Consider the following 57,394-nt stretch of genomic DNA (forward strand, 5'->3'; position numbering starts at 1 on the left):
GGATCGCCTTTTCGCCCGATCAAATCGCCCGTGTTTTCGATAAAGCTGTCGATTTGGGCCTACCGGTCAAGCTTCACGCCGAACAGCTGTCGAACATCGGCGGCACTGCCTTGGCCGCGCGATACGGGGCGCTTTCGGCGGATCATGTCGAATATGCCACCGAAACGGATGCCGAGGCACTAGCTGCGACTGGCACAGTTGCCGTCCTGCTGCCTGGGGCCTTTTATTCGATCCACGAAACGCAAGCCCCTCCGGTGGAAGCCTTCAGAAAGTGCGAAGTACCCATGGCTGTTGGAACAGACTGGAACCCCGGCTCATCGCCTCTGGGATCTTTGCTTCTGGCCATGAATATGTCCTGCACCCTGTTCGGCCTGACCCCAGCCGAGGCGTTGGCGGGCACCACACGCAACGCAGCCCGCGCGCTTGGCCTGTCCGACGTGGGCACAATCGCCCCAGGCCAACGCGCTGACCTTGCGGTCTGGAACGTCACCGATCCGGCCGAACTGTCTTATGGCATCGGCATAAACCCTCTATACTCACGGATCGTCGCCGGAAGGGAAGCCCCATGAGTTTCATCGAAACCCACCGTGGTGACAGCCCCATCGTTCTGGGTTTGCCGCACACCGGGACCGACCTGCCGGATGACATCGCCGCCGGACTGAACGAAACGGGTCGCGCCTTGGCAGACACCGACTGGCACATTGACCGGCTTTACGCGGATCTCGGCTCCGACCTGACACGGGTCAGAACAGCGATCCATCGCTATGCCATCGATGTGAACCGCGACCCGGGCGGCGTCAGCCTCTACCCCGGTCAGAATACAACTACTTTGTGCCCGCTGACCGACTTTGACGGCAACAAGATCTACCGCGAAGGTCACGAGCCGGATGCGGCCGAAATTACGCGACGCAAAATTGCTTATCACACGCCCTATCACGCGGCGCTCCGGGCAGAGCTTGAACGGGTGCGCGCGCTTCATGGCTTTGCGATATTGTTCGATTGCCACTCCATCCGTTCACAAATCCCGTTTCTATTTGACGGAACCCTGCCCGATTTCAACCTCGGCACCAATGACGGAACAAGCTGTGACCCTGAGCTGGAGCAAAACACAGCAGCGATCTGCGCGGCGGCCGAGGGATATTCCAGTGTCGTGAATGGTCGTTTCAAAGGTGGGTGGACGACCCGGCATTACGGGCAGCCTGCCACGGGTGTCCACGCCCTTCAGATGGAGCTTTCCCAAAGCACTTACCTGGCAAACGAAGCCCCACCCTGGACGTTTGATTCATCACGTGCGGAAAGGCTGCAACGCACTCTCGCAGAAATCCTAAACACCCTTAAAACCTGGAGGCCGACATGAACGACCCACGTAAGAACACCCGCGACATCTATCCGCCGACGGGCCCCGAACTGAATGCTAAAAGCTGGATGACAGAGGCCCCCCTGCGGATGTTGATGAACAACCTTCATCCTGACGTGGCCGAAAACCCGCATGAGCTGGTGGTTTATGGCGGCATTGGCCGCGCGGCTCGGACGTGGGAAGACTTCGACCGGATCGTCGCTGGCCTCAAAGACCTTGAGGAGGACGAAACGCTTGTCGTTCAGTCCGGCAAACCGATTGCGATCGTCAAAACCCACTCGGACGCGCCCCGCGTTCTGATTGCTAACAGCAATATTGTACCGCATTGGGCCAATTGGGATCACTTCAACGAGTTGGATCGTAAGGGTCTTGCGATGTACGGCCAGATGACTGCAGGGTCGTGGATTTACATCGGGTCGCAGGGCATCGTGCAGGGCACCTACGAGACCTTCGCCGAGGCCGGACGCCAGCATTATGACGGCGATCTGAAAGGCAAATGGATCCTAACCGGCGGCCTTGGCGGGATGGGTGGCGCGCAACCGCTGGCTGCTGTGATGGCAGGTGCCTGCTGTCTGGCTGTGGAATGCAACCCCGACAGCATCGATTTCCGTCTGCGTACCCGCTATGTCGATGAAAAGACAGATAGCCTTGACGAGGCGCTTGAGATGATCCGCCGCTGGACTGAGGCGGGCGAGGCCAAATCCGTTGCCCTACTTGCCAATGCTGCTGATGTCTATCCAGAGTTGGTCCGCCGCGGCGTCCGGCCCGATATCGTGACCGACCAGACATCGGCCCATGACCCGGTCAACGGCTATCTGCCGCAGGGCTGGTCGATGGCCGAGTGGCGCGAAAAGCGCGAAAGCGATCCGAAAGCCGTAGAAAAGGCCGCCCGGGCCTCGATGAAGGTGCAGGTCAAGGCGATGGTCGATTTCCACGCTATGGGTATCCCGACCGTGGATTACGGCAACAACATTCGCCAGATGGCCCTTGAGGAAGGGTTGGAAAACGCCTTTGATTTCCCGGGCTTTGTGCCGGCCTATATCCGCCCACTGTTCTGCCGGGGTATCGGACCGTTCCGCTGGGCTGCGCTGTCGGGCGACCCCGAGGATATCTACAAAACCGATCAGGCGATGAAGGAACTGTTCCCCGAGAACGAACATCTGCACAATTGGCTGGACATGGCTCAGGACCGGATCGAATTCCAGGGGCTGCCCGCCCGTATCGCCTGGATTGGTCTTGGGGATCGTCACCGTGCGGGTCTGAAATTCAACGAAATGGTCGCCAGCGGCGAGTTGAAAGCCCCCATCGTGATCGGCCGCGATCACCTCGACAGCGGCTCTGTCGCCTCACCCAACCGCGAGACAGAAGCGATGCAAGACGGCTCGGATGCGGTGAGTGACTGGCCGCTTCTGAACGCTTTGGTCAACACCGCGTCAGGCGCGACCTGGGTGTCGCTGCACCACGGCGGCGGCGTCGGCATGGGGTTCAGCCAGCACGCGGGCGTGGTAATCTGCGCCGACGGTACTCCCGAGGCCGCCAAACGGCTGGAACGTGTGTTGTGGAATGATCCGGCCTCGGGCGTTTGGCGCCATGCCGATGCCGGATACGACATCGCACTGGATTGCGCGCGTGAACACGGTCTGAGGTTGCCCGGAATATTGGGGAACTGACGCGAACCCATCGCCCAACGTGCATTGTTGGGCGATGGCGACATAACATCTGAGCTCATCAAGGAGGAGAAAGATCATGGATCGACGCAAGTTTCTGTCGGCTGGCGCAGTCGGCGCGGCGGCAACGGCGCTGGCAAGCCCGGCAATCGCACAAGACGTGCGCCAATGGAAGATGGTCACAGCTTGGCCGAAAAACCTGCCTGGGCCCGGTGTCGCAGCTCAAATGCTGGCGGACCGTATTACGACGCTTTCGGGCGGACGGATCGAGGTCAAGCTTTTTGCATCTGGTGAACTTGTGCCAGGACCGGGCGTTTTTGACGCCGTCAGCGAGGGCACGGCCGAATTATATCACGCGGTTCCGGCTTATTGGGGATCGAAATCCAAAGGCATACTGCTTTTCGGATCGCAACCCTTCGGTCTGCGCGCGGATGAACAATTTGGATGGTTGTACCACGGCGGCGGTCAGGAGCTTTATAATGAGATGTATGGTCGCTTTGGGATCCAGCCTTTCCTTTGCGGCAATTCCGGCCCGCAATGGGGTGGTTGGTTCCGCGACGAGATTAACTCGGTCGAAGATCTCAAAGGTATGAAGTTCCGCACCACCGGGCTCGCTTCGGAGATGAGCCGTAAGCTCGGTATGGCTGCAGAAGCTATGAGCGGTCCAGCCATGTTCCAGGCCCTTCAGACCGGCGCTCTCGACGCAGGAGAGTTCATCGGGCCCTGGACAGACAGCGCGCTCGGCTATCAGCAGGTTGCCAAGAACTACTACTGGCCCGGTGTCGGTGAACCTTCGTCAGCCGAGGAATGCGGTGTCAACGCAAGCGTCTTTGCCGAACTTCCCGAGGATTTGAAACAGGTTGTCCGATTTGCCTGCGAAAGCCTCTATAACCCGGTCTGGACCGAGTACACGACAAAACACGCGCTGGCACTCAAAAAGCTGGTCGACGAGGACGGCGTCCAGGTGCGCGTATTCCCGCAGGATGTCATTGACGCAATGGGCGCTGCATCCATCGAGGTCATTGAAGAACTTCGGGGCGACGAAGACGAGCTTGTTCAGCGCATCACCGAAAGCTTCATCGCCTACCGAGACAGTGTCGGCGGCTATATGACTTTTGCGGATAATGGGCAAATGAACGCCCGCGCGTCTGTAATGGGCTATTAAACCGATTGCGGCGCGGTCAAATTCCCCGCGCCGCTACACTTTCGAGCAGGGGGCTCTGATGCATCGCTTCGCTGACCTGGTTGACCAGATGAACACGCGCCTCGGCGCAGTGCTTAAGTGGTTTGCCCTTTTGATGGTTCTTATCCAGTTTGGTATCGTCATCGGGCGCTATGTGTTCGGGGTTAACTCAATTGTAGCGCAGGAAAGCGTACTCTATCTACACGCCACGCTTTTCATGCTGGCAGCGGGCTACACCCTCCTTGTCGACAAACATGTCCGGGTCGACATCTTCTATGCCGGTGTTAACCGCAGTATTCAGCGTCGCATCGATATATTTGGGCATTTGTTCCTGCTATTGCCGTCAATGGCTGCACTAGCTTGGTGGTCCTGGGCATCGGTGCGAAATTCATGGAAAATCCTCGAAGGCCCGATTTCTGTCGGCGGAATCGAGGCAGTTTTCCTACTCAAAACTTTAATCCCGCTTTTCTGCATCCTGATCGCATTGCAATCCATTGCCATCTTGATCCGATTGTTCGCGGAGGGTTCGGAATGAGCGCCAATCTCGATATCCTGATGTTCGCGGCGCTAGCCGTGGCGGTTTTGTCAGGTTTTCCGGTTGCATTCAGCATTGCAGGTGTCGCCGTTATCTTCGCCTATCTCGGCTGGATGCTAGGTGTCATGGATATCTCGCTTCTGGGTGCCTTCGGGCAACGCGTCTTCGGCCTAATCTCCAACCAGGTTCTGATTGCAATCCCGCTTTTCGTCCTGATGGGAGCGCTACTGGAAAAAAGCCGCATTGCAGAAGAGCTGCTGGATACGATGGGCAGGGCTTTCGGGCAATTGCGCGGTGGCCTTGGCATTTCGGTAGTGTTGGTTGGTGCCTTGCTGGCAGCGTCAACCGGAATTGTAGGCGCGACGGTCGTAGCGATGGGCATGATTGCCCTTCCAACGATGCTACGATCGGGGTACGACCCGCGCGTGGCATCCGGTATCGTCTGTACAGCGGGTACACTTGGCCAGATCATACCGCCCTCAACCCTTCTCATCATCCTTGCCGACGTGATGTCGAACGCCTACCAGCAAGCACAGTACGAGCAGGGCAAATTCTCAGTCGAAGCACTTTCGGTGGGTCAGTTCTTTGCCGCTGCACTCTTGCCCGGCTTGCTTTTGGTCGCGCTCTACCTGCTCTATATCCTCGTGCGAGGTTTCGCTCGCCCCCAGGACATGCCACCGGCGGACATCAGTTTCGCGCGTCCGGGCGTCCGTGAACTTCTAAGGGCCGTTGTGCCACCGGTTTTGCTGATTGTGACCGTACTGGGTTCAATCCTTTCGGGGATTGCGACGCCCACCGAAGCCGCAGGTGTCGGCGCCGTAGGCGCATTGCTCATGGCAGGCGCGAAGCTGGGTCGCTATCGAGGTGTAATCCTTGCAAGCGCAGGGGCGCTTATCGCCCTTGCAGTCGCTGCAGGCGTATTCCCGGTACGTTTCCAACGCAGCGATCTGGCCACCGGAGATATTGTTGCTGGCGTGTTCTACATCCTGTTTGCCCTAATTGGTGTCACAGGAATCGCTGCCGCCTTGCTCAACGTGATCCGTGAGAAAGTCGTCCAAGATGCCCTAACCTCGACTATGACAATGACCTCGATGATCTTCGCGACCATACTCGCGGCCAGTATGTTCTCACTGGTATTCATAGGGTTGGGCGGCGAAGAACGCGTGGCCCATTGGCTTCAAAGCCTCCCTGGCGGCGCAATCGGTGCGTTGATCGTGACCATGCTGATCGTTTTCCTTATGGGCTTTTTCCTCGACTTCGTGGAAATCTCGGTCATCGTCCTGCCCCTTGTCGTTCCAACGCTCATTTTGCTCGGTCATGACCCGATCTGGCTGGGTATTATTCTGGCGATCAATCTTCAAACATCGTTCTTGACGCCGCCCTTTGGCTTCTCGCTTTTCTATCTGCGCGGCGCTGCACCAAAAGAGGTTACAACTGGGCAAATCTATCAGGGCGTCGTACCGTTCATCTGCCTGCAAGCCATTGGGGTGCTCCTAATCTGGTTCATCCCTCAAATTGCAACGTGGTTGCCAGAAGTGATGTTCTAAGTCTCAGCTTCATTGGTTTTTTCAGTCAGGAACTCACGACAGAGGCAAGAGCGTTGTCCAAAAATTCGCCTTTCGAGTGTATGCCGCAACGGGTTGCAAAGGAACTTCCCACTCGGCACACGCCGATCATCGAAGCGCGGCTTGATCCTGTGTCAGGCAATGGCCTTTTTCCAGTGTGAGCGACTCATTGGCGTTACAGTTGGTTCCAACGAAAGACCGGCGCTGCCTGGAAAGTGAATTGGTTGCTTGGATGAGGTAACAATAAGTTTGGGTAAACATAGAATGTCATCATCGTGAATTGTATCGATTTGCTCGATCCGGAGACGGCTATCACACGGGCCATTGAATTCGAACGCTGCTTTATGGCCGTCGAGCACGCAACGCCCATATCAATATGTTCGCCGAGGGCAGTCGCTTGGCCCGGCAGAAGTTTAATCACTGTGGCCAAAGATCGCGCTGCGAGGCCCAGATTGGGCGTTACGAACACGTCAACCGATCATAGCTGCGCCGCCGAATGTTGGAGACCCAGACAAGCGAAAGCAAGATAGCTGTCAACGCCCTCAACCGCATGACCATCTCAGTCGTGCGACCTGTGAACGAGTCACCTAACGAGCCAAGAACAGGAGCAAAGGCGGCCCAAGCGCTATTCGTGCACTGCGGTCAAAATTTAATTTTCTTTGAGCGGCGCGACTGACGAGCGTTGGATCAAAGGGCATTCGACCTTTATCTGAGTTGACCTAAGATTGTGAGCACCCGTCAATTCAATAAGGCATTCAACGGCAATCGAGCCCATTTCAAAATGTGGCAGCTCGAGTGTGGTCAGTGGCGGACGAGTATTTTTTGCAACATTGCGATCATCGAACCCGACCACCGAGATCTCGTCGGGAATAGAGATCCCCCTTTCGCGTAGAGCCTCTAAACAACCCAGAGCCATGATATCATTAGCGCAGAAGATAGCATCAGGTGGATTATTGAGATCTAATAGGCAATTGGTCTGTTCATATCCTGATGACTGTTCCCAATTGCCTGAACGGACAAGTTCCAGATCATAAGGAATGTCATTAGAGGTCAAGGCCTGACGATAGCCTCGCAACCGGTCATGCGTGGCGTCAATCCCTGGCTGCCCATTGATAAACGCAATTCGCTTTCGACCGGCATCAATCAAATGCTGCGTGGCCGTACGACCGCCAAGTAGGTCGCCAGGCACGACGGAATACATTTGATGACTCTGCTCGTAACAGTTGAGAAGCACAGTCTTATGTTTTCTCAACTCTGGTATCGGTTTGACAGCACCCGTCAGAATGGTTCCGTAAATCAAACCAGCAAGTGGAAGAGCTTCAAAGTTCTTTACAATCTCTGCCTCAGCCTCCGGATTTCCATTCGACGTCGCTAGAAATACATTGTAGCCGAATTCCATCGCCTTCGACCGAGCGCCCTCAAATGCAAGGGCCATCCAAGGATCTGTTACTATTTCGTCAGCGATAAACCCAATCGCCAAAGCTCCGGTTTGTTGATCAGCCTTTTTCCGTCGAGGCAGCTCATACTGTAAGTCTTTCGCCGCTTGCCGAACTAACTCGCGTGTTTCGTCGCTGAGTTTGGCTCCGGGGCTACCATTGAGCACTAAAGAGACTGTAGCCTGGGACACTCCTGCATGTGAGGCTACGTCCATCATAGTCGTACGGCGCTTCCGTTGCGTTTTCCCGACTGTCGGCACGTTTAACTTTCCTTTCTGGATATGATCAGCAAAACCAACACTTCAGTCTGAGGTTCGCAGCCGACGCAGGCGGTCAAACCCCACTGCTACAATTATGAACACTCCAATGAACGTTCCTTGCCAGAAAGTCGAGATACCCAGCAGGATCAATGAATTGCGGATTACTTCAATGAGAAGTGCGCCAATGACGGCGCCCAGTGCAGTGCCTTCACCACCAGCGAGGTTAGCTCCTCCAATCACGGCCGCTGCAATCACGGTCAGTTCCATTGCCTGCCCCAGGTTTGTTGTGACGCTACCCAGCCATCCGGTCATCAGAATCCCCGCCAGACCGGCGGTGAAGGACGAAAACATATAGATCGTAATCTTCTGACTACGCACAGATATACCGGTCAGTCGCGCCGCCGTTTCATTGCCGCCGATCGCAAAGACATGCTGCCCCCAACGGGTCCATCGAAATACCAATGACATGATAATTGTTAGCGCGACAAGTACGTATAGCGGGTGTGGAAGGCCGAAAGTCGACCCGCCCCCTATCCACAAGAGCAGATCGTGGTCCGGTCCGAAATCCCAGATCATCTTGTTATTCGACAAAACCATGGCCAGTGAACGCGCTGCCGAAAGCATACCCAAAGTAACGACAAATGCGGGCATACCAAGATACGCGATCAGCACACCGTTGACGAACCCGACAAGCAGCGCAGTGGCGAGAGAAGCAACGGCTGCAACCAAGAAGCTTACGCCGTCGCCCATCAGAACCGAGATGACCATAGCCGAAAGAACTACGACTGAACCCACGGATAAGTCGATACCCCCAGAGGCGATCACTGTAGTCATGCCGATTGCGATAATTGCCACGAAAGCAAAGTTTCTCGCCACATTGAACAGGTTGCGCTCGGTCGCAAATGTTTCCGTCAACAAAGTCAGTGCGAGGCAAGCAGCAATAGCTGCCAACAGCACCCAAAAAACCTGGAGGCTCAAAAGCCGCGCAAGCGGTGTCCGATGCTGCGATTGGCTAATGGCATGAGTAATATTTGTCATGTCCGCCCCCTTTACGCGGTTTCGATCGCGCCAGTAATCAGGCTCGTAATTTCCTCCGGTGAGGTGTTCACTGCAAGCTTGTCTGCGACAAGCTCCCCCCGTCGCAGCACCGAAATCTTGTCACACACTGCAAAGACGTCAGGCATGCGGTGGCTTATCAAAATAACGGTTAGTCCCTGGTCACGTAGGCGTCGGATGAGGTCTAAAACCTCGGCCACCTGCCGAACAGAGATTGCTGCCGTCGGCTCGTCCATCAGAACGATCCGGGCGCTTGCCAACAACGTCCGGGCAATCGCGACAGCCTGCCGTTGCCCCCCAGACATACGGCGCACAAGATCGCGCGGGCGGGTTTCGGACTTGAGCTGGGCAAATATATTCGCTGACGTTTCCCGCATCCGTGGATAGTCAATGATGTTGATGGGGCCGACTCTCTTGACCGGTTCGCGCCCCAAGAAGACGTTCGACGCGGCCGTCATGTTATCGCAGAGGGCCAGGTCTTGATAAACGACTTCCACCCCCGAAAGCTGCGCGTCTATGGGTTTGTTAAAGAGAACATCTTTGCCATCGATTTGCATGGTTCCTTCAGTGGGTCGAAAGTTCCCTGCAATGATTTTTACCAAGGTGGATTTACCCGCTCCATTGTCTCCCATCAGGCCCAACACCTGTCCCGGCTCAACCTCGAAGGAAACGCCGCGAAGGGCTTGGATGGCACCGAATCTCTTGGTGATTCCCGTTAACTTAAGTCGAGCCATTACATATCCTCTCATGGCCTCCCAGTTTTGAGATAGTCCGAAATTTACCAATAATTTACAAGCCTTGACACATTACTAATATTAATTAATATTATTTATGTCGAGCGCAAGGGGAGGCTGGCGTGAAGCTTTTGATCACTGGAGCCACTGGCAAATTAGGTCAAAATTTTTTGCCGCAGCTGATGGCATCAGACCGTTTCCGTGAAACCGAAATGGTGACTATCTGCAACAATCGCTCGATCAACGAGTATTCGCGGGTTCGCGTGGTCAAAGGTTCAATTGCCGACCGCGATACCGTTGTTAATGCCATGGATGGCGTGACCCACGTTCTGCACATGGCTGCTGTTAAAGAAACGCCCGACCAAGCCATCGACGTGTCCATCAAGGGAATGTTCCTTCTTCTCGAGTCCTTCCGGGCCCAGCGCGATCCGCGGCAGTTTGTTTTAATCGGTGGTGATTGCTCTGTTGGGCATATCTTTCACAGTTACCCCTCACCGATCACCGAAACGGCGCCGCGCAAGGCCTATCCAGGCTGCTATGCGCTTACCAAGGTGGTCGAAGAAGTAATGCTAGAGCAATATCAGCTCCAATATGGGCTAAACGGGACCATCCTGCGGGCCCCCTGGATCATGGAAAAGGACGATTTTCGTTTTGCCATGCGATTTGGTCCAGACCAGTTTGGCGGGCCAGCTTGGTCGTCGCTGATCCCTCAGATCGACGTAGATAAACATACAAAAGACAATGCAGTTCCGCTGATGCTGGACCGAACCGGATCTCCGCTACTGCGGAACTTTGTTCATGTGGACGATCTGGTTTCGGCCATTCTGGCTGCTCTTGATACTCCCGCGGCCCAAAATGAGCTGTTTAATATCTCCATGAACCAGCCGGTGAATTACGCTGATGCCGCTTCCATCATTTCCCAGAACTACGGGCAGCCCGTCGCAAAAATAGAGACGAATTTTCATTCAAACTGGCTCGACAATACAAAGGCTCGGCTGCGCCTAAATTGGCAGCCAGAGACTAATCTTGAGGCCCTCATCGAGCGAGCATGGACCTATAAGCGAGGCGCTAATGATCCGCGCAAGGTCTGGTACCCCGGATAACTCTGATGCACCGGTACTAATCTCAAATGGGAGAACGAAAATGAAGGTTTCAAAGTCACTAATGGCAGCCTCTGCGCTGGCAGCGTTCAGCGCCATCGCGGTGCAAGCGCAAGAAAAGCAGACGCTCGCCATTGTCGTCAAAGGATTGGATAACCCGTTTTTCGAGCAGATAAACCTTGGTTGCCAACAATGGATGTCCGAGAACCCGAATAGTGAATATGAGTGCCTTTATACTGGCCCTGCTTCTTCGGCGGACGAGGCTGGAGCTGTGCAAATCGTGGATGACCTAATCACGCGCGGTGTGGCTGCTATCGCCATTTCGCCCTCGAATGCCCCAGCCATGGCCAATCGCCTGCGCCAGCTTGCCCCAGACATTCCGGTGATGACCGTCGATGCGGACCTTCTGGATGAAGACCGCGACCTTCGCAAAACATATCTGGGCACCGACAACTACCTGATGGGTGTTAAAATGGCGGAACAGGCCATGGCGCTGAAGCCCGAAGGTGGATCGGTCTGCCTTCAACTTGGCAACGTCGCGGCCGACAATATCAATGCTCGGGCGCAAGGCTTCCGCGACACCGCAGCCTCCGCGGAAGGAACCCAACGTCTTAACGGCCAAAACGGCTGGACTGAGATTGATGGCTGTCCGGTCTTTACCAACGATCAAGCGGATCTGGCCAACCAGCAGATGTCGGATGTATTTACCGCCAACCCAGATCTTGACGCGTTCATTTTGATTGGCGGTTGGGCGCAATTTGCGCCTCAAGCCTACACTCAAGTAACCGACCTGGTCATGGATCAGCTTGAAAGCAAGGAATTGATCATTATCGCTGGCGACGTTCTGCCGCCGCAAACTCAGGCATTCCGTGAAGGCCGGAGTCACGCTCAAGTGGGTCAGCGCCCGTTCGAGATGGGCCTGCGGGCACCTGACGTAATGATCCAACTGATCAATGGTGAAACGGTCGAGGATCCGGTCTACACGGGGCTCGACATTTGTAATGGCGAAGACGCCGGCTTCTGCGCCGACAATTGACCCCTAGCCCATCCCGCGCGGCCAGCTATTCGCGTGGATGTCCAAATATTCCAAGCAAGACCTCGCCATTGTTGCCGAAAGGGAAAATATGAAACATCTAAGTATCTCCATCGCCGCTGCTCTTGTCGCCAGCTTCGGGACAAGTGTCGTCGCCCAAGACAAGCCTGCAGTCGCCTTCGTCGTAAACGCGGCATCTGACTTCTGGAAGTTGGCCGAAGCTGGTGTGAATGCGGCCCAGGAAGAATTGCCGGATTATGAACTCCAATTCCGCTATCCTGCCCAAGGTACTGCGGCTTTGCAGAACGCCCTAATGGACGACCTCGTCGCCGCCGGAACCGACGCAATCATGATCTCTTCGGTGGACCCGAAAACCTCGATTGGTGCTTTCAACCGGATCGCCGGACAGGTGCCTCTTTTCACTACCGATAGTGATGCCCCTGACAGTGATCGGATCGCCTATCTCGGGTCCTCAAACACGGCAGCGGGAATTCAGGCCGGAGAGATCGCTGTCGCCGCTTTACCCGATGGAGCTACCTGCATGGGCTTTGTCGGATTCCTTGGCGCGGACAATGCGATCGAGCGGATCGCAGGTTTCCGTGAGGCTGTCGAGGGCTCGGGCATCGAGCTGGTGGACGTGCGCGGCGATGACGTGGATTTTGCTCGCGCCCGATCCAACGTCGATGACGTTCTGGCCGCTATGCCTGAGGTAGACTGCATGGTAGGCTTCTATTCCTACAACCCGCCGAAGATTTACGAAGCTCTGCAATCCGCGGGTCGATTGGGCGACGTCACTGTCATCGCATTCGACGAGGATCCGATCACACTGGGCGCAGTGCGCGAAGGCAGCTTTGCTGGAACCGTCGTTCAAGACCCCTTCCAGTGGGGTTACCAGGGCATGCACCTGATGGTGGACTATATAGAGGGCGACACGTCCGGTGTGCCGGAAGACGGGCTTATTATCGTACCGACAAAGGTGATTGATCAGTCCAACGTAGATGAATTTGAGGCTGAACTGCTTGATCGGATTGGCGGCTAGTGTTTCCTCCCTCCGCTAGTGTGGAGGCTGCGCGGCACCAATTCCCGCGCAGCCATTATTCTGCTCCGAAGGGCATCAATGAGACAAACAGTTCATGTCCGGAAATTACACAAGAGAAATCAAATTAACCCTCCGCGAAGTGAGTAAGGTCTATCCAGGCGTTATCGCTCTCGACTGTGTTTCCCTGAGCATCTCCGGCGGCGAAGTGGTAGGTTTAATTGGTGAAAATGGGGCGGGAAAATCAACACTGATGAAGATCCTTGGCGGGGCAATCGCACCCAACGAGGGGCAGATCGAGATCGATGAAACTCCCCATGACCGCCTAACCGCTGCAGAAGCTGCGCGCCACGGAATCGCTTTTGTCCATCAGGAGCTAAATCCATTCACCAATCTTGACGTGGCAGCCAATATCCTGATCGGTCGGGAAATCTCCACTGGTCCGTTGCGCACGCTTAACCGCGCTGCCATGTATCGAGAGGTGGTGCCCATTCTTGATCTTTTAGGTGCAAAGTTCAGTCCTGCGGATTCCGTGGCTAACTTATCCCTCGCTGAACAGCAGCTCCTGGAGATTGCCCGCGCGTTGTCGATGAACGCACGTCTGATCATTTTCGATGAACCCACATCCAGCCTAACACTCGCTGAAACCCAGCGACTTTTGGCCTTGGTCAGAGAGCTGAAACTGCGGGGTGTCGCCGTCCTCTTTATTAGCCACCGCTTGTCAGAGATCGAAGAGGTCGCCGACAGGGTGGTTGTCCTGCGGGACGGAAAGAACGCTGGCGAATTGAAGGTGGGCGAAATTAATAAGGACCAAATGGTTCGTATGATGATCGGCCGGGACATCAGCCAGTTCTACGAAAAAAACGACCACACTGCTCAGGCAGCCATTCTGGATCTGCATGATGCCGCGACCAATGCCTACCCGGATGTAAAGGTGAATCTGTCGCTCCATGCTGGTGAAATCCTCGGGCTTGCTGGACTAGTGGGCGCGGGCCGATCCGAATTGTCACGGGCAATCTTTGGCGTAGACACCTTCGCCAACGGGCGGGTCGTATTAAACGGTATGGTGTTGCCATCAGGTAATGTAGGCGCCGCGATTGCTGCGGGGCTTTGCCTGGTTCCCGAAGATCGCAAAGAGCAGGGACTCTTTCTGGATTTCTCCATCGCCCAAAACATCGCCATGCCGAATCTTGACGCGTTGTCGCACTTTGGCGTCGTCGACAGGCGCGCTGAAATGGTCCTGGCGGACAGCTCGCGCGATCGGCTCGCGATCAAGGCAAATTCGCTCGACCGCGCAGTTGCTGAGCTTTCGGGTGGCAACCAGCAAAAGGTGGTCTTGGCTAAATGGCTGGCTATGAAACCCAAGGTGATAATCTTTGACGAGCCGACTCGTGGGATCGACGTGGGTTCCAAGGCGGAAGTCTACCAACTGATGCAGGATTTGGCAGGCGAAGGTGTGGGAATTCTGATGATCTCCAGTGACATGGAAGAAGTTATCGGCGTCTCTGACCGGGTCGCCGTCATGGCGCAGGGCGAGATCACGGGCATACTCGGCGCCGATAGCCTAACCGAAGAAGCCATTCTGAAACTTGCGGTAAAGTAGAGGCGACACATGCAAAAAAAAGATATCGGGCTTGCCGTTCTTGTGCTGGTGGTGGGCGCCATTGTGGCGCTGATCAACCCTCGATTCTTGTCCCCGATCAACCTTGCCAATACCGCTAACCTCATCGGGCTCTTCGGAATGTTTTCGGTGGCGGTGGCCTTTGTCATCGTTACCGCCGGGATTGACCTGTCGGTCGGCTCAGTAATCGCGCTTTTGGGTGTTCTCTTTGTCGATATGATTGTTGTTCAGGACGTGCCATGGCCCATGGCCATATGTATTGTGCTGGTTCTAGGCGGGATCATCGGATTGATCCACGGTTGGCTGGTTACCAAGATGAATCTGCAGCCATTTGTAGTAACGTTATGCGGCCTGTTGATCTATCGCGGTATCGCCCGGTTCTACACCGGCGACGGCACGGCGGGATTCTCTTTTGGAGATGATTTCCCGGCGCTCGAGTGGCTTGTAGCCGGGCGGACCCATGGCGTGCCCCATTCGATAGTTGCCTTTTTCGCTATCGCTGCGATTGCCTGGTTTGTTTTGCACCGCACAGTCTTTGGTCGACACCTCTTTGCAGTCGGCAAAAACGCGGAAGCGGCGGAGTTTTCGGGTATCAATTCAAGCCGTGTCATCTTGATCGCATACATTATCTGTTCGGTTCTAACCGGTCTCTCTGCGGTATTTTTTGCCATGTACACAAGGTCGATCCACCCGGCAAGCCACGGTAATTTTTACGAACTTTACGGCATCGCAGCAGCGGTGCTAGGCGGGTTCTCCCTTCGCGGCGGGGAGGGATCTGTGGTGGGTGTAGTACTAGGAGTAGTACTATTGCAGGTGCTCCAAAACCTGGTGAACCTACTAGGCATTCCTTCATCGCTAAACTTCGCAGTTATGGGCAGCGTCATCTTGATTGGTGTGCTCGCCGATACCCAATTTTCTGAGTATCGCAAGAGGCGTCGCCTTGCGCTGGCAATGTCGACCTTGAAAGACGAGCAAGATCAGCGCGGTACGGTGTGATGGAGAGACGCTTGGTTCATGTCGCGTTTGTTGCGCGCAACTCGGCTGTCTGTCTGGCCGCACACATCTTGCGCAATTTCATATCTAGCAAGTCAGAACTTGCCGGGAAAATCTCTACATCGATTAACGCGAATATCCTAACCATTTGGGTCGCCGAAGGATTAACGACACTTTTTGGACAAATCCTCCTTAGCGATGGACAGTCTACATTCTTGCCCGTGACCCGCTCCACAGTTAAGCCGAGAGTTCAGCGTAGGTATCGGTGTGGCCGAGGTTCGAGCTACATAGGACCAGCTGGCGATCTCAGCATGCTAATCCACTGCCTAAAAGTGTGCCGTAGCACACGCCCTCCTCATAAAGCCGAAATTGTAAATGAATACATTCTAACGAAATTGGCCACATCGAGCCGCTGTAACGCAACCATAATAACCGGCAAGGTGCTACCGGCAAAATGAGCGAGGATGGGACGATAGGGAAGGCCGTGAAGGTGCTTGACAAGATTGCCGATCTTAGACGACCTGCCCGCATGGCGGATTTGATACCAGTTTGCGATTTACCGAAATCATCCCTTTACCGGTACCTGAAAAAACTGGCCAACCAAAACTTGCTGGATTATGACGAGCAAACCCAGAGCTACTCGATTGGCGTTCGAATGTTGGGCTATGCCCACGTCGCATGGCAGATTGGTTCTCTCGCGCCAATAGCGAGACCTACTGCGGAAGGATTAGCCAATGAACTGTCATTGACTGTTCACGTTGCGCAACTTGATTCCGGTTTCGTACTTTATGTTGACAAAATCGCGCGAAACGATCCGCTTGATACTATTTCCGGTATCGGGAAAATCGCGCCTGCATATTGTACCGGCATAGGAAAAGCGATGATGGCTTTTCAAGACGACGAAGCTATCGATAAGCTTCTTTCGCTTCAATCATATCATCCGCATACGGACAACACCGTCCGGAACCAAGTGCAACTGCAAAAACAACTAAAAGAGATACGAGAAGCAGGAGTTGCGTTCGATGACGAAGAGTACGAACTGGGGGTTGTCTGTATTGCTGCGCCGATTTTGGGGCAGTCAGGTAAGGTCCTCGGCGGCATCTCTTTGACAGACAGACGCCGCTCTGCGGGTGTTTCGATGCTTGGAAAGCATGCATCCACGCTTTGGAACGCAGCGGACAAAATAGCAACTGACTTCGCGGCGTGGAGGTTTCCTGAGCACACCTGATGCGTTCGTCCAGGTTCGATTCCACTTCGATCCAGAATATTTCATGGCCATCACTAGAACCATCTACAAAGCGATGGGTATCACGATGGAAAACTTGGCGGCAGCCGACCACGCCTACGCACGAAGGTGGCTCACCATCACTCCGTGACGGTCTTCTGAAATACCGACGAAAACACTCGGTACACCCAACAATTAGGAGGTAAAAGATGACGGGTACAGTATGATGACCCCTTGAATATAGAAGGAACGTTTCGAACCTCCGATACATGAAGCTGTCAGGCTCGCCATAAGTGTTCGGAGCAGTTTTATTTCATTTCGAGCTGGGGTTATCCTTTTCAAATGGCAATATTGGTCGATGGATCTACTGAGGGCAGCGCATTGTATAACTTAGAATTTCTTCTCACTCTTGCTGGCTTCGGCTTGATTCACCTGCTGGCCGTTATCAGCCCAGGACCAAGCCTCATTGTCGTTACTCAAACATCGATATCATCTTCCAGGAAAGCCGGTATCTTGAATGCGCTTGGTTTCGGTGTTGGGTCGATCTTATGGGCAGTAGCTGCAATCTTCGGGCTCAATATCCTGTTTACCACCGTTCCCTGGATCTATCTGTTCGTTAAATTCGCTGGAGCTCCGTATCTGATCTATCTGGGGTTTAAGCTGCTAAAGAGCACAGGTATGAAAGCCATTGACAAGAATGATGCCTCCGAGAAGTCTACGGCTATCGGTGCGTTCCTTAAGGGCTTGTTGATTCAGCTTTCCAACCCAAAGGTCGTGATTTTCATGGGGTCGATCCTGACGACCTTACTCCCGCGTGACCCTGCACCTGAACTGCTGTTCTGGGTTGTCGTAGTGATCTTTCTAAACGAGTTTGTTTGGTACAGCTTGGTCGCTTCGGTGTTTTCCGTTGAACGCCTGCGGAACGGTTACGCAAAAGCGTCCAAAATGGTTGATCGCGCGGCCGGTATTTTTCTTGGCGGGCTCGGGATTAGAATACTGTCGCAGTAGATCAGTGCTCGCAGCAGGTTGCGCGACCATATCCTTTAGAATTGGAAATCCGCCATTGGTGGCAACCACAGCCTCTGAAAAAAATGGAACCTCTGCTGGCCTTAGCCACAGCGTAAATGAATGGCCGCTGTCTTGGTTGGGTCAGGAAGCAATGACCCTCCACAGCAACCCGACACAGGGGGGCCGGAATGATGAAAGCAGAGTCCCTGTCAGCCAATTGAAAGTCTTCTCATGGTTTCCTTCAAAGGTGTGCTTTTTTAAAGAACATTACCCTATTCGCAGTGTGCTTCTATGTTCGCTATGGTGTATGGTACCTCAATCTCGAAGCGAGCGAGGCGTATTGGTCGATCACACGACGTTAGACCGATGGGGCATGCGGTATTTTCGTGTGAGCCTCACCAAACTAAACTGGTCCACTGTTATGTTAAAGAAGCGGAGGACATTGGTCGGATGCTGAGCGAACGTCTCTCCCGGCTTCTCATCGCAAGCTACAAAATCCAAGCGGAAGCCCGATGCTTTGACCACTAAGGATGCGGCTGAGCGCTATGCACGGGTGAAGGGGTTCAAAGCATCGAAAGCCCCAATTACGATTTGAAACAGCTTGGAAATTCCGTGCCAGAATTGCGCCTTGCGGTAAACATATCCCGGGCAATGAACCATGCTGCTGAACCGTTTCAAAGCCAGAAGCCGTGGAACAAACAGGGAGAACCGAAAATCACGAATGAGGCATTTGCAGAAGCCGAATCCGGGTGACAGGGCTGAGAGAGACAGCCCGAACGGAGATAACGGGATTGTCTGCGATTTCCAAGTGACCCGCGCTTCGTCCACTTATGGGACTATTGCGTTGTAGCCATTGATGTCGGATGTTTCAGGCAACAACAGCCCAGGCTAGGTGGCGTTTAATGAAGAGAATGCGATTGGATATTCGCGATTGGGAGGCATTCACAACGCTGATCAGATTGCGCCATTTTGGCCGTGCCGCAGAAGAGCTTGGCATCACCCAATCTGCCATGTCCCAGAGGATCTCCAAGCTCGAAGCTGATCTTCAGTTCAAGCTGTTTGTCCGATCCAATCAAGGTGTCGAGGCAACTCCCGAAGGTATCGCAATTGTGCCAGAAGCCCAGTCACTAATCGCGGCCAAACGCAACATTCTGGAAACTGCCGCCTATCTTCACGAAAACACAGCGCGACCCATTCGGCTGCTATTGTCTAACGCCGTCATCCATTCAGCCGTACTTCCAAAGCTGCGGCAAGCACTGGAGAACAAATTTCAAAGCCATTTTTACGTTGATGTTGAGGCTGCGGATGAAATTGAACCGCGTTTGCAGAGTGCAGAACACGATCTGGCGATCACAACACTACCAATCGCGCGGGATGGGTTCGAAGAAAGGGTATTGGCTGAATTGCCCATGGCTGTTGCCGTGCCCGAAAACCTGGATGAGCGGTCAATTTCCATAGAAGCCCTGTGCCAACAGCCGCTCCTCACAATGTCCCGGGATACCGAGCCACATCTTTATGACAAGCTGATCACCGAAGCCACGCGCGCTCGTCAGAGCCTTCAGATTGGTCAGCCGGTTGTTTCATTCCCGTCAATCCTAGCCATGGTATCCATGGGAAAAGGGTGGGGTATTGTCCCCCTCGCGATGGCTGGGGCGGTGCCAATCGGCATCAAAGTTCTACCACTGGACATGGCTTTCGCACCTACAATCCGCGTTCTCGCGGTTTGGGCATCGGATAACAAGAGAGCCAGCCAGACTGCTGAAACTTTACTGAAATGCAGGCCGTTTGATTGATTAGCGGTACTAATTCATTCAACTGTCTAATTCATTGGTGTTTCTTTAACCCTGCAATCATATTTGGCGCATGCCACGCAAAAGCACACTCGATGTCATCGCCATAGGTTCAATGCTTCTGCTCTGTGCCGTCTGGGGGTTTCAGCAGGTTGCGATCAAAACCACAATTTCAGAGATACCGCCGATTTGGCAGTCAGGGCTAAGGTCTCTGGCTGCCACAGTCCTGATCGGATGTTGGATTGTGGTTGGACGGATCTCTTGGACCAGTGGCCTTTCCTGTCCCGGTCTAGTTGCTGGGTTCTTTTTTGCTGTGGAATTTGGCCTGCTCTATTTTGCCTTGCGATACACGGATGCCGCCCGCGCATCTTTGTTGTTGTATACTGCGCCTTTCGTGGTGGCGATTGGGGCTCACTTTCTGATCCCGGGGGAAGGACTTTCGATCGCTGGTTGGTTGGGCGTCGCAATGGCTTTTTTAGGAACAGCTGTTGTTCTGCAGGCGTCATATGATTTGGATACCAAAAGGTTGACAGGTGACTTGTGTGCTTTTGGCGCGGGTATCGCCTGGGGGCTCACGACGCTGGTGATACGAACAACCGGCCTTTCCGGTGCACCTCCTTCGCAAACTCTCTTCTACCAGCTCGCGGTATCAGGCATATTGCTCTGCTTTGTTGCCTGGACTTTCGAAGGAGCTGTCGCGCGCCCACAGTCTTTTTTGGTCTGGTCGTCCATGGTTTACCAGATCGTGTTTGTAGCAACCCTGTCTCTTTTAGGTTGGTTTGCTTTGGTTGCCCGATATTCAGCAACAAAACTTTCGGTGTTTACCTTTATGACACCACTTTTTGGCGCCCTGTCAGGGATCATCTTTCTGGATGAGAAAATCGACACTTATCACATAACAGCGCTGGGTTTGACGATGACCGGCATTGTCGTTGTCAACCTATATGGCAGCCGCGATCTACAAGGAGGTTTGGATGTTAAAGACGATTGAAATCAACCCAAAAGCAAATGGATTAGATACCTGGACAACGATTTACCGCGAAAGGGTAAAACTGACCCTGAGCTCGGATGCCGAAAATGCCATTATTGCGGCCCATAACGTTGTATCCAATATCGTAGCGGGTCGTGGCGCGGCTTACGGCATTAACACGGGCTTTGGACGGCTGGCCAGTTCAGTGATTTCAGATGATGCCCTTGATGAACTCCAACGCAATGTTGTGGTCACACATGCCATAGGATCAGGAACACCTCTGTCTGCCTCCGAGACCCGTCTGGTGATGGCCATGAAGATTGCGTCGTTTGCGCAAGGGCATTCTGGTGTTCGTCTCGAACTGGTGAACTTCATGATTGAAATGTTCAATCGGAACCTGTTGCCAGTCATCCCCTCCCAGGGCTCGGTCGGGGCCTCGGGCGATTTGACGCCGCTTGCACATATCGCGGCGGCGATTATCGGCGAAGGCAAAGTCAATGTATCAGGCCAGGTTTTTTCAGCGGCAGAAGCGTTAACTGCGGTTGGGCTGCAGCCGCTGGACCTGGATCCTAAAGAGGGGCTGGCCCTGCTGAATGGGACACAAGTATCGACAGCCTTGGCTTTGACCGGTGCGATTGAAGCACGTCAGGCGCTCGACAGCGCGGTTGCTATTGGCGCGTTGACGACAGAAGCGGTTTTGGGCTCTGTTGCACCGTTTCAGGACCGTATTCATCAGATACGCCGCCAACCGGGTCAGATAGAAGTCGCGCGACGGTTGCGCGCGCTGACCAAGGGAAGTGAGTTCCGCGATAAGGCGCTGACCGATGGGCGTGTTCAGGATCCATACTGCATCCGCTGCCAACCACAGGTCTATGGCGCCTGCCTCGACCTTTTGAATTTCGTTGACGCCACATTGGAGCGCGAAGCGGACGCAGTCACCGACAATCCAATTGTCTTTCCTGAAACAAACGAGATTGTCTCGGGTGGGAATTTTCATGCGGAACCCGTGGCGTTCGCAGCGGACCAAACCGCGCTGGCAATCTGTGAATTGGGGTCGTTGTCAGAACGGCGGTTGGCCATGATGACTGATGCCAGCCTATCGGGGCTCCCGCCGTTTCTGACCGATGATCCTGGTGTCAATTCGGGCTTTATGAGTGGTCAGATCGCCGCCGCTGCCATGGTTGCCGAAAACCGGCAAAAGGCCTATCCAGCGTCTGTGGACAGTGTCCCGACAGTGGCGAATTATGAAGATCACGTTTCGATGGCAACCCATGGCGCGCGACGCTTGAACGCGATGGTTGAAACGCTGAACAACATCCTGGCAACCGAACTTCTTGCTTCAGTTGAAGGGTGTGACCACCGGGGGTTGGAGCTTTCTCCACCGTTGCGTGAAGTCAAGACCCTCGTTCGAAGCCAAGTCGACCGCATGAACGCCGACTACGCTTTTGGTCCAGCCTACGAGGCGGCGCGCATGATAGTCAAATCGGGTAAGGTCGCAGAAATAGCGCGTGGAGCATTGCAATAGCCTCATATGGGTGTGGCGTGTGCCACGCCCGCAATTCTCATCGATGTAAAATGACTTGGTCTTTCTCTGCTGGCTTCCTCTACTGGATGATGTCTTTTCGATACGTCGAATTTTTGGTACCCGATTGCCTTTTCAATCTGTTGTGGTGGCCAAGTGCAGATCTGACGGATTGTTGGTAGAAATCTTTAAATTGGCTGAATCATTGAGCCCGCGATCACTGAGATTCTATACAGTTGTGAAATAGTAGGGTGGGTACAAAAAGCTCAGAGACCTAGCCGTCAAGCGCACGATTGGCTTTCGGTGGACAACTAAGACGCCCGTAGAAGAGCTTGGTCAGGTGATCTCATTTGCCGGGCAGCTTGACTGGAAATGCAAACTCCATCTGTCGCAGTTTGAGGTGGATGTTTAGCTAGCTCTGATTGAGCAGCCTGACACCCAGACGGCTCTGTCGCAAGTATTGCTCCAACTGTCATTCCGACTTTGGTTTTGTTAACGCGCGCTCGGATAAACAGAATGCTAAAAGGCTTTGGTTGTCCGGCATCGTTTGAGATGGTGAGCCGAAAATACCTCAATACCATAGTTGAACAAGATCATCGTTTCATCAAAGGTCAGATCAGGCCAACGTTGGGTTCCAAATCAACCACTGCAACTGTATCTGCTTTACCCCCGAGAAGCTGGAGGCTAGAGCCATTGCAAAGCTGTTCCACCCGGAAACCAGGGAGCTTGTTGGCTATATGTACCTTTGGCAAACAGGCGAACAAAATCCAATGTGGATCAGTGAGGAAGTATTGAATGCTATTGTGGAGCCACTCTCTGGCGAATGTCCAGATTGGCCTCCTGGCCAGCCTCTTCTGGAGAAAAAATGACACAAATCTCGATCCGAAGATTTGATTCCGTCTCTACCTACACAATTGCCAAGGATCGCGCCTAGGCCGCGACGTGCGGGCCCCTGAATTTATGTCAGTAATTCACGCCCCAGAACCTTTGGGCCTTTGGAGCGCATAAAAACGGATGTTTTTACCGTTCCAAATTGCGAAATCTGATCAACAAGCGTCTCTAACTCGCTAGGTTCCGAAAAAATCGCTCGAATAAAGAAACATTCTTCCCCAGTTGCCCGGATATACTCGATGATGTTTGGAGTCTGATCGAAGCGCTCCATGCAATTCTTAATATTCTCATGTGACGTGCTCAGCCGGATGATCGCGCTCATCTTTATGCCCAGCTTATTCGGGTTCACAATGGCGCGATACCCCAGAATAACCCCATCAGCTTCAAGCCTGGCAACACGCTCCGACACAGCAGGTTGGGATAAACCGATGCGCCTGCCCAGGTCAGATAGTGAGATGCGGCCTTCTTTCTGGAGATGCTCCAAGATTGTAATATCTCTGCTATCCAATGCTCTGATGGATTCCATGTTAAGATGCCCCCTTACCTTTAATTCATCGGCTAATAAGTAGAAATTCCGATAGTATCACATTCATTAGAGGGATACGAAAGAATACTATAGCCCTTGTATTTATGATATCTAAGAGGGCAGATGTGAAGAAAATTACCTTGCCAGGCTGGAATGGGTCTGACGAACTTCATTGGCAAAGTCAGTGGGAAGAGGAATTCACCGACTACGTAAGGTTCCAACCTGGGTCCTGGGAAAATCCGGAACTTGAAGACTGGATTTCAGCTCTTGATATGGCCATTGCGCAAAGCTCAGAGCCTCCTGTGTTGGTTGCCCATAGCCTGGCTTGCCTCATGATCGTGGAATATATGGCGCGTCGAGAGAGCAAAATTGCCGGGGCCTTTCTTGTCGGCATGCCTGATCCCGACGGCCCCATTTTTCCGGTGGAAGAAGCGGGAAGTTTCAGATCCGTTCCGATGGTAAAATTAAATCGCCCAGCTGTCATCGTCGCAAGTACGAATGATCCCTACGACCAAAACGGCTTCGCTGAACGGTGTTCGCGCGCCTGGGGCGCAGATCTCGTGAATATCGGCGAGAAGGAGCACGTTTCATATAATGTAGGCTTCTGGCTGGAGGGGCAGAATTTGTTAACTGCGTTTTGCGCGGGACTGACGCACTCCTCAGTTGATAGCAGCTGAAATTGCCCTGGACAGCAAGAGACTGTACGGATTGCGTGCCTCGCGCACGGTGTGATCGTATAGCTGGTAATGAAATGGTCAACCGACGTCGCCTTCGAAGAAATTTGCGACAAAACCTTACCCAAGGTCTAAGTCGTTCGGGATTGACTTAGCGGTGATATCAGCTTGCCTTCGCAACCAGCTGACGAAACGCTTTATTGCCGGTCGACTAGCATGTTCCACAGGAAAGGTGAGCCAGTAGTCTTCGCCACTATGCACAGAGTTATGGAACGGCGCGACAAGACGCCCATCGGCGATATCCTCTTGGATCAACGCTTCGAACAGCAGAGAAACGCCTTTACCAGAGAGCGCGGCGCGCCTCAGAGCACCAGAATCGCTTATTTGTTGACTTCTAATGTCGTCGACGTGAACACCGCTATTGCTGAACCAAGCGCGCCAGTCGTCAATCTTGAATTCATGATAGAGACTGCAGTCTAAGAGTTTCGCTACCTCTTTAGTTGCAAAGTGTTCGCGCGCATATTCAGGGCTGCAAACCGGGGTCAACGCGCCGGATATGATCTTTTCGGCGATTATCCTTTTCTGCGTCGGTTTCAAACTCCAATTTAACCCCACATCTATGTGGCCGTCTTCGAAGCGTGGTGGATCATATGAGTGTGTGAGCCTTATGTCCAAGTCTGGGTTATCATTGATGAACTTTAGTAGCTTTGGCGTGAACCACACGACTGAAAGGAAGGGCGAAACCGAAACGTTGAGGATATCGTCCACTGTACGGTGTCTTGCAGCCTCCAGCGCGCGATCAATTTGAGCAAGCCCGGCACTCAACTCAGACAAGAGCGATTTTCCCTCGGCCGTCAGTGATACGTGCCGGGTTGTCCTGTCGAGCAATCGACAGTTCATGTCTAGCTCTAGAGCTGCGACATGGCGGCTTACTGCGGATTGACTGATGCCAAGTTCGGCCGCCGCCTTTGAGAAGCTAGTGTTGCGCCCAACGGCAGCGAACGCTCTCAGCACACTCATCGAAAAACGAGACATATGACTTCCAGTCATTAATGACGTTGGAAAATATATTTGTCCAAAAGTCCCATCTTGTGAAGGCTGCAGAAAGTTCAAGAACCAAATCCACAGCGAGCAAGCGAATGAATGAACACAAGAGCGCTGCCGAGATCCGCAAGGGCGACCTGCCCGTGATGATCCTCAGCGAAGCGGATGTAGAGCGTTTCACCGAACCCAGAGAATTGCTCGACGGCTTGTTTGAGGGTTTCAAGCAAGTCGCACGTGGAGAGATGCAGGTACCTCCACGACCAGAGATCACTGTGCCAAGAAAGGGCTTCATGCTGTCGATGCCGGCATGGGTTCCAGGGGGACCAATGATGGTGAAGATGGTCAATGTGTTTGAGGGAAACCTTGAACTCGATCTGCCAAATCATCTGGCAACAATCTTACTATTCGACCAAGATAACGGGAACACCCTCTGTGTAATGGATGGGACGTACATCACCGGCATTAGAACGGCCGCCAGCGCCGTTGTGTCGGTGGAAGCCCTGTCAAAAGAGGATTCAAGAGTAGCAACTCTTGTTGGCGCTGGAGTTCAAGGACGCGAGCACCTTGCCCTTCTCCCTTTGGTGCGGAGGTTCGACAAAATCTTTGTCTCGTCTTTGGTACATGAAGACGCGGTTCGCCTTGCCGACACTTGTCCTATCGCCGAAGCTACGGACGACTTGGAGTCCGCCGTCCGTCAATCTGATGTGGTGTGTCTCGCTAGCCATTCATATGATCCGGTGATCGACAGCGACTGGGTCCGCGAAGGTACACATGTCTCTTCTGTAGGTTACGCCCCACCGCACGGAGAACTGCCAATCGACCTCATCGCCCGCGGCAGGCTGTTCGTTGAGGATCTCTGCGCTTTCCAGCCAACCCCCGTCGGCTGCGGCGAACTGGCAGGATTAGACCCGAAGACAGGTTTGGTGATCGGCGAGGAGTTGCTGCGCTCCGATCGCCCCCGGCACAATGATGCCGAAATCACCATCTACAAAGCGATGGGTATCGCAATGGAAGACTTGGTAGCAGCCAACAACGCCTATGCTCGCGCGAAGGCGGCCCACCATTCCACTGTCGCAATCCTCTGAAAAGGCAACAAATTGCATTCGTCCGATACCGATTGAGATTGTCAGACGGAAACACCTCAATAACCTCATTGAGAAAGACCATCGCTTCCTAAAACGTCGGATCGCCGAGCACATAAAGGGCTGAATAATCGGATCGAAGGATCACACAGACCCACTCGAAAACGCGAAAAACTCTTGGGACGCTTCAAGTCGCCAAAACAAGCGCGAAGGGTCCCTGCCCCTCACGATCAGATCAGAACCGCCTTTCGACCCCGCCGCTATCAACTCTCCATCGTCTCATACCGTCACGCCAGAACCGATGCTTTCGGCCTCTGGGACGGTTATGTTGCCGAAATGAACGTCTGACAGAAACTGGCCGCACCATTCTCAATCACACGCAAACAAGATGGCAATGCCCTTCCAGGGCCCGGCATGAAACAACGTAGCGCAAGTAGAAGTAGGTCGCATGCAAGATCGCGTCCTTTGGAAAATGCGCGCCTCTGAATGAGATCGTCACTGTCTGCCTCGATCAACATCCGAGACGCCATTTACGCAAAGACCTCCTAGCCAACAGTTTGCGAGAAGGCCTGTCAGACTGCGTGATAGCCGCCGTCAATAATCAGCTCGGATCCAAGCATGAAGCGAGACTCGTCCGAAGCTAAATACAGTACTGCATCTGCAATCTCTTCCGGCTTCGCCGCTCGGCGAAGCGGTGCACCCCCAAGGAGAGAATCGAGTTTCTCTGGTGTGTCGATAAGATCGGAAGTCATAGGCGTTTCTATGAGGCCAGGATGCAAGGTATTCACGCGGATATTGTCTTCGGCAACTTCAGCCGCAATGGCTTTAGTGAGCAGGCGAACTGCCCCTTTCGACGCACAATAGATTGAAAACCCTGGACGACCCACGAGCGCAAAATTTGATGAAACATTGATAATCGAACCACCCCCAGCTTTTTTCATCAATGGAATTGCACCACGCACCCCCATAAACAAACCGCGAGCATTAATGTTGAAAACACGATCCCACTGCTCCAAGGTACAGTCCTCGACATTGCCAACCGTATACACACCAGCATTGTTGACAAGGATATCGAGCCGACCAAAGTCATCGATCACTTTCTTAAAAACTGAATTCCAAGCTTCTTCGTTCTGCACATCGTGACGGAGAGACGTGGCGGAACCGCCCATGGCTTCCACCAGTTCAACAGTCTCGGCAAGGCCTGCGTCCTTAACGTCGGTAACAAGGACTTTGGCCCCTTCAGCAGATAGTTTGAGCGCGTGGGCGCGCCCCATTCCACCCCCAGCACCAGTGATTATTGCTACTTTCCCGTCGACACGTCCCATTTAGACTCTCCTTATTTTTTAATGCTGGCGTATGAGGTTAATTTTGAGGAATAGCTGAATCGGAACTCCAACTGCCATTCATAGCCTCCATCAGATTATGTTCCGTGATCTCCGGACCTGACAGTTGGCAAGACAGCTCACCGTCGACGAAAACTACGACGCGATGTGCCACCGAGACATAGTCTTCAGGGTCTGTGGAATGAAAGAGAATTACCCGGGGTTCTTCCAAGAGCCCTTGAATGACGCTGTTAATTTGCTTCTTGGCATTCACGTCCACACCACGCATCGGATCATCGATAAGAAGAAGGGACGGGTTAGCTTCAAGCCAACGCGCGAATACCACCTTTTGTTGGTTCCCGCCGGACAGCTCGCCCACTTTCTGCGAAACATCTGCTAATTTGACACCGAGATCACGACAGCGTTCAGTTGCTATGGCGGTCTGTTTCCTTCGGCCGGGAAACAGACCATCCCAACCAAGTGTAAGCGCTCGAACAGCCGACACATTCTCTGTAACTGATTGCCGAAGCGTCAAGCCACACCCTTTTCGGTCGGCAGGGAAGTAGGCGACACCGGATTTCACTGCATCAGCAGAGTTGTTCTTATGCTCTGCTCCGGAAGGCAATGTAATTGACCCCCCCGTGGATTTAGTTCGGCCAAAGAGCACAGAAAAGAGTTCTTCTGGGCCGGATCCGGCATGACCGGCAACACCGACGATTTCCCCATTGGTTGCATTGAATTCCGCAACATTGAGTCCTGAAGCCGTGGTCAGTTTTGAGATTTTTAGTTCAACCCCGTCGGTCCCATCCTGCTTTTGTTCAGGCAGTCTGTCGGCTGAATGTGGCTTTTCACCGAGCATTGCCTCTACGAGTTCCGGGACAGTCGGACGATCGCCCTTTGTCACCAATTTCACCCGCTTGCCATCACGCAGCACGGCGAATCTGTTTGATATATCAAGTAAATGCTCGAGAAAATGTGTGATGTAGATAATCGAAACACCACGCTTGTTAAGATCGCGAAGGACTTTGTGCAGGCGTTCAACTTCACCAACATGTAGAGCGGAAGTCGGTTCGTCCAAAATCAATACCCGCGGTTTCTGCAGGAGAGCCCGGGCAATTTCAACAAGCTGTCTGTCGGCTAGACTGAGAGTTTCGACTTTGGCGGTCAGCGAAACCTGCAATCCCAGCTCATCCAAAGTTTCGCGCGCTGACTTCTCCAAAATATCGTTGGAATTGTGCTTGCTTCCAGGAACCAAGGATAGATTCTCGATGACAGAGAGAGCGGGAAACAAGTTCAATTCCTGAGAAACAAAGCCGATACCTGCTTCCCATGCCTCCAGCATGGAGTTCATTTGCCGTTTTTTGCCATCCAAAAGAATCTCGCCGCTTTCCGCCTTCAGCGCACCGGCGAGAATTCTCATCAACGTTGATTTGCCTGCACCATTTGCGCCTATTACACCGAGGACTTCCCCTCTTCGCAGGTTCAGCGAAACATCAACAAGCGCCGGGTTCTTACCGAAGTTCTTGCAGATGTTCTGGGCCTGAAAGACGTGGTCATTCATAGAAAAATCTCCGGGCGTGCAGTCTCAATTTGTGGAGCAGGGCTCTTGCCCTGCTCTGGGTTTTGTTTAAAGCGGTGGCAGATCATATGCCCCAGTCTCAGCGAAATTACCTTCAGCAACGGCATCCAAAACGACGTTCACATCCTCTTCGAAAAATGCTCGAAGGCCAGGTGCCGGAGTCTTCCACGCCTCGATAAAATTTTCGATGTTTGAGGAATCCACGATTGTAACAGGGAGTTTAGCCCAACCCTGCGGTAATTCTTTGCCTTCGTGGATTGCTTTTGATGCAAGAAGAACCGCTATGTAGCCCTGCAAATAGTGATTTGAGGGCGAAGCAGCCAGAACGAAGCCTCGACGCACGGCATCTCGGATTTCTTCCGGCCCGTCGAATGCCACAGTAACTGCTGACATATCGTCATCTTCAATTATCTTCGCAATGTTTTGTTGGCCTGACTCACAGGCGTCAGCATAGCCGAGCGCATCACGATTAGCTTGGATCGCCTGATTCCAAACAACGAAATTGCCGGAACGGTCTGGCTTTGTCTCAACAACAGGGGGTAGCGTCACATTCGGCATTAGTTCGTTCATCCCAGCCCGAAAGCCCGCGATCCTGTTTTCCAGAACCATCAAACCTGGTACGCATAATCCGACTACAAACGAACCTTCGATTTCCTTTGCAGGTTTGCCCATTTCTGCCGAAAGGTGGTCAGCCACTACTTTGGCGGCGGCCAAACCCTGCTCTTTTGGGTCAGCCGATACAAAAAGATCGTCATAGAACTCGCTCGCTGGGGCGGAATTCGTCCAAACTACCTTTATGCCCTGCGCTTTTGCATCCAATGCAGGCTGGATGAATAGAGCCGCAGCTACATTCGTTACAATCAAGACATCAGGTTGACGTACAGCTTCTCTGACAAAGATTTGCGCCTGCTGCACAGGATCAAAATCGGTCGGACCAACTACGCGGAGGTCGACAGGAAAGTTTAAGTCTGCTGCTGCCTGTTCGGCCCCTGCCTTAAGTTCAGTGTGCCATTCATTTGCCGTGAAAGCCCCTACATAAGTGATGCTTATGGGATCCTGCGACGCTGCTGGACCAACTAGTCCAGCGGCAGCTAAGAACGTCGCGGATATTAGTCCTGCAGTTTTGGTTAGCGAAATCATCGGTCAATCCTCCCTGTCCCGATTTCTTTATGTTATTCAGGCAGACGCGTCCGATCTGCGCCGCTTGAGAAAGCTGTCAAACGCGATTGCCGCGATGATCACGATGCCAGTGATGAAGCGGCCATAGTTTGGGTCGACACCAAAAAATACGATGCCGGACTGGATGATCGATATGATCAAGACGCCCAGCAATGCACCCAGTAACGTCCCTGACCCTCCGGCAAGGGAAGTGCCACCAATGACAACTGCCGCGATAACCTGTAGTTCTTTGGCGGCACCCAAACCGGGATCCACGGCTTTGAAATATGCTAGTGTCAATACGCCGGACACCGCGCACAAGAATCCCATTCCCGCCATCGTAATGACTTTTATCCTATTCACCCGAATACCTAAGAATTCGGCTGCATTGTGATTTGAGCCGATCGCGCGCACAGTTGCGCCGTACCGAGAGCGAAAGAAGACGAAGTGCAATACGATCCCGAGCCCTAGCATAACCCAGGTCGAAGCTGGCAATCCGAGAAATTCACCGCCAAATATCTGAAAGAACGCATGATCGCGCGGCATGCCAAATACTGGACGTGCGCCGGAGATAATGAGGTTCAAACCGTAGAAGACAGATAACGTTCCAAGAGAGACAATTATTAGCGGCACAGATAACAGAATGGTAAGCCAACTGTTTAACGCCCCTAAAACTGTTCCAAATAAAAGTGCGGCGGCAACAGCTAACCAAGGATCAAATCCAGCCTCTATTATCAACGCTGCAAGCATTGCGCTAATGGAGTAGATTGCCCCAATAGACAGGTCGATCTCGATCATTGCAATTAGGTAAACCATTCCAAACGCCATAATTGCAATGAAGGCACCATCCCGCAGAATTGACTTGAGTGAGCCCAGCGAAAAAAGTGCTGGATTAGGGATTCCCACAATTAGCACCAAGACAATTAGTCCAATAATTAGACCGAATTCATCTATTTTGGTTAAGCGTCGCAAATAGTCGCCCATTAGACCCAAAGCCTCTTCACTTGTTCATTTTTTGATTTCACGTTTGGTGCTTCTAGACGAAGCACCAGCCCCCATCGACCAGCAGGGTTTGGCCCGTAATAAAAGCGGCATCGTCTGATGCAAGGAACGCCATTGGACCAACGAGATCTTCCGGTGTCTCTGTTCGTTTTATCGATTGTTGTTCAGCAATGGCGTCAAACCATTCCGCATTCGGACCAGATTCTGTCGTTTCTGTCTTAACGAGCCCTGGTGCAATACAATTTACAGTGATACCGAATTGCCCAATTTCTTTTGCCAGCCCACGTGAAAAACCGATAAGCCCAGCCTTAGTAGCGGAATAGTGACTGTACATCTCAATTCCTGAGTGGAAAGTCGTCGAAGAAATCGAAATAATCCGACCCCAACCTTTTTCCTTCATCTTTGGGTAAACGGCTTTGGACAGGTGAAACATGGAATCCAGGTTCACTGTCATCAGTTTTCGCCAATCCGCAAAGGTAATATCATCGAACTTCTGCGGGGGGTAGATCCCTGCATTATGAACCAGAATGTCGCAACCACCGAATTCGTGTTCTATGGATGCGTTCATTGATGCGATATCTTCACCAGAACTCATATCGCATTCGATTGCCATCGCCCTGACACCACAATCTTGCGCAACCCGGATAGAGACGTCCGCATTGGCGATATCCGCCACAACAATGTTTGCCCCTTCCTCCGCAAGACGTTTCACGAATGCCCTGCCGATGCCATTGGCTCCCCCTGTCACAAGCGCAGTCTTGCCCTTTATTCCATTCATTATTTCTTCCTCTTAACACATCCAAAACGGGATGCTTTCACACAGCAGGTCATTGGCGAATGCTCATGCGTATTCATTTTAACTAAGTGTTTTCACGTCCTCTGCAGGGCTCGCCGACCAAAATTAATTAGGTTTTTTAGCTATGTAATATTAGTATGTCAAATACTTAATTCTTGAAAGATTATTACCCTATGGTCAGGGTTCATGACCAGTAGATGGATGTGTCGCAAACTTTTGGGATGGCCAGAGTCAGCGTCTTACTGGGCACACTTATCCTGCGATCTCGGCAAATAGCCGAAAGCCAGACGTTGTATTGTTGGTGAATTGCTGCTTTCGGAACACGTTGGCGACCTCGATACCGTCCAAAGTAGCCGATACGGATCTAAACGATTTGAACCCGCACATGTGTCGTCCGCGGCGCTTGATAAACCGATGATCCTGTTCGATCAGGTTATTCAAATACTTGGACCTGACCGTTTGGATTTTGGCTGGGCAGCCAAACCGACTAAGGATTTTGTTCACCTCTCGAATGCCCGCCGCGTTGGCGTCACTTTTGTCGATAACGATCTTGCTCGGGACACCATTTGACCACAGAGCTGTGCCAAAGAACCTTGCGGCTGCTCGACGGTTCCTCCGCTCGGACAGCATGAAATCAAGGGTATTTCCTGCGTTGTTGACGGCCCGATAGAGGTATATCCATTTGCCGTGAACTCCAACGTATGTCTCGTCCATGCGCCAGGATCTCTGCGTTGGGCGCTTCTTCAATTGCGCTCGCGCAGCAATCATCGGTGAATACTTCACAACCCACATGTTGAGAGTTGCGTGGTCCACCTGCACGCCGCGTTCGGCCATGATTTCTTCCAAGTCACGATACGACACTGTGTCCCGCAGGTAGAAGTGCACAGCGTACAAAACTGCATCCTTGGGAAAATGAAAGCCTTTCAAGGAAATCTTGCTGAAACCTGTTGGAGAACAATGCGCTGAAAACAGACGCCCGAACCTGCGGGCTCGTCAATCCAGACAAAAAGACTGCAACGCAACCCTGGCTTGCCACTCTGCGCTGTCAGAGACTTTTTGACCAAACTGGTTTCCTGAGATTTATTAAAGTAGTAGAGATCGGTTCTTTGGCACTTGTTTCTTTTGCGGTGCTTAGGCTAGTTTCCGTGCACGCAGGGGAGTCCCACCGAGGGGACTGAGAGGCTGACAGGGCATTGCCCGGTGACGCGACCCTTTGAACCTGACCCAGTTGATACTGGCGTAGGAAGCTAGGGCACGCAGGCCATAGATCCTGGCAGGCGTTCTCCGAAAAGAGGGCTTTCCGCCTTCTCGTTTCCCCAAGCCAAAACTCATCTGGTGTCTTTTTGAGTTGAACCGCTTGAGGAGCACCAAAATGAACGTCCCCAACCCCAAAATCACCACGGGTGAGCTGCCTGCATCCCGCAAAATCTATGTGTCCGGCATGATGCACCCTGACATCCGCGTGCCGATGCGTGAGATTTCGGTTCATCCTACCGCAGGTGAACCGCCGCTGCCGGTCTATGACAGTTCCGGCCCCTATACCGACCCCAATGTTCTGACCGATATCAAACAGGGGCTCGCCCCGCTGCGCCGAACATGGATCGAGGCGCGCAGTGATGTCGAGGAGTATGAAGGGCGCGAGATCAAGCCCGAGGACAACGGCTTTGTCGAAGGTGACCGGCTGACGCCTGAGTTTCCCGTGCGGCCTCGCCCTCTGCGCGCCAAAGACGGTCAGGCCGTCACCCAACTGGCCTATGCCCGCGCCGGGATCATCACGCCCGAAATGGAATTCATCGCCATCCGCGAAAATCAATTGCGCGAGGCTGTGGCAGAACAGCGGGAAGGCAAGGATTGGGGCGCCAACATCCCCGATTACGTGACCCCGGAATTCGTGCGGGATGAAGTCGCTGCAGGACGCGCCATCATCCCCGCCAATATCAACCATCCAGAAATCGAGCCAATGATCATCGGGCGCAATTTTCTGGTTAAGATTAACGCCAATATGGGCACTTCTGCCGTGACCTCTTCGATGGAAGAGGAAGTGGACAAGATGGTCTGGGCAATCCGCTGGGGCGCGGACACGGTGATGGACCTGTCCACCGGGCGCAACATCCACAACACTCGCGAGTGGATCATCCGCAACAGCCCGGTGCCGATTGGCACGGTGCCGCTCTATCAAGCGTTGGAGAAGGTCAACGGCATCGCCGAGGATCTGACATGGGAGGTGTTCCGCGACACGCTGATCGAACAGGCCGAGCAAGGCGTGGACTACTTCACCATTCACGCGGGCGTGCGACTGCACATGGTGCCGATGACAGTGAACCGCGTGACCGGCATCGTCTCGCGCGGCGGGTCGATCATGGCCAAGTGGTGCCTGCATCATCACAAGGAAAGCTTCCTCTATGAGCATTTTGAGGAAATCTGCGACATCTGCCGGGCCTATGACGTGTCCTTTAGCCTCGGCGACGGCCTACGCCCCGGCTCGATTGCTGACGCCAATGACGAAGCACAATTTGCCGAATTGGAAACGCTGGGCGAACTGACCAAGATCGCTTGGGCCAAGGATTGCCAAGTAATGATCGAAGGGCCGGGCCACGTGGCCATGCACAAGATCAAAGAGAACATGGACAAGCAGTTGGAGTGCTGTCACGAGGCGCCCTTCTACACGCTTGGCCCCCTAACCACAGATATCGCACCGGGCTACGACCACATCACCAGCGGTATCGGTGCCGCGATGATCGGATGGTTTGGTTGCGCGATGCTCTGCTACGTCACGCCCAAGGAACATCTTGGGCTGCCAGACCGGGACGACGTGAAAACGGGCGTCATCACCTATAAGATCGCGGCCCATGCCGCCGATCTGGCCAAGGGTCTGCCGGGCGCGCAACGTCGCGATGACGCCCTTTCCCGCGCTCGGTTCGAATTCCGCTGGGAAGATCAGTTCAATTTGTCGCTCGACCCTGATACGGCGCGCGAATTCCACGATCAGACCTTGCCGAAACAGGCGCACAAAGTGGCGCATTTCTGTTCTATGTGCGGGCCGAAATTCTGCTCAATGCGGATCAGCCACGACATTCGAACCGAGGCACAGAAAGAAGGGATGGACGCGATGGCCGCCAAGTTCCGCGAAGGGGGGAAACTGTACGTTCCTTTCGAGGAGTAAGCAAAATCTTCCTAGAGGTGGGGCTTGTCTACCGAGCCTCGCCTATGCATCAATACCGTTGAGCTCTTCAAACGCTCTCATCGAACCGGCAAGGTGGCGCATTCAAAGCGGATAGGGCACCGGTTTAACTCCTGTCACAACTTGTTTCGTTAATATTTACGGTTGTTTCGCAAACTTTCAGAGTGACCAAAGCCAACGTCTAACTGGGCACACTTATCCTGCGATCTCTGCAAACATTCGAAATCCAGAAACTGTCGCGGTTGGGAATTGGCGAGTATTGTGCAACCCACCTATTCAATGTGGCGTGATCAACGGAAACACCCCGTTCAGCTATGATCTCAAAGAAATCACGATAGGATACCGTGTCGCGCAGACAAAAGTACACAGCGTACAAAACCACTTCCTTGGGGAAATGGCAGCCTTACAAAGAGACCTTTCTGAAACCTGCTCGCGATTGATGGGAATGCAAAAAGCACCAGGACACGCGATTAGGTCAAACTCGATCCAAAGTTTGCGACACAACTGACGGTGGCGGCTGAACGATCAGATATGCTCTAGCCGGTGCGTGATCTGACCATTGCACATCGTCAGAATGCACTTCACCTCATGCTTTCCTTCGCGCGCCAGACTGTCCAGATCGCCCTCAAGCAAAATCAGATCGGCCAGCATTCCCTGCTCAAGCCGGCCGACACGATCCTCATCAAACGCGGCATAGGCCGCCCGTTCGGTATAGGCCTGGAAACACTCATCCAGCGTGAGCCGCTGATCGGGAACATCTTCGGCCCAGGGTTTGCGGATCATCGCCGTCTGGATGGCAAAAAGCGGATCGAGCGGAGAGATCGGCCAGTCTGTCGCGAACGCAATCGGTACGCCTTCATCATGGATTCTGCGCCAGGCAAAGGCGTTTTTCCAACGGGCGCGGCCCATCAATGTAATCGTGGGTTCCAGCGGCAGGCCCGCACTACCCGGGGGGTGAACCGGCTGCATTGAGGCGGTGACGCCCAGTTCGCGCAGACGCGGGATGTCTTCGTCACGTATCGTGTCGATATGTTCGATCCGGTGGCGGCTGTCACGCGGGCCGTTGGCATTGCGCGCCGCCTCGTACCCGTCAAGCACGTTACGCACGGCGCCATCTCCAACGGCATGCACGCTGATCTGCCAATTCAGCCGATCAGCCTCGGTGCAGAGCGCATTGAATGTTTCGGGCGGGATGATTGGCTGCGCAGCAAAGCCGGGCCTATCGGGGTATTCGTCGGTCACCAGAGCGGTCCAATTGTCGAACACGCCGTCCATGAACATCTTGAACCGGCCCACGGTCAGCATTTCTGTGGCACCCTCTTCCATGCGGGCGGCGATACCAGCCAAATCTTCAGGTCTTGAGGCTTCCGACAGCCCGTAGGGCAATTCGATGCGGGTATGCAATTCTCCGCGGCGATCCAGTTCGCGCAACAGGTTCAACTGATGAAAATTGCCATCCATGTTGATGATTTTGGTGATTCCATGCGCGGCGCAGTAATCAAGCGCTTGGCGCAGCACGGCCAGATCACCTTCGAATTCTTCGGACGTTACCGGCGCGGGTTCGGTCCCGCGGGTGCCTTGCCATTCGCGACCACCGGTGGCGGACAGGCGGGCAACCAGGTTCATCGCATCAGATTCGCGCAATTCACCCGAGGCCAACCCGTCTTGGCCCATTTCGACACTGGCCTCGCCGTCAATGTCATGCCCTTGCAGGATACCGGCCAGGTCCAGCGCCCGGGTATTGGCCCATCCGGTATGGCCATCCACGGCGACGATAAAAAGCGGTCGGTCGGCCAGGATCCGGTCCAGACTATGCCGGTCGGGGCGAATATCTTCACCAAACATTGTGTAGTTGGCGCTAAAGCCGCAGACCAGTGGCATGTCCGGATGTGCCTGTGAATGGGCACGGATCGCGTCGCGCACGGCATCTTCGCCAAAACTGGTCAGCAGATCACATTGCGTCAGGGTGGCACCACCGGCAAACAGATGCATGTGGCTTTCGAAAAAACCTGGCAATGCCTTGGCGCCTTTTGCATCGATTTGCCTGGTCTGGGGACCGGCAAGTTGAAGGATATCCGCGTCTGGCCCAATCGCAGTAATCTTCGACCCAGTGACTGCGATTGCCATGCCACCCTGGCCCGGTCCGGTCCCATCGGCAAGCTGCAGATTGTGAAGGAGATAGTTGGGTGCTGTAGACATAATCGGCCCTATTCAATCTGAAATTGGGGGTGCACCGTCGATCAGACCGGCGGTGCAATGGCGCATCTTTCAGCTATTGCAGCAGCTGCTCCCAAACCTTGGTCACCAAATCCTGTGCCTCGGGGGAACAGGCTTTGGAGAAGTTCACCGGCACGGTCGGATAAAGCTCGGGCGCGGTTTCGGGCGTATAGACCGTCTTTTCAGGATCCGTGGCAAAAGGCGAAGCATAGCCGTAATAGTTGAACTGGATCGTCGCGTTTTCCGGACTGCTCATAAAGTTGATAAACGTCTTGGCGCTGTCGATGTTTTTTGCACCTTTCGGAACCACCATCGAATCCAGCCATCCGACCAGACCTTCCTTGGGCATCGCATATTCCAACGGCACACCGCTGGCCTTGCGCAGCTTCATGCTGGACCCGCCCCACCAGAAATGCGCGGCCACTTCGCCGCCGCCCAGCCGGTTTTCGATGTTATCGCTGGAATAGACGACCACATCCTCTTTCTGCTTTTTCAGCAGGTCGAGAACCTTCTTCATTTCGGCCGGTTCTTCGCTGCAATATTCGATACCCAGATAGTTCTGCGCCGCGCTGATGACCTCGTCCGGGTAGGGCAGAACGGCGATGTTGTTCCGTAGCGCGCCTTCGGGTTCAAAGAATACCGACCAAGAATCCACCGGACCGTCATATTTATCGCGATTCACGCTGAAACCTGCGGTGCCATAGGCGAAGGGGATCGAATAGTCGTTGTTCGGGTCCCACCAGTGACCGCGCCACCTTTCATCGACCCGTTCAAGAGCGTCCAATTCGTGGGCGTCGATATCTTGCAGCAGACCTTCGTCGATCATGATGCGGACAAAGTGCTGCGATGGAACGACCAGATCATAGCCTGAACTGCCCGCTTGCAGTTTCGTCAGCAGGTCTTCGTTCGAACTGTACCCATCGGTGGTCACCTCGATGCCGGTCTCGGCCTCGAATTTTTCGATCAGTTCCGGTGCAACGGAGCCTGTCCAGGTATAAAGATTAAGCTGTCCTTCGGCCTGCACTGCGGTGGACAGGGCAATCAGCATGGCCCCCGCCGCAATAGTGGATTTAAGTGTCATAGTGTCCTCCTTGTCAGGTTTTATTGTGGCTCTGGGATCGGTTTCATAGCGTGAACGTCACCCCATTTACGACTGGTCAGCCCTCGCCTGTACCACGCGCCGCGCGGGCGCCAATCAGAGCTGCGGCAGAGACCAAGATGATTGAAACGACGATGATGATGGTCGAGATGGCGTTCAACTCAGGTGTCACGCCAAGCCGGATAAGCCCGAAGATATAGACCGGCAAAGTGGTTGACCCGCCCGAATTCAGCATGTTCGACGTGATGAAATCATCCATCGAGATGACGAATGCCAACATCGCCCCTGCCGCAACGCCGGGAAAGATGATGGGCAGCGTAACGCGGCGGAATGTGGTCCAACGGTTGGCGTAAAGATCGGCAGAGGCCTCTTCGAAATCGGTCGGCAACCCTTTCAGCCGCGCCCGGATGGGCAAAAACGCGAAAGGAATGCAAAAGGTCGAATGCGCGATCATCAGCTTGGTCATGCCATCCGACAGACCAATTTGTGAGAACAGGATCAGTACGGCCACAGCCAGAACAATCTCGGGCAGCATCAGCGGCAGATTGACAATCGCTTCCGAAACCCGCCGAAACCGCACATTTCGCCCATGCACAATCACCAAAGCCGAGGTCAAAGCGCATGTGGTCGCGACAATGGTGGCCACTGCGGCAACGATCAGCGAGGTCTTTACAGCATCCAGCAGTTCGGTGTTTTGCAGGGCGCTTTCGTACCATCGCAAGGAAAAGCCCCCCCAGACCGTCGCAAGCTGATTTTCGTTGAAGGAATAGAAAATGACGATGGCGATCGGCAGATAGAGATAGGCAAAGAACATGACGGTGAAGAAACCGAAACCGCGATACTTGCGAACATCATGTGTCAGGGACATCAGATCAACTCCTGGCTTTCCCGCGCCGTGGCGCGCCGCGCATTGAGAATGAGAAAGATCATGATCAGGCTCATCATGACGACGGCCATTGCCGCCCCAAAGGGCCAGTTCCGCGCCGCGCCAAACTGATTAGAAATCAGGTTGCCCATCATCAAAGTCTTGCCGCCGCCCAGCAGTGTGGGTTCCAGAACCGCCCCAAGACACGGAATGAAGACAAGGATACAACCCGCCGCGATCCCGGGCCACGCAAGCGGCAATATGATCCGCCGCAGCGTCAGCCAGCGGTTGCCATGCAAATCATGCGAGGCTTCGATCAGCGACATGTCGATTTTTTCGACCGAGGCAAAGATCGGCAGGATCATCAGCGGGACATAGCTGTAGACCATTCCGATCAGCATCGCGGTATTGGTGAACAGCAGGGTATCCATGTCATCGACAAGACCCAACAACCGAAGAGTCTTTTCAATCGTTCCGTCATTTCCCAGGATGATCAGCCAAGCATAGACCCGCACGATCATCGACACCCAAAACGGCAGGGTGATCAGGTAGATCAGCAACGATTTCAATTTCCGGTCTTGCTGTGCGATCAGATAGGCAACTGGAAAGCTGACCACCGCACAGATCACCGTGGTGAGGATCGCCAGTAACAGCGTTCTCAGGATGATGATGAGGTACTGAGGATTGAACTCGGTCTCGCCGCTCCAACCTTCTTGGAATAGCAGTTTCCGATAGGGTTCCAGCGTGAGGTCATATTCAAAGCCGCCATAAGATCCCCTGGTGGCAAAGGAGACCGAAATGATAATGCCTATAGGTATGATCAGCGTGAGTAGCATGATCACATGCGACGGCACCCGGCCCCAGAAATTGAAGCCCTTCATTGGCCCAACACCCTGGCTGCCTCGGGCTGGAAGCCAATTTTGACATCGGTAAACAGATCAAGATCGCCGCCTCCGCTTGTCGCGTTTCGTTTCGACAGCCGCAGATCAACATCGCCGACGCGCACGATATAGTGCGTGAACCCGCCAAGATAATTCTTGCCAACAATCTTGCCGTTCAGAATGTTGCCGATTGCCATGTCGTCGACGCCAATCTTTTCCGGCCGCAACGACATTGTGGCGCGCGCACCTGCGACTGCGTTTTTCTGGAAAGTGGTCACGTCGATGCCCAGCGGAGTGTGAACCGTTGCCAGATCACCGTTGACAGAGGCCACATCGACCTCGAAAAAGTTCGTGTCGCCGATGAAATCCGCCACAAAGCGATTTTCCGGATCTTCGTAGATCTTGCTGGGGGCATCTATTTGCTGAATTTCGCCCTGCCCCAGCACACAAATCCGGTCGGACATATCAAGCGCTTCTTCCTGATCATGGGTGACGAACACGAAGGTAATTCCGGTTTCGCGTTGTAATTCCCGCAGCTCATTGCGCATTGCCTGACGCAGCTTGAGGTCAAGCGCAGATAGCGGTTCGTCCAACAACAAAACCTCTGGTTCGGGTGCCAGCGCACGGGCAAGGGCAACGCGTTGGCGTTGACCACCCGACAATTGCGCGGGCCGGCGCGACTTGAATTGGTCCATATGGACCAGCTCCAGCATCTCTTTGACCCGCGCCTGACGCTTGGTGCGCTCCCAGCCCAGGTTTTCCAACCCGTAAGAGATATTTTGCTCGATCGTCATGTGGGGGAACAGCGCATAACTCTGAAAAACGGTGTTCACCCGGCGCTTGTGAGGGGGTAGTTCGTCAATATTAGCGCCATGTACGGCGATGTGGCCGGTCGAGGGCGCCTCAAACCCGGCGATCATGCGCAGCAACGTCGTTTTTCCGCATCCGGATGGGCCCAGTAAAGTGAAGAACTCGTTGTCATAGATGTCGAATGACACGGGTTTCAGGGCCTGAAACTCTCCGAAGCGCTTTGAAACCTGCTTGATCTCTACCGCTTTGCTTAGGCTTTTTTTGTTCATCTCTCTTCCCTGTCATCCGCGGTCATTCAGCCCGAGGCGTCGATGATTATTTCCGCACCAAAATAGGCAATCGCCACAATGAGTGGCGACGATATGGAGGAACTAAATGGGCATTGCTAATCCCATTTTGTAGCTACTTATTAATAAAATGAAGCTACATAATAAGTCAACGCGTTTTGGCTTTCAAAAAATGTCTCAAAACAGGGGATTACGTCACTGCGTGTCAAAACGATGTTTCAATCGAAGTCAAAAATCGAATCGAGGGTTTTGCTTCGGTTCAGCGCAAAACGACACTTTAGGCCCCAAGATACGTTTCCCGCATTCGCGAAATTTGCCGTTGGGATCGATGTATCGGTAAGTGTTGACAGGGTCTGTGCCCAATTGTTTGCAAAGCTCAGAAACCATGTGTCTCTGATGGCCTTTGAAGCGAGCGCCCAACGAACCTAGGTTTTTGTCAGCGCAAATGTCTCCGGTCGGTTTTAGGTGTTTCCGCATAGATCGTGGGAGACAAAACCCGGATCTGACCCAGAAAAGGTTGCGATGAGTGAACTGCGACAGGAAACGGGCTTTCGTGTTTTTCTGGCCAACAATCTGCACGCGGGCGAACTCTCACGGGACCACGAAGAGCGAGATATGCAAACAGACTATGTCGCAATCCTTTGAAGGGGCCATAGTCGCCCTCACTCGGGTCCCACTTATCTTGCCAGTTGGGTAAATTACTGAATACCGGAATTTGTAGAGCCAGAGAATTGGAGCTTGCGGATCATGTGCGCAATCTCGATGCCGCCTAAAGTAGCGGCGGCAGATGCGAAAGACTTGAAGCCGCACATGTGACGAACAGGCCGTTTTATGAACCGATGATCCTGTTCGACCATGTTATTCTAAAACTTGGACTTGACCGTTTGTAATTTGGCCGGATAGCCAAACTGCCTCAGGATCTTAATTGTTTCCCGAATACCTGCCGCGTTGGCTCCAATCTTGTCGATCACGATCTTTTCTGGAATTCCATTTGTGGACAGCGCCTAGGCGAAGAACCTGGTGGATGCTGGACGGTTGTTTCGCTCAGACAGCGTGAAATCAAGGGTGTTTCCTGATTTGTCGGCTGCTCGGTAAAGATACTTCCATTTGCCGTGAACCCGTAGTTAGGTTTCATCCATACGCCAAGATTTCAGCATTGGCCGTTTCCTTCATTGCGCTCGCGCTGCGATCAGCGGCAAATACTTTGGTACCCCACTGTTCAATGTGGCGTGGTCAACGCGGACACCACTTCGACCCTGATCTCTTCCAAATCACGATACGACACTGTGTACCGTAGAAAGAAATACACGGCATACAGAACCGAATCCTTAGGAAGATGGCAGCTCTTCAAAGAAGTCAGGCTGAGACCTGTCAGTAAACTTTTTGCGCGAAACAAACGCCAGAACAGGCTGCACAGTCAATCTGACCCTAAAATTTGCGACACATCCAGACTGGCTAAAGTTCCAAAACAAGGCACCCAAGGGCCACATCTTGGCAATAACATTCGGAACGTAGCCAAGAACAAAGCGATCCTCTATTTTGAAGTCGACAATATTGAACAGGTCGTTCAGGAGCTCGTCGTCTTTTGTGGTTCTCAAAACCAAAACTCACACACTCTGCTGCGATTACTGTCCTAGCTGGCCCAGCCCTTTGATCTGGGCTGTTTGGATGTAGAATCCGTTCCTGTTTCTTTCTCGTGATTAGGTTGCGGTCAATGCCTGCCGAACGGAGCCCTTGCATAGCTCAAGCGAAGCAGGCCGGGTGGCGGGGCTGAGATTGGCGTAACCAACCTACATTAGAATTCGCTCAACAAGGCAGTGACCACAACTCGGTGATGACCGAGTGCACCAGCCCACGACCCAGATTGGTTTCGAACTCAGGCGGCGACAAGCTTCCCCGCCACCAGTTTGTATTACTTACACACCATGCCTTCCAGGGCGCCAATCTGCGCGTAGAGGTCGAAGTTGTCCCACATGACATACTCCTCTGCGATCTGGCCGTCTTCCCAACGCACAAGCGTCACAACGTTGTGTTCAAACGACTTGCCGCTGGGTTTCAGGACACGCCCATCGGGCAAGTGCATAGGGCTGTCCCAGGTACCCTTTGTCACACTTAGACCGGCAGTCCATTCGCCGGAGCCGAACTTAATGGGATGTTCAGGAATGGTGATGTCAGAAAATGTCGTGAACAGCCAGTCAATCTGCGCTTCGTGGGCTGGAAACATGCCCTCCGTCAGTGATCCGTCCGGAAAGATAACTTTGACATCATGGGCGTGGATTTCACCGATTGTTTCCATGTCATGCGCCGAGAAAGCTTCCAGATCCATTTTGTCGTAAAGAGCGACATTCGCGGCTTCGGTCTCTTGTTCAGCTTCGTATACGGCGATCTGGGCTTCCAACTCGGCAATTCGTTCTTTCAGCGCCGTTTCATCCGCGAATGCAGGCATGGCGGTCATCGCTATAACTGCAGTGGCGGTCATCAATGTGGTCGGTTTCATCAGTATTCCTTTCGATACCAGTTTCACTGACACAAGAATAAGATCGCCCAAAAATTAAAAGAATGGTGGAAAACTGAAATATAATATTCCGCCAATTGAAATTATAACAAGCCTCACAAGCTTTGGGCAATCGCTTCGGCCAAGGCACGCGCAGACTGAGAAACATAGGGTTTGGGAGGGAAGATAGCATAAATCGGTAAATCGGGTGTTGTCTCATCCGCCAGGACTTGAACCAACGCCCCGCTATCGAGGCTCTTTTGCACAACAAACTTAGGCAGCAAAGACAAACCTTGAGAGGCGATCGTTAGGTCACGCACAATCTCGCCATCTGAAATCGACGCCGGCCCCTCCAACCGAGATTTGTTGCCACCAATCGGCCAAGCCGAACCGAATTGCGGGATCGTGTCGGTAAGACAAGGAAAGTTCTTCAGGTCCGAAATGCTCTGCGGTGCCCCTTGCCGGGCCAGAAAATCGGGCGAGGCTGTGAGAACAAGCCTTGATTGACCAAGTTTCTTTGCGACCAGAGTGCTGTCCTGCAGATCGCCCACCCGCACCGCTAGGTCAAAATGTTCAGATACCACATTGACCAGCATGTCGGTCGTGTCGAGATGGACTTTCAGGCGCGGATGTGCGGCGAGAAACGCTGGCAAAATTGGTGCGATAACACTACGCACCAAAACGCGCGCTCCCGTGACGCGGAGGGTTCCGGATAAAGACTCTAACCTAGATTCTGCAATGGCCTTCAACGCCTGAGTATTGTCCAAAATTTCTATGCATCGTGGAAGAAACACCTCGCCCATTTCCGTCAAGGAGACGTGCCGAGTCGTTCGCACCAACAACGGTGCGCCTGCCCAGGCTTCGAGGTCACCGATTAGTCTGGTGACGCTTGGGGCGGAAATGTTCAACTTCTTCGCCGCCTTGGCCAACCCGCCTTCTTTAGCGACCTCCACAAAAGCGCGCATCGAGTTTTGCAGATTCATTATTCCACCTTCCAAAACTAAGTCTTCTGAAGCTAACGCGTTCTGCAAAACAGCGAAACACAATACCTTTGATCCAACTTCAAGAACAGAGGAAAGGATCTGACAATGTTGAAAATTCCAAACCGAACCGGACCCAAACCCAAAACCGGTGCGCAGCCCCCTCATCTACAATTCTCAGACCAAAGCCCTAACGACATCTATGACGCAATGAACAAATGGGCGTTCGAGGCCTTCGATCTGGTGCGGGAAGAGCGGTCCCAGATCTCTCTGCCCTCGTCACGCGCATTGTGGTTGCATGAATCCGTACCCGCTTCGCAAGACGCCTTCATGTTCCCTCGGGGTGGTCGCGAATTCGCGCATACCCACGTAGATGGATCGTTGCATCTTGTACTGTCCGAGGCTGATGAGAAAGCTGTGCTGGACGCAGGATGGGGCGAATTGCATCCACTGCACGATCGCGGGATCAAGGAAATCATGGTCTACGCGCCTCGCGATAAGGCCGATCTGGAGGTCGTGAAGACGATCATTCGCGCCTCTTACGAGCATGCTGTGACGTCAGGTGAAAGCCCACACAGCCACGGTCACCATCACTGATGGCAGGAGAAACCGCGAGCGTCGCCAGTTGGGCAAACAGGTTGCGTTTAAGGCAACTTCCCCTAACGGGCCGGGTGGTGTACGCACTGTGCCAAGTATACGGAACCGTTGGCCAAGCTCGGGGCCGTGGCATTCCCCGAGCATCGCACTAGCCTAAGGCTCGTTTGACAGCTTTGACAAAAACGCTGCGCTCCGATCCAAACCAGCGCGGGCCGCAGTTTCCGGTTTGGCCCATCGTCTGGTCGCCGCCGCGCAATCAGAAAGGAATTTTAAGATGGGCGTTTTGGTTCAGGGCATCTGGAAGGACAATAAAAACGACGGAGATCCATCAGATACAAATCTGAACAATTGGATCACCGAGGACGGATCTGTCGGCCCGACCGGCGACACGGGATTTGCGGCCGAACCGGGGCGCTATCACCTCTATGTCTCATGGGCCTGCCCTTTTGCACACAGAGCCTTGCTTGCACGATCTGTGATGGGTCTTCAGGATCAGATTGGCGTGACTTACATGGCCGATGTCAAACTCAACGAAGGTTGGGAAATTCCAGAAGGGGCCGATCCTGTTTTTGACAGATCAAAACTATATCAGGTGATTGCTGACGCGGATCCGCAATACACAGGCCGCGCCTCGGTACCTGTTCTGTATGATAAGGTGTCGAAGCGGATCGTATCAAACAGCTCGGCCGATATCTCTGCCATGGTGTTGCAGGCGTTTCACAGCGACGGACCGAACTATCGTCCGACGGACCTTTTGGCGGAAATCGATGCGCTAAACCTTTGGGTCCATCGCAAGATCAATCTCGGTGTCTACCGGGTTGGCTTTTCTGCCACGCAAGAGGAATACGAGAAAGCCGTCCGTGGGCTCTTTGACGCTCTTGATACGCTTGAGACACGATTGGAAGCTCAACCTTACCTATATGGAACGACCGCCACCGAAACCGATTTTTGGTTGTTCGCCACCCTTATTCGCTTTGACAGCGTCTATGTACCGCTTTTCAAATGTTCGCTGCAACGCATCACGGACTATCCCCGTCTTTCTGAGTATTTGCGCAACCTCTGGCGTGAGCCAGGAGTTGCCGCAACCGTCGACATGGGCCGCATCAAAGCGCATTACTTTAAAAGCCTGATGCACGCTCCGCATGGTGCGCTAAACCTGAATCCATCGGGTTTGGTTCCATTAGGGCCTGAGCTGCATCTGCCAAACGTACCAGAACGTCTGGGGTAACCGAGGCCCGTCTTGCGGTGGCCGACTTGCCCAAACGCCAACGGATCCTAACGGCGGCTCCGTTCAGCTATTGGTTGCTGCTAGCACGCGATAAGAAGTGAACGGCATGTGTCGAACCGGTTTAAGACCATTTATCAGGTTGAAAGGCTGGCGGCGTTCATTAATGCATCGCAAAGATGCTCAAGGTCATTCTTTTGAACAATCGCATTGGCCGTGATTGTCGATAACTGAACAGGAGTCCAGGGGCGAGTTCTTAGCTTGACGCTTCTTAGGTGCGATAGTTTGCGTGTATTGTTCCGAAATTCGGCTACGCATCGTTGGTGAAGGGCTGAGTAGTTCACCGCCAACCGTCGAAGACTTCAGGGCTTATGATACACCAAATCATTAAACTCATTGATGATTGTCTCGAAGCAATGATCGCTATTTAAGTCAAACATCGGGCAATGTGTATGCCCAGCCGGGACGGTTTCGGTCGATACCAGACGTGCCGGGAGTCCATTGCGCATCATGGATGCTATCCAGGATTGCCAGACTTTGGCACGTAATTGCCAGTGAGGGGCGCAATCTAGAAAGTCACCTGCAAAAAGAACTGTCGGAATACCCTTAAGAACCTGAGGATCATCCAAACTAGTTGACGGCTCAACCCCAATGAATCCGGCAAATAGCTCAGGCACACGCCGGGCGGCATCCAATGCTATTTCACCGCCCTGACTGTGGCTCATCACAATCGCGGGCCCCACGCGTTCTAAAAGCGCAACCAATGCATCTACATGCAGCGGAGTCGTCGTTAGCCAGCGGGGTACCATCATCTGTCCGAAGGCATCGAATGCTTTGATTGGAAACTGCGATGCTCTATAGGGTGTACGCGTTTCAAAGCCTTCAGGTGGTCCAATGCGAAAGAGACTCCAGGCTTCTTCCAGAGAGCGCACAATTGGCCTTCCTTCCCATAAATCGGGAGCGAATCCACTGCGCCCTCGCTCTACATTGTCCAGAACGTGGACCTCATAACCCTGTTGAACCAGCAGATTTAGCCAACCTGGCCTGCCATCCGGCGTAGTCTCCCAAGTACCTCCATGCATACCCCCTCCATGGACCAAAACCATGGGAGGCGCTTTATTGCGGTTGGCCGGGACATAGTATTGTACATAGGCCTGCTCGACCGCGAAATGCCCTCTTGGGTCGTAGGTATATTTTGCAGATCGGGTGAATGACACTTCCTGAGTTTCACCTTCGGTGACCTCGATGGTGCGGCCAGAGACAGTATAACTGCCAAAATCACTAAGAGAATAGGTTGCCATTGATACTCCGGGGCAGGTGTTTGAATAGCGCGAGTTCCGCAAGTCCCGTATCAGACCAACGGTGATCCCTTTGCGTTATTGGGGGTGTCGCCCAGTTTGAAATCCGGTCGCGCTGCCCTCTGGAGGGGGCAGCGCTTTGGGAGATTATTCCAGAGCAGAAAGCGCCTGATACTCGTTGTAGTTGGCCGCATAGTTTCGATAGCTGTCGATCACACGTTTGAACATCTCGTCCTCAGCAGACTTCTCGGCATAAACCTCGTCAGCTGCCGCGCGCAGCGCTGTCATGACGCTGTCCGGGAACCGTTTTATCTCGACACCATTGGTGCGGAACTCTTCAAGAACTGAGCTCTGTGCCCCTGCCGCAATGCCCATGGCATATAGATTTGCATCGGCGCAGGAGACCTCGACGGCAGTCCTTTGTTCATCACTGAGAGCGTCCCACTTATCCTTGTTCATGTAGAACTCTATAAAGCCAGCCGGTTGGTGCCAGCCTGGGAAGTAATAGTGCTTGGCGACTTTATCGAAGCCCAATAGTTTGTCCACAATCGGGAAACTTAATTCACTCGCATCGAGGCGCCCGGTTTCCAATGAGGTCGAAATCTCACCAGCAGGCAGAGACATGGCATTCGCCCCAAGCTTGCTAAGGATTGCTCCGCCCAACCCTCCAATACGGATATTGAGACCTTGCAGATCTTCCGGAGACTCGATGGGTTTAGTGTACCAGCCACCCGCCTCGGATAGAATTACCCCGCAGGCCATTGGAACGAGGTTGTATGGCTCATAAAGTTCCCGCCACAATTCCAAACCGCCGCCGTGGTGCAGCCAACTGATGTAAGACAGTGGGTCACCGCCGAAAGGGACCGAGCCGAACAGGGCAGCAGCCGGTTCTTTGCCGGAAGCATAGGCTGCATAAGACCATGCCGCGTCGATGGCGCCAGCGCTCACGTTGTCAAAAATTTCGAACGGTGGGGACAATTCACCTGCCAGTAAGTATTCGAAGTTGACTTCCCCGCTTGTCAGAGCAGAGACATTTGAAACAAAGCGTTTTGCGGCTGGATCGATCACCGGCAGGCCACCAAAGGCGCTTTGCATGTTGTAGTCCTTTCCCGCAGCAGGGACCGCAAGAGCTGCAAATATCGCAGCGATCATAGTCTTTTTCATGGTTTCCTCCCTATGATTTAGTTCAGCCCGGTGATCAGCCCGGGAAACAGGATCAAAAGCGCAAGCACGAACAGCTGCAGGGCAATAAACGGCAAAACGCCACGGTAGATTTCAGCGGTTGTCAGTTGGTCTTTGGCCGCGCCACGCAGATAGAACAACGAAAACCCGAAAGGGGGTGTCAGGAATGAAGTCTGCAGGTTCACCGCGACCAGGATGCCAAACCAAATGAGCAGCATCTCGCCTGACAATCCGTTCCCGAAGTCCAATCCGGCAATGATGGGGGCAAAGATCGGCAAAAGGATCAGCGTAATCTCTAACCAGTCGAGTACAAATCCCAGTACAAAGATTGCAGCCATCACGACAAAGAGCACAGTATGTGGCGCGTCGCCAAAGATAGTGACACCAGCCTCGACCAGATCATTGCCGCCGATGCCCTTAAATACGGCGGCAAAGCAGGTCGCACCGATCATCACAAACAGCACCATCGAAGTTGTCATAACCGTTTGTCGCGCGGCCTCTATCATCATGGCAAAACTGAAACACCGATAAATGACTGCGATCAGCAAAGCGCCGAAAGCGCCAAGGCCGCTGGCTTCTGTTGGCGTGGCGATACCAGCGACAATGGCACCAAGGACAGAGATGATCAGGATCAGAAGCGGCACGAGGTCCACAATCAAACGCCACACTGGTGTACGTTCTTCACGCGGCAACTCAGGTAGGTCACGTGCGCGCCAAAAGATCAGCCCTGCGTAGCAAATCACCAGTAACAGACCGGGACCAATCGCTCCTGCAAACATCGACGGCACAGGGGTTTGTAATTGGTCACCCAGTACTATCAGCATGACTGAGGGCGGGATCAGGATTGCGATCGTACCCGAAGCGGCTATGAGGCCGGCCGAGGTGGCATTATCGTAACCGGCCTCTGTCAAGCGCGGCAATGCAAGCAACGCCAAAAGCACAACCGAAGCGCCAACGATCCCCGAGGATGCAGCAAGAAGTACACCGATAACCAGCACGGAAATCCCCATACCCGCCGCGCTGCCACCGAAAGCCTTCTGCGCTGCACGCAGCGATCTTTCCGCCACGCCGGAGAGTTCCAGTACCAGCCCCATAAAGATGAACATCGGGATGGCGACCAACAGCCAGTTCGAAAGAACATTTGCATAAATCCTGCTGGTCAGCAGGTTAAAAAACGCGATTGGAAGATCTGAAACCAAGATGAATATAGAAGCAGAACCAGCCAGAACCATGCCAACCCGGTATCCCGCGAGAATACCTCCAATGGTTATTGCCGCCATCGCCAGAGGAAGAAAAATCTCGCTCACTTCGCGGTCCTCAACAGTCGAACGGTTTCCAGCGCAATGGCCAATAACAGAAGCATCAATCCAATGGGCAAAACCGATTTGATTATCCACAGATCATTCAAACCTCCATTGCGTGATCCCTCGTCCGAGTCCCAAGCACGTTGCATGAAATTCCATGACGCAGGCAGAATGAGAAAAAAAAACGGCGCGGCGAATACCAAATTACCAATGATATTCAGTCGTGCTTTCCAACGATCAGAACGCTTATCATAGAGGAAATCCACCCGAACATGTTTGTCAGTCAACCAAACGAGACCAACCGGTAAAATTCCGACGACAACCAGCAGGTGCCATTGAAAATCCAGTAGCGAGTTTAAACTAATGGCGGAACCCACCAGGGGTAGATCCGACTGGTACACAGCAACCGGGTTTATATCCAAAGAGCTGCAAATAACCTGCAAGACAATGGCCAGCATCAGCATAACCAATGAGATCGCTAAGACTAACATGCTTGCCCGCCGCGCCACGAAGGACTCCTTTCTCAAACAATTAGCTCCATATGGAACTATATTATTGTTCCATATGGAGCAAGTCTGAATTACGATATACCGATGAAACTGATTGACATCCTTGATGCGACACCATTTCCCGTCGCTTACCGCATCACCTTTTTAACGAATTTCTGGAGAGAACCGCTATTGCGGAAGATGGAGAGGGACACTGGCCTTATCCGACCTGAACTAACAGTGTTGATATGCCTGAGTTTTCGCGCCAACCTCTATGCTCGTGATATATGTGAAATCACCGAACAACCTTCCAACACAGTTAGCCGAGCGGTGACGTCCTTGGTTGAAAAAGGCTATATCACGCGAACCCGCGACACTGTCGACACCCGTCGCCAAGTATTGAACATAACGGAGTCCGGCAGTTTGGTGCATCATTCGCTTATGGACGAATTTGCCCGTGCCGAAGCCAAAATGCTCGAAACTCTAACTGGCGAAGAACAGTCCATATTGACCGGGTTGCTCGATAAATTGGCGCGAGATGTCAGCCGATGGCGTGGCGAGTAACCAACTATTTCTAATGAAGCTCGTGATCGACACCGTAGCTCAGTTCATACCTAGGCTCAGGATTCATATCCAGTAGATAACAGTTGTCGCGAGTGCGATGGCTGAAAGGAAAACCTTGGGACATCAGTCATAGCGGGTTACCACGCGCCTCCAATCCTTAAGCCTGCCAAACATGATCTCGATGTGGTTTCGCCGCTTGTATCTGCGCTTGTCGTACCTGACCGGCGCCTTGCGCTGCTTTCGACCAGGGATACAGGCGCGTATCCCCCTGTCTTTCAAGATTTCTCTAAACCAATCGGCATCATAGCCGCGATCCCCGAGCTGCCAGTCCGCATTTGGTATGCTGTTCAGCAGAGCCCAGGCACCGATGTAATCGCTAACTTGTCCGGCGGTGACAAAAATGTTCAAAGGCCGCCCTTTGCTATCACAGATGGCGTGCAGCTTAGAATTCACGCCGCCTTTGGTTCTGCCAGTCAAGCGGCCACGCCCCCATTTTGACGCCTAGGCTGGATGCTGTGCGATGGGCTTTTAGGTAAACGGCGTCGATCATGACCGTCTTCTCTTCGCCGTGCTCAGCGGCCAGTCCTGCCATATTCTGTGCGAAGATACCTTTCTCGCTCCAACGTTTCCACCGGCTGTAGAGCGTCTTGTAGAGACCGTAATCCTTGGGTGCGTCCCGCCAGCGCAACCCGTTGCGATTGATAAAGATAATCCCGCTCAGCACTCTCTTGTCATTGACCCGTGGCTTGCCGTGCGACTTCTGGAAGAAAGGGGAATTTTGACCATCTGCGCGTCGGTCAGCCAGTAAAGGTCGCTCATGTCATCGCTCCGTTTTGGGACCCATGAATCACGCAGCGAAGCGAAAACAATGCATCCTGACCCTGACAATCAAACCGGACCAGTCAAATCGGGCCAACCAGCGGAACCGAGTTTGTTTGCCCTTCTTTCTACACAAATGCCTGTGTTCTTCCTGCCGCTTGAAGCTTTAGAAAGAAACATGCTTCGCAAAAGAAAGGTAATCCCCAGCATTAAGGGGATTACCGGATTTAGAAAACTCACTCAAATGTCATTGAATAGAGGACAGCATTCGAGCGGCCGACGCTATACAAGCTTGGTCGTCAAAACTAGAAGATGTGAAACCAGAAGCCTGATCAAAGTTGGCACAGCTGGAATAAACCATCATATCCGATGAACGCGCTCGGTCGTACACTAGTTCAGAAAGCGAGTATTTATCACCCTGTTTGGTTGCTACCCCAACGATGCGATCGTTCAATGCCATAGTAGTTGTGTCAATTCGTGCGTTTTCCTTCAAAGCCCGGTTTATGAGACTGAAAATGTTAGGGTCGACTTCAGTTTCACGAGCAATTGTATATACGCTCTCACCTTCAGATAAGGTAAAATTAAATATGTGTAGTTCTAGTCCGTCCGTTTGAACAATTATGTTTCCACTATCACCCTCGACTACCGCACGGGTCATAATGTCCGCTCCAAGTGTCCGTTGGAGTGAATTGAGAACGTGTCTGGTAAATTGATCAGTGCTAAATCCGCTTCCCTCTGAAATAACCCATCCGCTGCTACCGGATTGAGGATCGACTTGAAGTGGCTCTTGCACTGAAACAGACGCGTTAACGGCAGAATGCAACGTTGCTTGATCAGATAACTCTGTTGTCTCCGCGCCAAGCTGCTCTGAAGAAGTAGTCATCGAAACCAGCCTACTTACAACGTCCGAGACAGCGGAAGCAGAAAATGACTCCGAAACAGCCACGTCGTTTGTTGGCATTCCAAGGGAAATACCCTCAGCTGAGACTGAGTTACGCCAAGCGACTGGGAACGAGAACGGTGTCTCTGAAGGATTAGGTGTTACTGCGCCTGAAGCGACCTTGGGCACGAATTCATCGGCTTCAAATGTGAATGGGTTAAAGTTCAGATCAACACTGTTTTCATCCGACGACGTGTAAAGATAGGCAGAAACAAACACCGCAATGAACAAAGATGCCGCGATACCGTACCTTCGACAGTGCCCAAAAAAAGCACCAGGACCACCGCCCTTTGGGGACGGGTCTTCCTCTGCACCAATATCACGACGCAAATCGTCCAGAAGATCCTCAACATCGTCAGGCAATTCAATGTGATCAGCATCAAACGACAGTTCCAGCAAACCATCCAACTCATCGTCCGTCATGCTCGCGATGTCATATTCGTTTAACTTTTTATAGACTTCTTCTTCGGCACAAAGAAAGTCGCGCATACGCGCCAGTTTCTTGCGCTCGGAAGTGTTCATCATGAGCGTAACATTTCCATGTTTCCCGGAGAGAATTTCAACAAGATTGTTCATTTTTCTACCTCGCACTAAGCGAAAATTAAGTCCCAAAGCTCGAAAACTCGGCGTGAAGCTCCGTCAGAAACTGAATCAGCCTTTTTTTCATCTTTGAGAAATTTGGGGCTGACATGAACATGTCAGCAGCTACGTCTTTGCTCTCTCGCCCGTCAAATAGCCCATGTTCTTCGCACCGGTGCAGAAAGTCATAGAGATCGGGTCTGCGCCGATTCAGCTCTTGGATGACAAGACCAACTTGGCTCTTGATCGCGACAGCCTCTTCAGCCGTCGGAATATTAGCATGCCCTCGGCTCTCGTCGTATTCTTCAAGTTTCGGAGCATTTAACGCCTTGCGAATTTCATTCGAATACAAGCTCGAAATCGTCATATAGAGATGTCGTCGCAAATTGAATTCGTCGGGGTTCCAAGTGCGATCGCCCTTTATCGTCTTCAAGATCGCATCGTTGACGATCTGTTTGGCGATAGAAACTGGGAACAGTGGTTTGTACTTCAGCTCAATCTTACGAGCTTGAGCAAGACCAACTCTCATCTCATGATCCCAATTTGTCTCCACAAACTTCTGCTTCATGTCTGACGACATCGGCATTGGCTCTGTCCTCTCGCCTCAGTTTTCGCGCCCGAATTTGCCGGATGCTTACATACATATGCTCATTCAGAAGCAGTCGATTTCCATCTCATCAGAATTTTTCTCCAAATTCACGTTCTGGGGACAAGAAGTAGGTCGCGCACGCGCGCGTATGCTTATGTTTCAAAAGCTAATTTCCAATCTAAGCAAATATTTTTTCGACGGAAATTCAACTGCTGATCTTGCGCATATCTGTGGTGAGGGCGTCGGAATGTGTGGCGCTTGTCATCATAAAAAGCCGCTGAACCCCGTGGCTTCATATCAACAGGGGTTTCGGTGGGTTGCAGCAGATTGAGGACACGCACAATGACAACGAATGACAATACTGCGCGCAGAGTCAAAGATGATGCGAAGCGACGACTCGAAGTGATGCGCCGAGTATACGCAGACGGTCGCACCCGCAAAGAACGGCGCAGCGAACAACGTTCCGCACGTCGTATTCGCAAGCACAAGTTTTCGACGGAAATTCGCGCAAAACTAAAAACGCTATGCAAGTCCAAGAGCGATGTTGACGGTGTCATGACCATTGCTACCGATGCTGTTTTGATCAGCGGCTCGATTGCCGCGACCATAATCTCGCCCTGGATGTACCCGCTTAGCGTCCTGATCATCGGAACCCGGATGCGTGGACTGGCCACGATCTTGCATGAGTCCTCGCACATGACCCTGTGTCGCACAAGATGGCTGAATAAGGCTGTCGGGTACGTTTCGGGTTGGTCTATATTCCAGACCTTTCATGCTTATAAGGCGTCTCACGTTGAGGAGCATCACCCATTCCTCGGCGATGAAGAGCGCGACCCTGATCTCATCAACTACAATAACCAAGGCCTGTTCGAGACGCCGCCCTCGCAGCTCTTCACCCGGCATTTGTTGCCTTTGGCCTTGGGTTTGAAGTCTTTCTCCAACCTAAAAAACCTGGTTAAGGACCGCTTGCTACCGAAAGACTGGACAGCCTTACCGCGTAGTGGAAAAGCCGAGTACCTCGGTTTCGTCGTTTTCTGGGCTCTGGTCCTAGGTGGCTTGGCGGGTAGCGGATACCTGTGGGCCTTTGCTTTGTTTTGGATGGTGCCCTATTTGACGGTCTTCCAGGCGGCTAATTGGCTTATCGAGCTTTCCGAGCATTTTCCGCTCATCAAACTGTTTGACACCGAATTGCTCGTTACACGCAACCGCCGTGGCAACTGGCTGGAGAACTTCTTTACCGGGATCCACGGTGAGAATTGGCACCTAGTGCATCACGTGCATGCCGGAATTCCATTTGGCAAACTGAAAGAAGCTCATGAGATCATGATGGGTGATCCCGTTTACGCCAAGGCGAATGCGCAATCAGGTGGCTTGTTCGTTAAAGGACCAAACGGCGAACCCAGTATTTTGTCTCTGATGGCCGAACAGCTGGCCGAGGCGCAATACCAAAACACGGAAGGAAAATAGGTATGCGTTATGCTGTGATCCTCAATAAGCACTTTGATCTGGTCAGTCACATCAATGCTGCAAGCCACTTGGGCATTGGCATGGGTAGGCTTCTGAAACCAGATGCGGTGGCACTCCGGCGGTTCGCGGACTCCAACAAATCTTTCACGTCGTTGTTAACCGACTCTCCTTTAATCGTCTTCCGCGCCAAAAATGATCGCCATCTCTTTAAAGCACACATAATGGCAGTGGAGCTTCAAGTGACCTCAAACGCATTTTTTGAATGCCACCTCAGCGCCGATCCGGTGGAGCAGGCAAAACAGGTGCATGATCAACCGATGGAAAACCAAGTGTACATCGCTCTGATGCTGCACGGCGAAGACAGCCTTATGCGCGCGTGTACCAAGCGTTTTTCTCTGATGAAAAGTTCAAAGGAGCTAGAAGCGACATGAAACAGTGTAGATTGAGCTTCGATGGAGTCCCCCAAACATGGGCTACTGCTTTGGAAAGGGCCCAAGAATACCTGCCTAGTAAAGGGGTTACACATGAGCACCGACATTGTGCTTACATGGAGAAACAGCTACTCGCAGTTTTGCTTTTGGCTGCTTGGCGGGCTGGGCAAGAGAATTTTTCGTACGTGCAGGAAATGGCAAAAAAATTGGATGATGACCCCGAGGCCTTTGCCGAAACTCTACGCCATCCAGCATCGCCAGAGGCCAACTTGGCTTTAGAACTGGTATTGAAGTCCATTGGCTCATTGTACTGTGAGCCGACTAAGCAACTGTTGCTGAGCCTGAAGAACGGGCAGTTCAAGTAGGTACTTCTCGCTCAAGAGGCGTGGCGAGTACCACGTGATGATCAGAATTGACCACCGAAGACAAAATCGGAGATGATGCATCTGAAGCTGGTTCTGTCGCAAATTCCGTCTCCGTCAGACAGATCGAACGAAATTCCGTTAACCTGGGCTGGTGCCACGGCACCCTTAATTCCTGGACGCAGGCGGGTTGTTCCGCAAACTTTCAGAGTGACCAAACCCAACGTCTAACTGGGCTCACTTATCCTGCGATCTCTGCAAACATCCGAAATCCAGAAACTGTCGCGGTTGGAAATTGGTGTTTTCGGATCATGTTGGCTACTTCTATACCTTCCAACGTCGCGGACCCGGATGTGAATGACTTGAACCCGCACATGGGTCGTACGCGGCGTTTGATAAACCTGTGATCCTGTTCCACGATGTTGTTAAGGTATTTGGACCTGATTGTCTGCACTTTGGCTTGGCTGCCAAACCGCCTGAGGATCCTGTTCATTTCCCGAATTCCAGCTGTGTTGGCACCACTCTTGTCTATTACGATCTTGTTCGGGATCCCGTTGGACGACAGTGCTT

General features: G+C 53.0%; 52 protein-coding genes, 6 pseudogenes and 1 riboswitch (1 of these 59 running past the window's edge). Of the genes and pseudogenes, 29 read left to right on the top strand and 29 right to left on the bottom strand.

Features of this window, described 5'->3' with window-relative positions:
* The 6 genes from hutI to ACR0IY_RS09780 all read left to right on the top strand — a co-directional run.
* Positions 1-569, top strand: partial view of an imidazolonepropionase gene (hutI, locus tag ACR0IY_RS09755; protein ID WP_480672789.1) — the 3' end only. Its footprint begins 592 nt before the window's first position; only the last 569 of its 1,161 coding nucleotides appear in the window; the start codon falls outside the window, past its left edge; its stop codon occupies positions 567-569.
* Positions 566-1,357, top strand: a complete 792-nt coding sequence (gene hutG, locus ACR0IY_RS09760) for an N-formylglutamate deformylase (RefSeq protein WP_480672672.1) — start codon at positions 566-568, stop codon at positions 1,355-1,357. The genes hutI and hutG overlap by 4 nt, the downstream gene beginning before the upstream one ends.
* Entirely contained in the window at positions 1,354-3,027 is a 1,674-nt protein-coding gene (gene hutU, locus ACR0IY_RS09765; RefSeq protein WP_480672674.1) for a urocanate hydratase, read from the top strand. The genes hutG and hutU overlap by 4 nt, the downstream gene beginning before the upstream one ends.
* Before the next feature lie 76 nt (positions 3,028-3,103).
* A complete protein-coding gene (locus ACR0IY_RS09770; protein ID WP_480672676.1) occupies positions 3,104-4,189 on the top strand; it encodes a TRAP transporter substrate-binding protein in 1,086 nt (361 codons plus the stop codon).
* A 58-nt stretch (positions 4,190-4,247) separates the two neighbouring features.
* On the top strand, positions 4,248-4,742 hold the full coding sequence (locus tag ACR0IY_RS09775) for a TRAP transporter small permease subunit (RefSeq protein WP_480672678.1): 495 nt from the start codon (positions 4,248-4,250) through the stop codon (positions 4,740-4,742).
* The gene (locus tag ACR0IY_RS09780; RefSeq protein WP_480672680.1) at positions 4,739-6,289 is read left to right on the top strand and encodes a TRAP transporter large permease; all 1,551 of its coding nucleotides are present in this window, start codon (positions 4,739-4,741) and stop codon (positions 6,287-6,289) included. Before ACR0IY_RS09775 ends, ACR0IY_RS09780 begins: the two co-directional genes overlap by 4 nt.
* Before the next feature lie 667 nt (positions 6,290-6,956).
* Here the strand turns inward: ACR0IY_RS09780 and ACR0IY_RS09785 are convergent.
* From ACR0IY_RS09785 to ACR0IY_RS09795, 3 genes are all read right to left on the bottom strand, one after another.
* Positions 6,957-7,961: a LacI family DNA-binding transcriptional regulator gene (locus tag ACR0IY_RS09785; protein WP_480672682.1), complete on the bottom strand. Its 1,005-nt coding sequence runs from the start codon at positions 7,959-7,961 to the stop codon at positions 6,957-6,959.
* An 84-nt stretch (positions 7,962-8,045) separates the two neighbouring features.
* A complete protein-coding gene (locus tag ACR0IY_RS09790; RefSeq protein ID WP_480672684.1) occupies positions 8,046-9,041 on the bottom strand; it encodes an ABC transporter permease in 996 nt (331 codons plus the stop codon).
* Positions 9,042-9,052: 11 nt separating this feature from the next.
* Complete coding sequence (locus tag ACR0IY_RS09795; protein ID WP_480672686.1) at positions 9,053-9,808, bottom strand: ATP-binding cassette domain-containing protein; 756 nt, start codon at positions 9,806-9,808, stop codon at positions 9,053-9,055.
* Between the two features lie 107 nt (positions 9,809-9,915).
* Here ACR0IY_RS09795 and ACR0IY_RS09800 point away from each other — a divergent pair, with 107 nt between their 5' ends.
* The 11 genes and pseudogenes from ACR0IY_RS09800 to ACR0IY_RS09850 form a co-directional block, all read left to right on the top strand.
* Positions 9,916-10,896, top strand: coding sequence for an NAD-dependent epimerase/dehydratase family protein (locus tag ACR0IY_RS09800; RefSeq protein WP_480672688.1), 981 nt, complete (start codon positions 9,916-9,918; stop codon positions 10,894-10,896).
* Positions 10,897-10,936: 40 nt separating this feature from the next.
* On the top strand, positions 10,937-11,929 hold the full coding sequence (locus tag ACR0IY_RS09805; protein ID WP_480672690.1) for a substrate-binding domain-containing protein: 993 nt from the start codon (positions 10,937-10,939) through the stop codon (positions 11,927-11,929).
* Between the two features lie 88 nt (positions 11,930-12,017).
* Entirely contained in the window at positions 12,018-12,965 is a 948-nt protein-coding gene (locus tag ACR0IY_RS09810; protein WP_480672692.1) for a sugar-binding protein, read from the top strand.
* Positions 12,966-13,059: 94 nt separating this feature from the next.
* A complete protein-coding gene (locus tag ACR0IY_RS09815; protein WP_480672694.1) occupies positions 13,060-14,565 on the top strand; it encodes a sugar ABC transporter ATP-binding protein in 1,506 nt (501 codons plus the stop codon).
* A 9-nt stretch (positions 14,566-14,574) separates the two neighbouring features.
* Positions 14,575-15,579, top strand: a complete 1,005-nt coding sequence (locus ACR0IY_RS09820; protein ID WP_480672696.1) for an ABC transporter permease — start codon at positions 14,575-14,577, stop codon at positions 15,577-15,579.
* Between the two features lie 451 nt (positions 15,580-16,030).
* Positions 16,031-16,804 (top strand): IclR family transcriptional regulator, encoded by a 774-nt coding sequence (locus ACR0IY_RS09825; RefSeq protein WP_480672698.1) that lies wholly within the window; start codon positions 16,031-16,033, stop codon positions 16,802-16,804.
* Between the two features lie 339 nt (positions 16,805-17,143).
* On the top strand, positions 17,144-17,809 hold the full coding sequence (locus ACR0IY_RS09830) for a LysE family translocator (RefSeq protein WP_480672700.1): 666 nt from the start codon (positions 17,144-17,146) through the stop codon (positions 17,807-17,809).
* 902 nt (positions 17,810-18,711) lie between these two features.
* Complete coding sequence (locus tag ACR0IY_RS09835; RefSeq protein ID WP_480672702.1) at positions 18,712-19,602, top strand: LysR family transcriptional regulator; 891 nt, start codon at positions 18,712-18,714, stop codon at positions 19,600-19,602.
* Positions 19,603-19,672: 70 nt separating this feature from the next.
* Entirely contained in the window at positions 19,673-20,590 is a 918-nt protein-coding gene (locus ACR0IY_RS09840) for a DMT family transporter (protein WP_480672704.1), read from the top strand.
* Positions 20,574-22,094 (top strand): histidine ammonia-lyase, encoded by a 1,521-nt coding sequence (hutH, locus tag ACR0IY_RS09845; RefSeq protein ID WP_480672706.1) that lies wholly within the window; start codon positions 20,574-20,576, stop codon positions 22,092-22,094. Before ACR0IY_RS09840 ends, hutH begins: the two co-directional genes overlap by 17 nt.
* 558 nt (positions 22,095-22,652) lie before the next feature.
* Positions 22,653-22,745: pseudogene (locus tag ACR0IY_RS09850) on the top strand (IS6 family transposase); the annotation flags it as partial.
* Between the two features lie 304 nt (positions 22,746-23,049).
* On the opposite strand, the gene ACR0IY_RS09855 reads toward ACR0IY_RS09850, so the two are convergent.
* Positions 23,050-23,508, bottom strand: a complete 459-nt coding sequence (locus tag ACR0IY_RS09855; RefSeq protein ID WP_480672708.1) for an Lrp/AsnC family transcriptional regulator — start codon at positions 23,506-23,508, stop codon at positions 23,050-23,052.
* A gap of 125 nt (positions 23,509-23,633) precedes the next feature.
* On the opposite strand from ACR0IY_RS09855, the gene ACR0IY_RS09860 reads away from it, so the two are divergent.
* Positions 23,634-24,185 (top strand): RBBP9/YdeN family alpha/beta hydrolase, encoded by a 552-nt coding sequence (locus ACR0IY_RS09860; protein ID WP_480672710.1) that lies wholly within the window; start codon positions 23,634-23,636, stop codon positions 24,183-24,185.
* A 117-nt stretch (positions 24,186-24,302) separates the two neighbouring features.
* On the opposite strand, the gene ACR0IY_RS09865 is transcribed toward ACR0IY_RS09860, so the two are convergent.
* Positions 24,303-25,217, bottom strand: coding sequence for a LysR substrate-binding domain-containing protein (locus tag ACR0IY_RS09865; RefSeq protein WP_480672712.1), 915 nt, complete (start codon positions 25,215-25,217; stop codon positions 24,303-24,305).
* A gap of 104 nt (positions 25,218-25,321) precedes the next feature.
* Between ACR0IY_RS09865 and ACR0IY_RS09870 the strand changes: the two genes are divergently transcribed.
* Positions 25,322-26,311: an ornithine cyclodeaminase family protein gene (locus ACR0IY_RS09870; protein WP_480672714.1), complete on the top strand. Its 990-nt coding sequence runs from the start codon at positions 25,322-25,324 to the stop codon at positions 26,309-26,311.
* Between the two features lie 99 nt (positions 26,312-26,410).
* A pseudogene (locus ACR0IY_RS09875) lies at positions 26,411-26,656 on the top strand (IS6 family transposase); the annotation flags it as partial.
* A 52-nt stretch (positions 26,657-26,708) separates the two neighbouring features.
* On the opposite strand, the pseudogene ACR0IY_RS09880 reads toward ACR0IY_RS09875, so the two are convergent.
* The 7 genes and pseudogenes from ACR0IY_RS09880 to ACR0IY_RS09910 all read right to left on the bottom strand — a co-directional run.
* Positions 26,709-26,807, bottom strand: a pseudogene (locus ACR0IY_RS09880) (IS6 family transposase); the annotation flags it as partial.
* Positions 26,808-26,880: 73 nt separating this feature from the next.
* The gene (locus ACR0IY_RS09885) at positions 26,881-27,633 is read right to left on the bottom strand and encodes an SDR family NAD(P)-dependent oxidoreductase (RefSeq protein WP_480672716.1); all 753 of its coding nucleotides are present in this window, start codon (positions 27,631-27,633) and stop codon (positions 26,881-26,883) included.
* 37 nt (positions 27,634-27,670) lie between these two features.
* Complete coding sequence (locus tag ACR0IY_RS09890; RefSeq protein ID WP_480672718.1) at positions 27,671-29,191, bottom strand: sugar ABC transporter ATP-binding protein; 1,521 nt, start codon at positions 29,189-29,191, stop codon at positions 27,671-27,673.
* A 66-nt stretch (positions 29,192-29,257) separates the two neighbouring features.
* Positions 29,258-30,349, bottom strand: coding sequence for a sugar ABC transporter substrate-binding protein (locus ACR0IY_RS09895; protein ID WP_480672720.1), 1,092 nt, complete (start codon positions 30,347-30,349; stop codon positions 29,258-29,260).
* Positions 30,350-30,385: 36 nt separating this feature from the next.
* Positions 30,386-31,351, bottom strand: a complete 966-nt coding sequence (locus tag ACR0IY_RS09900; protein WP_480672722.1) for an ABC transporter permease — start codon at positions 31,349-31,351, stop codon at positions 30,386-30,388.
* A gap of 52 nt (positions 31,352-31,403) precedes the next feature.
* Positions 31,404-32,147 carry an SDR family NAD(P)-dependent oxidoreductase gene (locus ACR0IY_RS09905; RefSeq protein WP_480672724.1) on the bottom strand — a complete coding sequence of 248 codons (744 nt, stop codon included), beginning with the start codon at positions 32,145-32,147 and terminating at the stop codon, positions 31,404-31,406.
* Between the two features lie 270 nt (positions 32,148-32,417).
* Positions 32,418-33,098, bottom strand: a complete 681-nt coding sequence (locus tag ACR0IY_RS09910) for an IS6 family transposase (RefSeq protein ID WP_480672791.1) — start codon at positions 33,096-33,098, stop codon at positions 32,418-32,420.
* Positions 33,099-33,308: 210 nt separating this feature from the next.
* Positions 33,309-33,428: riboswitch (TPP riboswitch) on the top strand.
* A 109-nt stretch (positions 33,429-33,537) separates the two neighbouring features.
* Between ACR0IY_RS09910 and thiC the strand changes: the two genes are divergently transcribed.
* Entirely contained in the window at positions 33,538-35,328 is a 1,791-nt protein-coding gene (gene thiC, locus ACR0IY_RS09915; RefSeq protein ID WP_480672726.1) for a phosphomethylpyrimidine synthase ThiC, read from the top strand.
* A 271-nt stretch (positions 35,329-35,599) separates the two neighbouring features.
* Here thiC and ACR0IY_RS09920 read toward each other — a convergent pair.
* From ACR0IY_RS09920 to ACR0IY_RS09945, 6 genes and pseudogenes are all read right to left on the bottom strand, one after another.
* Positions 35,600-35,728: pseudogene (locus ACR0IY_RS09920) on the bottom strand (IS6 family transposase); the annotation flags it as partial.
* A gap of 143 nt (positions 35,729-35,871) precedes the next feature.
* A complete protein-coding gene (locus ACR0IY_RS09925) occupies positions 35,872-37,545 on the bottom strand; it encodes an amidohydrolase (protein ID WP_480672728.1) in 1,674 nt (557 codons plus the stop codon).
* A 73-nt stretch (positions 37,546-37,618) separates the two neighbouring features.
* On the bottom strand, positions 37,619-38,644 hold the full coding sequence (locus ACR0IY_RS09930; protein ID WP_480672730.1) for an extracellular solute-binding protein: 1,026 nt from the start codon (positions 38,642-38,644) through the stop codon (positions 37,619-37,621).
* A gap of 76 nt (positions 38,645-38,720) precedes the next feature.
* Positions 38,721-39,530: an ABC transporter permease gene (locus ACR0IY_RS09935; protein WP_480672732.1), complete on the bottom strand. Its 810-nt coding sequence runs from the start codon at positions 39,528-39,530 to the stop codon at positions 38,721-38,723.
* Positions 39,530-40,408, bottom strand: coding sequence for an ABC transporter permease (locus tag ACR0IY_RS09940; protein WP_480672734.1), 879 nt, complete (start codon positions 40,406-40,408; stop codon positions 39,530-39,532). The genes ACR0IY_RS09935 and ACR0IY_RS09940 overlap by 1 nt, the downstream gene beginning before the upstream one ends.
* Entirely contained in the window at positions 40,405-41,487 is a 1,083-nt protein-coding gene (locus ACR0IY_RS09945) for an ABC transporter ATP-binding protein (RefSeq protein ID WP_480672736.1), read from the bottom strand. Before ACR0IY_RS09945 ends, ACR0IY_RS09940 begins: the two co-directional genes overlap by 4 nt.
* 540 nt (positions 41,488-42,027) lie before the next feature.
* On the opposite strand from ACR0IY_RS09945, the gene ACR0IY_RS09950 reads away from it, so the two are divergent.
* Positions 42,028-42,150, top strand: a complete 123-nt coding sequence (locus ACR0IY_RS09950) for a hypothetical protein (protein WP_480672738.1) — start codon at positions 42,028-42,030, stop codon at positions 42,148-42,150.
* A gap of 53 nt (positions 42,151-42,203) precedes the next feature.
* On the opposite strand, the pseudogene ACR0IY_RS09955 reads toward ACR0IY_RS09950, so the two are convergent.
* The 3 genes and pseudogenes from ACR0IY_RS09955 to ACR0IY_RS09965 form a co-directional block, all read right to left on the bottom strand.
* Positions 42,204-42,865, bottom strand: a pseudogene (locus ACR0IY_RS09955) (IS6 family transposase).
* 552 nt (positions 42,866-43,417) lie between these two features.
* A complete protein-coding gene (locus ACR0IY_RS09960) occupies positions 43,418-44,002 on the bottom strand; it encodes an ester cyclase (protein ID WP_480672740.1) in 585 nt (194 codons plus the stop codon).
* A gap of 113 nt (positions 44,003-44,115) precedes the next feature.
* Positions 44,116-45,045: a LysR family transcriptional regulator gene (locus ACR0IY_RS09965; protein WP_480672742.1), complete on the bottom strand. Its 930-nt coding sequence runs from the start codon at positions 45,043-45,045 to the stop codon at positions 44,116-44,118.
* A 42-nt stretch (positions 45,046-45,087) separates the two neighbouring features.
* On the opposite strand from ACR0IY_RS09965, the gene ACR0IY_RS09970 reads away from it, so the two are divergent.
* Complete coding sequence (locus tag ACR0IY_RS09970) at positions 45,088-45,576, top strand: luciferase domain-containing protein (RefSeq protein WP_480672744.1); 489 nt, start codon at positions 45,088-45,090, stop codon at positions 45,574-45,576.
* A 274-nt stretch (positions 45,577-45,850) separates the two neighbouring features.
* Complete coding sequence (locus ACR0IY_RS09975; protein ID WP_480672746.1) at positions 45,851-46,804, top strand: glutathione S-transferase C-terminal domain-containing protein; 954 nt, start codon at positions 45,851-45,853, stop codon at positions 46,802-46,804.
* A gap of 359 nt (positions 46,805-47,163) precedes the next feature.
* Here ACR0IY_RS09975 and ACR0IY_RS09980 read toward each other — a convergent pair whose 3' ends face one another.
* The 4 genes from ACR0IY_RS09980 to ACR0IY_RS09995 all read right to left on the bottom strand — a co-directional run bounded on the left by ACR0IY_RS09980 (position 47,164) and on the right by ACR0IY_RS09995 (position 51,094).
* The gene (locus ACR0IY_RS09980) at positions 47,164-48,102 is read right to left on the bottom strand and encodes an alpha/beta fold hydrolase (RefSeq protein ID WP_480672748.1); all 939 of its coding nucleotides are present in this window, start codon (positions 48,100-48,102) and stop codon (positions 47,164-47,166) included.
* Between the two features lie 144 nt (positions 48,103-48,246).
* Positions 48,247-49,263, bottom strand: coding sequence for a TRAP transporter substrate-binding protein (locus ACR0IY_RS09985; RefSeq protein ID WP_480672750.1), 1,017 nt, complete (start codon positions 49,261-49,263; stop codon positions 48,247-48,249).
* Positions 49,264-49,280: 17 nt separating this feature from the next.
* Positions 49,281-50,588 carry a TRAP transporter large permease gene (locus ACR0IY_RS09990; RefSeq protein WP_480672752.1) on the bottom strand — a complete coding sequence of 436 codons (1,308 nt, stop codon included), beginning with the start codon at positions 50,586-50,588 and terminating at the stop codon, positions 49,281-49,283.
* Positions 50,585-51,094 (bottom strand): TRAP transporter small permease subunit, encoded by a 510-nt coding sequence (locus ACR0IY_RS09995; protein WP_480672754.1) that lies wholly within the window; start codon positions 51,092-51,094, stop codon positions 50,585-50,587. The genes ACR0IY_RS09990 and ACR0IY_RS09995 overlap by 4 nt, the downstream gene beginning before the upstream one ends.
* Before the next feature lie 84 nt (positions 51,095-51,178).
* Between ACR0IY_RS09995 and ACR0IY_RS10000 the strand changes: the two genes are divergently transcribed.
* Positions 51,179-51,637 (top strand): MarR family winged helix-turn-helix transcriptional regulator, encoded by a 459-nt coding sequence (locus tag ACR0IY_RS10000; RefSeq protein ID WP_480672756.1) that lies wholly within the window; start codon positions 51,179-51,181, stop codon positions 51,635-51,637.
* 123 nt (positions 51,638-51,760) lie between these two features.
* Here the strand turns inward: ACR0IY_RS10000 and ACR0IY_RS10005 are convergent.
* From ACR0IY_RS10005 to ACR0IY_RS10015, 3 genes and pseudogenes are all read right to left on the bottom strand, one after another.
* Positions 51,761-52,456, bottom strand: a pseudogene (locus ACR0IY_RS10005) (IS5 family transposase).
* Positions 52,457-52,703: 247 nt separating this feature from the next.
* Positions 52,704-53,972, bottom strand: coding sequence for a hypothetical protein (locus tag ACR0IY_RS10010; protein ID WP_480672758.1), 1,269 nt, complete (start codon positions 53,970-53,972; stop codon positions 52,704-52,706).
* Between the two features lie 25 nt (positions 53,973-53,997).
* A complete protein-coding gene (locus tag ACR0IY_RS10015; protein WP_480672760.1) occupies positions 53,998-54,543 on the bottom strand; it encodes a hypothetical protein in 546 nt (181 codons plus the stop codon).
* Here ACR0IY_RS10015 and ACR0IY_RS10020 point away from each other — a divergent pair.
* The 4 genes from ACR0IY_RS10020 (at position 54,542) to ACR0IY_RS10035 (ending at position 56,827) form a co-directional block, all read left to right on the top strand.
* The gene (locus ACR0IY_RS10020) at positions 54,542-54,895 is read left to right on the top strand and encodes a hypothetical protein (RefSeq protein ID WP_480672762.1); all 354 of its coding nucleotides are present in this window, start codon (positions 54,542-54,544) and stop codon (positions 54,893-54,895) included. The genes ACR0IY_RS10015 and ACR0IY_RS10020 overlap by 2 nt on opposite strands.
* Before the next feature lie 11 nt (positions 54,896-54,906).
* The gene (locus ACR0IY_RS10025; RefSeq protein ID WP_480672764.1) at positions 54,907-56,031 is read left to right on the top strand and encodes a fatty acid desaturase family protein; all 1,125 of its coding nucleotides are present in this window, start codon (positions 54,907-54,909) and stop codon (positions 56,029-56,031) included.
* 2 nt (positions 56,032-56,033) lie between these two features.
* The gene (locus ACR0IY_RS10030; RefSeq protein ID WP_480672766.1) at positions 56,034-56,462 is read left to right on the top strand and encodes a DUF2000 family protein; all 429 of its coding nucleotides are present in this window, start codon (positions 56,034-56,036) and stop codon (positions 56,460-56,462) included.
* 116 nt (positions 56,463-56,578) lie between these two features.
* The gene (locus tag ACR0IY_RS10035; protein ID WP_480672768.1) at positions 56,579-56,827 is read left to right on the top strand and encodes a hypothetical protein; all 249 of its coding nucleotides are present in this window, start codon (positions 56,579-56,581) and stop codon (positions 56,825-56,827) included.
* Positions 56,828-57,065: 238 nt separating this feature from the next.
* Here ACR0IY_RS10035 and ACR0IY_RS10040 read toward each other — a convergent pair.
* Positions 57,066-57,394: DDE-type integrase/transposase/recombinase (locus ACR0IY_RS10040; RefSeq protein WP_480672770.1), on the bottom strand; the 329-nt coding region annotated here is incomplete at its 5' end.

The sequence above is a fragment of the Ruegeria sp. BC1 genome (assembly GCF_056539305.1).

Bases quoted from the DNA above. Each gene is read 5' to 3' on its own strand.
- hutG (WP_480672672.1), top strand. From the start codon at position 566: ATGAGTTTCATCGAAACCCACCGTGGTGACAGCCCCATCGTTCTGGGT.
- hutU (WP_480672674.1), top strand. From the start codon at position 1,354: ATGAACGACCCACGTAAGAACACCCGCGACATCTATCCGCCGACGGGC.
- ACR0IY_RS09770 (WP_480672676.1), top strand. From the start codon at position 3,104: ATGGATCGACGCAAGTTTCTGTCGGCTGGCGCAGTCGGCGCGGCGGCA.
- ACR0IY_RS09775 (WP_480672678.1), top strand. From the start codon at position 4,248: ATGCATCGCTTCGCTGACCTGGTTGACCAGATGAACACGCGCCTCGGC.
- ACR0IY_RS09780 (WP_480672680.1), top strand. From the start codon at position 4,739: ATGAGCGCCAATCTCGATATCCTGATGTTCGCGGCGCTAGCCGTGGCG.
- ACR0IY_RS09785 (WP_480672682.1), bottom strand. From the start codon at position 7,961: ATGATGGACGTAGCCTCACATGCAGGAGTGTCCCAGGCTACAGTCTCT.
- ACR0IY_RS09790 (WP_480672684.1), bottom strand. From the start codon at position 9,041: ATGACAAATATTACTCATGCCATTAGCCAATCGCAGCATCGGACACCG.
- ACR0IY_RS09795 (WP_480672686.1), bottom strand. From the start codon at position 9,808: ATGAGAGGATATGTAATGGCTCGACTTAAGTTAACGGGAATCACCAAG.
- ACR0IY_RS09805 (WP_480672690.1), top strand. From the start codon at position 10,937: ATGAAGGTTTCAAAGTCACTAATGGCAGCCTCTGCGCTGGCAGCGTTC.
- ACR0IY_RS09810 (WP_480672692.1), top strand. From the start codon at position 12,018: ATGAAACATCTAAGTATCTCCATCGCCGCTGCTCTTGTCGCCAGCTTC.
- ACR0IY_RS09815 (WP_480672694.1), top strand. From the start codon at position 13,060: ATGTCCGGAAATTACACAAGAGAAATCAAATTAACCCTCCGCGAAGTG.
- ACR0IY_RS09820 (WP_480672696.1), top strand. From the start codon at position 14,575: ATGCAAAAAAAAGATATCGGGCTTGCCGTTCTTGTGCTGGTGGTGGGC.
- ACR0IY_RS09825 (WP_480672698.1), top strand. From the start codon at position 16,031: ATGAGCGAGGATGGGACGATAGGGAAGGCCGTGAAGGTGCTTGACAAG.
- ACR0IY_RS09830 (WP_480672700.1), top strand. From the start codon at position 17,144: ATGGCAATATTGGTCGATGGATCTACTGAGGGCAGCGCATTGTATAAC.
- ACR0IY_RS09835 (WP_480672702.1), top strand. From the start codon at position 18,712: ATGAAGAGAATGCGATTGGATATTCGCGATTGGGAGGCATTCACAACG.
- ACR0IY_RS09840 (WP_480672704.1), top strand. From the start codon at position 19,673: ATGCCACGCAAAAGCACACTCGATGTCATCGCCATAGGTTCAATGCTT.
- hutH (WP_480672706.1), top strand. From the start codon at position 20,574: ATGTTAAAGACGATTGAAATCAACCCAAAAGCAAATGGATTAGATACC.
- ACR0IY_RS09855 (WP_480672708.1), bottom strand. From the start codon at position 23,508: ATGGAATCCATCAGAGCATTGGATAGCAGAGATATTACAATCTTGGAG.
- ACR0IY_RS09865 (WP_480672712.1), bottom strand. From the start codon at position 25,217: ATGTCTCGTTTTTCGATGAGTGTGCTGAGAGCGTTCGCTGCCGTTGGG.
- ACR0IY_RS09870 (WP_480672714.1), top strand. From the start codon at position 25,322: ATGAATGAACACAAGAGCGCTGCCGAGATCCGCAAGGGCGACCTGCCC.
- ACR0IY_RS09885 (WP_480672716.1), bottom strand. From the start codon at position 27,633: ATGGGACGTGTCGACGGGAAAGTAGCAATAATCACTGGTGCTGGGGGT.
- ACR0IY_RS09890 (WP_480672718.1), bottom strand. From the start codon at position 29,191: ATGAATGACCACGTCTTTCAGGCCCAGAACATCTGCAAGAACTTCGGT.
- ACR0IY_RS09895 (WP_480672720.1), bottom strand. From the start codon at position 30,349: ATGATTTCGCTAACCAAAACTGCAGGACTAATATCCGCGACGTTCTTA.
- ACR0IY_RS09900 (WP_480672722.1), bottom strand. From the start codon at position 31,351: ATGGGCGACTATTTGCGACGCTTAACCAAAATAGATGAATTCGGTCTA.
- ACR0IY_RS09905 (WP_480672724.1), bottom strand. From the start codon at position 32,147: ATGAATGGAATAAAGGGCAAGACTGCGCTTGTGACAGGGGGAGCCAAT.
- thiC (WP_480672726.1), top strand. From the start codon at position 33,538: ATGAACGTCCCCAACCCCAAAATCACCACGGGTGAGCTGCCTGCATCC.
- ACR0IY_RS09925 (WP_480672728.1), bottom strand. From the start codon at position 37,545: ATGTCTACAGCACCCAACTATCTCCTTCACAATCTGCAGCTTGCCGAT.
- ACR0IY_RS09930 (WP_480672730.1), bottom strand. From the start codon at position 38,644: ATGACACTTAAATCCACTATTGCGGCGGGGGCCATGCTGATTGCCCTG.
- ACR0IY_RS09935 (WP_480672732.1), bottom strand. From the start codon at position 39,530: ATGTCCCTGACACATGATGTTCGCAAGTATCGCGGTTTCGGTTTCTTC.
- ACR0IY_RS09940 (WP_480672734.1), bottom strand. From the start codon at position 40,408: ATGAAGGGCTTCAATTTCTGGGGCCGGGTGCCGTCGCATGTGATCATG.
- ACR0IY_RS09945 (WP_480672736.1), bottom strand. From the start codon at position 41,487: ATGAACAAAAAAAGCCTAAGCAAAGCGGTAGAGATCAAGCAGGTTTCA.
- ACR0IY_RS09950 (WP_480672738.1), top strand. From the start codon at position 42,028: ATGAGTGAACTGCGACAGGAAACGGGCTTTCGTGTTTTTCTGGCCAAC.
- ACR0IY_RS09960 (WP_480672740.1), bottom strand. From the start codon at position 44,002: ATGAAACCGACCACATTGATGACCGCCACTGCAGTTATAGCGATGACC.
- ACR0IY_RS09970 (WP_480672744.1), top strand. From the start codon at position 45,088: ATGTTGAAAATTCCAAACCGAACCGGACCCAAACCCAAAACCGGTGCG.
- ACR0IY_RS09975 (WP_480672746.1), top strand. From the start codon at position 45,851: ATGGGCGTTTTGGTTCAGGGCATCTGGAAGGACAATAAAAACGACGGA.
- ACR0IY_RS09980 (WP_480672748.1), bottom strand. From the start codon at position 48,102: ATGGCAACCTATTCTCTTAGTGATTTTGGCAGTTATACTGTCTCTGGC.
- ACR0IY_RS09985 (WP_480672750.1), bottom strand. From the start codon at position 49,263: ATGAAAAAGACTATGATCGCTGCGATATTTGCAGCTCTTGCGGTCCCT.
- ACR0IY_RS10000 (WP_480672756.1), top strand. From the start codon at position 51,179: ATGAAACTGATTGACATCCTTGATGCGACACCATTTCCCGTCGCTTAC.
- ACR0IY_RS10010 (WP_480672758.1), bottom strand. From the start codon at position 53,972: ATGAACAATCTTGTTGAAATTCTCTCCGGGAAACATGGAAATGTTACG.
- ACR0IY_RS10020 (WP_480672762.1), top strand. From the start codon at position 54,542: ATGTCTGACGACATCGGCATTGGCTCTGTCCTCTCGCCTCAGTTTTCG.
- ACR0IY_RS10015 (WP_480672760.1), bottom strand. From the start codon at position 54,543: ATGAAGCAGAAGTTTGTGGAGACAAATTGGGATCATGAGATGAGAGTT.
- ACR0IY_RS10025 (WP_480672764.1), top strand. From the start codon at position 54,907: ATGACAACGAATGACAATACTGCGCGCAGAGTCAAAGATGATGCGAAG.
- ACR0IY_RS10030 (WP_480672766.1), top strand. From the start codon at position 56,034: ATGCGTTATGCTGTGATCCTCAATAAGCACTTTGATCTGGTCAGTCAC.
- ACR0IY_RS10035 (WP_480672768.1), top strand. From the start codon at position 56,579: ATGGAGAAACAGCTACTCGCAGTTTTGCTTTTGGCTGCTTGGCGGGCT.